Consider the following 57,671-nt stretch of genomic DNA (forward strand, 5'->3'; position numbering starts at 1 on the left):
AATGAAGTGTACGAGAAAATACAAAGTCACGATATCGGCAAAGGAGATGTACTGGCTGTCGCACAGGTGGCAGGCATTATGGCCGCAAAGCAAACGTCGAATATCATTCCGATGTGCCATCCGCTTTCATTGAGCGGGGTAGATATATCGTTTGACTGGAAAATAAAAGAAGCAGAAGTTATACTTCATATAAAAGCACAGGTCAAAACGAAAGGGAGTACAGGTGTGGAAATGGAAGCGCTCACTTCTGCATCGGTGTGCGCTCTTACCGTTTACGATATGTGCAAGGCCCTTGATAAGGGAATGGTCATCGGCCCTACTTTCTTGCTGGAGAAGACAGGCGGGAAAAACGGTGACTTTAAAAGAGAACTATCCGAGTATAATTTGGAGGACCAAAAATGAATAAGGATCAATCAAAAATTCCGCAGGCGACGGCGAAACGGCTGCCGCTTTACTATCGCTTTTTAAAGAATCTGCATGCGTCAGGAAAGCAGCGTGTATCATCCGCTGAACTCAGTGATGCCGTAAAGGTTGATTCTGCCACGATTCGGAGGGATTTTTCCTATTTTGGAGCTCTTGGCAAAAAAGGATACGGATATAATGTGGATTATTTGCTGTCTTTTTTCCGGAAAACGCTTGATCAGGATGAGATGACAGACGTCATCTTGATTGGTGTTGGGAACTTGGGAACGGCATTTCTTCACTATAATTTCACAAAAAATAATAACACAAAAATTTCTATGGCTTTTGATATAAATGAGAGTAAAATAGGAACTGAGGTAGGCGGCGTGCCCGTCTATAACCTTGATGACCTTGAACAACACGTAAAAGATGAATCAGTTGCCATTCTTACAGTGCCAGCAGTTGCCGCTCAATCCATTACAGACAGATTGGTCGCATTAGGAATCAAGGGAATCCTTAATTTTACGCCGGCCCGTTTGAATGTGCCGGAACACATTCGAATTCATCATATAGATTTAGCAGTTGAGCTTCAGTCACTGGTTTATTTTTTGAAGCATTATTCAGTTTTAGAGGAAATCGAATAGAGGGAAAGGAGGAGCCCAAATATGCCGATCGGTCCTGGAAGCCTTGCTGTTATCGCAATCGTTGCTCTGATTATCTTCGGTCCCAAAAAGCTGCCTGAATTGGGGAAAGCAGCGGGAGACACACTTCGTGAATTCAAAAACGCTACAAAAGGTTTAACGAGTGATGAAGAGGAAAAAAAGAAAGAAGATCAGTAAGTTAGGATGACACGAATGAAAGTGAATCAAATGTCGCTGCTGGAGCATATTGCTGAGCTTCGAAAACGGTTGCTGATTGTAGCGCTGGCGTTTGTCGTTTTCTTTATTGCTGGATTTTTTTTAGCGAAGCCGATTATTGTGTATCTGCAAGAAACAGATGAAGCGAAGCAGCTTACGCTTAACGCGTTTAACCTGACAGACCCGCTTTATGTGTTTATGCAGTTTGCGTTTATCATCGGCATAGTCCTGACCTCGCCGGTTATTCTTTATCAGCTTTGGGCTTTTGTGAGTCCGGGTCTCTATGAGAAAGAGCGCAAAGTAACGCTCAGCTACATTCCGATCTCTATTTTGCTGTTTTTAGCGGGCATATCTTTTTCATATTATATTTTATTTCCTTTTGTTGTTGATTTTATGAAGCGGATTTCTCAGGACTTGAATGTCAATCAGGTGATCGGAATTAATGAATATTTTCATTTTCTTCTGCAGCTGACGATTCCGTTTGGACTTCTGTTCCAAATGCCGGTCATCCTCATGTTTTTGACCAGGCTCGGAATTGTGACACCGATGTTCTTGGCGAAAATCAGAAAGTATGCGTATTTTACGCTGCTGGTGATCGCAGCCCTGATTACACCGCCTGAGCTTCTGTCCCATATGATGGTCACAGTCCCGCTTTTGATTTTATATGAAATCAGTATTCTGATATCGAAGGCCGCTTATCGGAAAGCGCAGAAAAGCAGTGCTGCCGATCAGGACGTGTCTTCGGGGCAATAATAAAAAATCCATTTCTCATGCGAGAAATGGATTCAGCGTGTTGACAAACCCCCCGCATTCGTTGTCAAGCCTGTGCGTTGGTGCTCACGAATGAAAACATTCGCTCCGCTCCAATGCTCGCCTTTCCTAGACTTCAAGGGTTTTCAATCACGCTGAAAATGACAAAATCCTAAAACGAAAGCCGTTTTAGGATTTAATTTGAATCCATTTCTCATTCAGAAATGGATTTTCTTTATTTTTGGTTCTTTTTGATTTTAAATGAAAAGGCGAACATCTTAAAAGAAATGCTGATGTTGTAAGCGGCGAACACCATCAGCAGGATGGAGTAAAATGACCACATGCTGCCTGGCGAGCTTGCGGCAAGATAAGTAAAGATGCACCCTACGGCAAAGTAGATCATTCCCCAAACTACCGGGTTTCTCATAAAAATAATCCTCCAATAATCAATTGCATTTGTGTGCTCTGCTGTTCAAGGTAATTCCGAACAGGCTCAAGCTGCATGATGACGACGAATGTATTCATCATTAAATGGGCGAAAATCGGCACCCATATCCGTTTTGTTCTCGCATATAAAAAGGCAAAGGTAAAACCCATTGCTGTATATAGAAGAAGATGCTTCAAATCAGCGTGAACAATACCGAAGATAACCGAGCTGATCAGTCCTGCGAAAAAGAAATTCGTTTTTTCGTAGAGCGCGCCGAAAATGATTTTTCTGAAGATGATTTCTTCTAATATAGGCCCGATGACGGAAGAAACGATAATCATGAGCGGGACTGCCTGAATGACATCCAGAATCGCTTGTGTATTTTCTGATTCTCTTCCGATGCCAAAAACATAATATTCAATAGAGCCTGCTATTCCTTGAGAGAAAAGGGCAATGAAAAAACCGGCTATCGCCCAAAGGATAGAAAGTCCGATTGAGTCCTTCTGTCCGTTTCGCAGCGTTTCTTTCGGAACGGTTCTCAGAATGAGCAGAACAACAACGAGACAGGCGATAAAGCTGATAACGGACCATAATCCTTGTGCATGCAGCATATTTTCATCTGTAGGCTGTCCTCCGGCATAACCGAATTTAAATAACAAGGGAATCGCGATTAATGCGGAAAACTGCATGATGATATATGTCAAAATAATAAACCAATACTGTTTTCTCAAATGGTATGTACTCCTTTGTTAAGTGGGTTTCGTTCATCTACAGCTATTGTAACATAATCGGTACGGGGGTGAAAAAGCTAACGGAAAAGGGAGCGGAAAAGAATGATGTAAGCGTGAAAAATTTTTTATCTTATCACTTGAAATTGGAAGGGAGATTCTTTATTATAAGAATTGTGTTAGCACTCTTTAGTGCTGAGTGCTAAAATTACATATTCATACTATTGAGGAGGTTATTACATTGTTAAAGCCATTAGGTGATCGCGTTGTCATTGAACTCGTAGAATCTGAAGAAAAAACTGCCAGCGGAATTGTGTTGCCGGATTCTGCAAAAGAAAAACCGCAAGAAGGCAAAATCGTGGCAGCTGGTTCAGGTCGCGTGTTAGAAAGCGGAGAGCGCGTTGCTTTAGAAGTAAAAGAGGGCGACCGCATTATCTTCTCAAAATACGCAGGTACTGAAGTGAAATACGAAGGTACTGAATACTTAATCTTACGTGAAAGCGACATTTTAGCTGTTATTGGCTAATTCTTAAATAAACAATACTTAAAACATTTGAGGAGGTCTTGTAAACATGGCAAAAGAAATTAAGTTTAGTGAAGAAGCTCGCCGCGCAATGCTTCGCGGTGTCGATGCACTTGCTGATGCTGTTAAAGTAACTTTAGGACCAAAAGGACGCAACGTGGTTCTAGAGAAAAAATTCGGTTCTCCGTTAATCACAAATGACGGTGTAACAATCGCTAAAGAAATCGAGCTAGAAGACGCGTTTGAAAACATGGGTGCTAAGCTTGTTGCTGAAGTAGCCAGCAAAACAAACGATGTTGCCGGTGACGGTACAACAACTGCAACAGTTCTTGCGCAAGCAATGATTCGTGAAGGTCTTAAAAACGTAACAGCAGGCGCTAACCCTGTAGGCGTGCGTAAAGGGATGGAACAAGCTGTAGCGGTTGCGATCGAAAACTTAAAAGAAATTTCTAAGCCAATCGAAGGCAAAGAGTCTATCGCTCAGGTTGCTGCGATCTCTGCTGCTGATGAGGAAGTCGGAAGCCTTATCGCTGAAGCAATGGAGCGCGTAGGAAACGACGGCGTTATCACAATCGAAGAGTCTAAAGGCTTCACAACTGAGCTTGAAGTTGTTGAAGGTATGCAATTCGACCGCGGATATGCGTCTCCTTACATGGTAACTGACTCTGATAAGATGGAAGCGGTTCTTGACAATCCTTACATCTTAATCACAGACAAAAAAATCACAAACATTCAAGAAATCCTTCCTGTGCTTGAGCAGGTTGTTCAGCAAGGCAAACCATTGCTTCTGATCGCAGAAGACGTTGAAGGCGAAGCACTTGCTACACTTGTTGTGAACAAACTTCGCGGCACATTCAACGCAGTGGCTGTTAAAGCTCCTGGCTTCGGTGACCGCCGTAAAGCAATGCTTGAAGACATCGCTGTCCTTACTGGCGGAGAAGTCATCACAGAAGATCTTGGCCTTGACCTGAAATCTACTCAAATCGCTCAATTGGGACGCGCTTCTAAAGTTGTCGTTACTAAAGAAAACACAACAATCGTTGAAGGCGCTGGCGAAACAGACAAAATTTCTGCCCGCGTGACTCAAATCCGCGCTCAAGTGGAAGAAACAACTTCTGAATTCGACAGAGAAAAATTACAAGAGCGTCTTGCTAAACTTGCTGGCGGCGTAGCTGTCATCAAAGTCGGCGCTGCGACTGAAACTGAACTGAAAGAGCGTAAACTTCGCATCGAAGACGCCCTGAACTCAACTCGCGCAGCTGTTGAAGAAGGCATCGTATCCGGTGGTGGTACAGCGCTTGTAAATGTATATAACAAAGTCGCTGCAGTTGAAGCTGAAGGCGATGCTCAAACAGGTATCAACATCGTGCTTCGCGCGCTTGAAGAGCCAATCCGTCAAATCGCACATAACGCTGGTCTTGAAGGATCTGTCATCGTTGAGCGCCTCAAAAACGAAGAAATCGGCGTAGGCTTCAACGCTGCAACTGGCGAATGGGTAAACATGATCGAAAAAGGTATCGTTGACCCAACGAAAGTTACACGCTCAGCTCTTCAAAACGCTGCGTCTGTAGCTGCAATGTTCTTAACAACTGAAGCCGTTGTCGCTGACAAGCCAGAAGAAAACGCTGGCGGCGGAATGCCTGACATGGGCGGCATGGGCGGTATGGGCGGCATGATGTAAAACCGACAAAAAAACCTTGATTTACAAAGGTTTGTCGGCAACGGACGTCATTTTTGATGCCCTATTGATGCCATTTGTAAATTTCGAGGCTTCTCATGAGTTCATTGAACTTGTGAGAAGCTTCTTTTTTTTTTGTCTTTCGTAGTTTGATTTTTTCAGCACTGTTCTATATCGATTTTCAATAGTTTTGATAATCCCGATATGAACTAATCAATTGACCAAAATACAAAAAATCTACCCGCTCAGATTCCTGTTTACGTCTTCTTTGACAAACGGCTTACTGTAACTTCAGTAAACTGCATTTCTGTTATGATTATAAAAAGGGTTTAAAAATTATTCGTGCAAATCCTCTGTTACTTCTCTCCCTATTGCAGACAGGAGATGGTATCCTCTCATAAGATAAAAAAGCCCCAGTTATCTAAATAAATAGTGTCACCAACACTCTTAGACGTTTCTAAAAGCAAAACACTGTCAAAGAGAAATCCTTTTAAATTTTCTATTTGTGCTGCTTTTTAGCTACTAAGACGATGTATGTTAAATATATAGAACGGCAGAATAATCTGATTCTCAAAAATTCACTGGCGATGTAGTTAGGTTCTTCCACCAACATCTTGATAATATTCATCCCTACTCTATGGAGACCGACATTCCAATTATTAAATCTAATATTAGTTTTTTATGATTACCAAGGAGGACTTAATAGTGCATTTTTCAGAAATGATAGATCGCTTGGCTTTATATGATTTACACAGAAAAAGAAGCAAAGATAAACATTTTTCTGCTGCTATTGCAGCCGATATCGATGATAGAGAGGAATTTTACAGTGCAAATATAGCTGATGTTTCAATTGACTTGAATGAATCTAAAAAAAATTATAGGGTTGGAACATTTCGTTATGAATCCTTAATTCAAACTGGGAATCCTGTTAATGATACTTTAAAAGGGGAGGTTTTTTTAAATAAAAATGATATAGATCAACCCAATGTCATCTTTGTACACGGCTGGCGCATGGATTCGTTCGATAGAATCAAAAAAATATTTCATAAACGTATAATGAACGATTTAGGCTGGAATATGTATTATTATTCTCTTCCATACCATTTTGAAAGAGAACCGGAAAATTCACTGTATAGTGGCGAGTTGATGATTAGTGCAAATATTGATCGTACAATTGAGTCGACAAGACAGGCCATTGTCGATTTACGGGCATTAATTCACTGGATAAAAGCAAATAAAAAAGGCCCTGTTATCATAGTGGGGGTAAGCTTAGGGGGATGGGTTACTAATCTAATTGCAACCCTAGAATCCCAAATTGATGTAGTGGTATCAATCTTTTATGCCAATCGCCTTTCTTATTCAATATGGAACACGATCCCAGGTAAATTCATAAGAGAAGAATTAGAACAAAATGGTGTGACCTATGAAGATTTAACAAAATATTGGAATATCACAGATCCTAGTCAAGCCTTGCCGAAAGTTAATAAAGATAACATTCTGCTGATTTCTGCTAAACATGATCAGTATATTGACTTAAAAGATGCAGATTATTTATGGGAAAGCTGGGGGAAACCCACAAGATATGTCTACAATTGTGGTCATTCCGGTATTGTTCTTTGTCGCAAAAAGCTGGCAAATGATACGCTTTCCTTTATAAGAGAAAGGATAAATACGGGAAAACCTGGTTCAGTACATTTGTAGACCTTAATAAGAAACGAAAGGCCAACTGCAACTTCAGTTGGCCTTTCCTATTTATTGAGTGAGAGTGCTGACAGAACTACGTACTACTCGTTTTCTTTAGTCACCCTTGCCAAAAGTTCCACCTCTCCCCGAATCCCAATCGCAGGCTCCCACGAATCAATCAAACGAAGCGCCTTCTGATTAGCTTCCATCGCTTTCGTTTTCTCTCCTTTACGGTACAACAGCTGCGCCATTCCGTAGTGATAGTAGATCAGTTCAACCTGATTGGCGTTATGTTTGTCATAGAGCATTTGCTCAAAAGCTTCTTCCGCTTTCTCAAATTGACCACATTTCACGTAAGCGACACCCAGATTGAAATAGGCTTCTATCGTTTTTTCGCCGCCGTACGTGGAGCTGATTTCATTTGCCGCTTCGTATAATTGAATGGCTTCTACATGATAACCTTTCGCAAAGCTTAAGTCACCGCGAACCAATAGAACTCTGTGTTGAATGGTAGGGGAAATCGGTTGATTTTCGATTTCGTTTAAAATGGTCTCTGCATTTTCCTGTTGCCCGTCTTTTAAAAAAAGCCTTGCTTTGAGTGCGTGTCCCCAAATCTTTAGATCATAGGCATCGTGAGCGTCTGATTGTTCCAGAATCCTCAGCCCGGCTTCAATTTGCTGTAAGGCCCTGTCTAAATCATTGACTTCCATCAGAGCCCAGCCTGCTGTGTCGATTCGGAAGTACGCTTCTCGTGTGTGTTTGCCTAATTGATGGGCGGCGTCGGCGGCTTTGCATCCGTATTCGATACGCAGGGGAAGGTTGATTCTGCTTAGAAAATGGCTAATTCGGGTGATGAGTTCGATTAGGATTTCTTTTTGATCGGTGTCGCTTGCCCATTGGATGACCTTTAAGATGTTTGGCCAATCTTGTTTCATTTGATCTAAATTCCGTCCCAGCAGGTAGCTCCAATAGATAGAGTTTGGCTGTTCCCGCTTTAAATGGGTTTCAGCATAATCAATATAATAGTAAGCCCAGCGATTGCGGGCTTCTTTTTCATATTCGTGTTGTTCGGACAAGTGCCGTTCTCCGTAAGCGACAACGGTTTGGTGCGCTAAGTATTGTGTCCTTCCTTCGCTTCGTTCCGGCTGAATCAGCGCATATGACCGCATTTGTTCCATAGCGTAATGAAAACGGCGGGCGTCTAATCCGGCTGCTGCCGCCAGGCTTTTTTCATCAGGCGGCTTGCTGAAAAAGCAAAGCGTCTGCCATAGCTTTCGCGTATCTTCATTGCATCTATCCCAGGTGCGGCCAAAGAGGAATTCAAACAATTCCAGCAGTGAGTAGCCTGCTTTTCCAAGCTCATGAATCAGCTGCTGAGCGGGGATGTCATCGTCTGACATATAGGCAATGCTGAGTGCCATGGCTTTCGGGTTTCCGGCAGTCGCTGAAATGAATTCGTTTTTCAGGTCAGATGATAGATGTAACAGCTGCTCCAGCTTTTCCCGTTTATTTTGAATGTTGCATGTTTGTAAGCATCGGTGCACTTCTTGCTGAAAAAAATCCAAGGCATCTGTTTGGTCAAGGCCGCTCAGCTGAATAGCTGTCATTTCTCCGAAGCTTTCCCGATAGGTTTGCTTTACGTTTTCCCGCGCTGTGAGGAGAACTTTCACGCCTTGCGGAAGGCTGGTGATAAATTCATGAATGTCACGTTCTGCAGTATCAATGCTGTCAACGATCAGCAGGATCGGTTTTTCTCTAGTGTAATTAGCTAACGCATTGCGGACGACGAACCGTTTTTCATTGATTGATTTATCGATTTGTTCTGTGCGCCCGAGCTGATAGGCGATCGTATTTAAAAAATCGCTAAAGCTCAATCCTTTCCAGTCAGCGCTGACCCAGATGATGCTGTTGAATGCGGGCCAATCTGAAGTATCGTCGACACAGGAATAGGCGGCTTCAAGAGCAATTGTGGTTTTTCCCATGCCGGCCCAGCCGGTGATTAAACAGACTGGTGATGGAGAAAGCATCCATTGTCGTATCGCTTCCATATCAAAGCTGCGTCCGATAAAGCGTCCGGACCAGCGTGAGGGTAAATTATGCGTGATGGGCTGTTCTGTAAGCGCATTCGTTTCATGGCCGGGTCTGTCTTGAAACAGCCGTTTTACTACATTTTCAATTTCATCTTCACTCGGAGCCCCGAATAATCCGTCTTTTCGCAGTATTTTCGCTTTTTTCAAACAGGATGCTGCCCATACAGGCAATGCGGGTTTGATGACTGGGATGGTGGTGGTTTCCAGCAGGTCGGTCAACCACTCGATATCCAAGTCGGTCTTTTCGAGAATGATCCAGATCATTCCGAACAGTTTTCCGTCGTCGATTCTCCCGGGAATATAGTTTGCCCCCATCTGTCCGATCCAGCTTTTAATCGTGTTTGGGGAGACTCCCAGCTGGAGTGCGATTTTATCTATGTAAGACTGTCCTGTTTTTTCGTTCTTTTTCCTTCTGACTTTATAATCAGGATGAAGTTTTAGCGTTTTGACGCCAGGTGCCAGCAGTTGTGCAAATTGTTTTCGGTTTTCAAGTTCAGCCATAAGCCTGCACCTCCTATTAGTACTATTTTATCAATCCAGCGTTTTTTGTATATGAAAAAATAAAAGTACAGTGCCGCTGTCCTTTTATACAGCAGAAAAGGCTGTTGAACGTATTGAAAAGCAGATAAAATGGGGGCAGTAACAGAGAAAATAAAAATGTATGCACTTACATTTTATTTTCTAAAGAAAGGAATTTGCCAAATGACTCACACAGTACCTCAAAACATGAAAGCGGCTGTTATGCACAATACAAGAGAAATCAAAATCGAAACAGTGCCTGTGCCTGACATCAATCATGATGAAGTGTTGATTAAGGTGATGGCTGTCGGAATTTGCGGATCAGATCTGCATTACTATACAAATGGCCGAATAGGCAACTATGTAGTGGAAAAACCATTTATCCTTGGCCATGAATGCGCGGGTGAAATTGCCGCTGTCGGATCATCTGTCGATCAATTCAAGGTGGGAGACCGCGTCGCTGTAGAGCCGGGTGTTACGTGCGGACGATGTGAAGCGTGCAAAGAAGGGCGTTATAACCTTTGTCCGGATGTACAGTTTTTGGCTACACCGCCGGTGGACGGCGCGTTTGTCCAATATATTAAAATGCGTCAGGACTTTGTTTTTTTAATCCCAGACTCACTTTCTTATGAAGATGCTGCTTTGATCGAGCCGTTTTCTGTCGGCATTCATGCGGCGGCAAGAACGAAGCTTCAGCCCGGATCAACAATTGCGATTATGGGGATGGGCCCTGTTGGGTTAATGGCCGTTGCCGCAGCTAAAGCATTTGGGGCAGGCAGAATTATCGTCACTGACTTAGAGCCGCTGCGGTTAGAAGCTGCGAAAAAAATGGGAGCGACTCACATTATTAATATACGTGAACAGGATGCACTTGAAGAGATTAAAACGATCACGAATGATAGAGGCGTTGATGTTGCTTGGGAAACAGCAGGGAATCCAGCGGCATTGCAATCCGCACTGGCTTCTGTGCGCCGGGGCGGAAAATTGGCGATTGTCGGTTTGCCTTCACAGAACGAGATTCCGCTCAACGTACCGTTTATTGCGGATAATGAGATTGATATTTACGGGATCTTCCGTTATGCCAATACGTATCCAAAGGGAATCGAATTTCTTGCTTCAGGCATTGTGGACACGAAGCATCTAGTAACGGACCAATATTCGCTGGAGCAGACGCAAGATGCGATGGAGCGGGCGCTTCAATTTAAGAATGAATGTTTAAAAGTGATGGTGTATCCAAATCGCTGAGTGAACAGGGAGGATCTTCGTATTCTCCCTCTTGTTTACTGGAAATGAAAACGGATTCTTGGGGTGGGAAATGATGATTGAAACAGAAAAAGTAACGGCAATGAAAGTGAAGCATCAGTCAAAATCCAGTACCGGACTGTCCTGGTTTGAACGAATCGGCTATGGATTCGGCGATATGTCGTATAATATTATCTTTCAGTTTGTAAACGCATACTTATTATTCTATTATACAGACGTCGGCGGCATTCAGCCTGCGGTGATCGCAACTTTGTTTCTTGTTGTGCGTGTGCTGGATGCTATTTTTGACCCGATCATGGGATTGATTTTAGATAAAACGAATACAAGGTGGGGAAAAGCAAGGCCATATTTGCTGTGGGTGGCATTTCCTTTTGCGCTATTCACATTCTTATGTTTCACGACGCCTCATTTCGGTGAGACCGGGAATATGGTATATGCGTACGTCACCTATATTCTGCTTGGGATGTCCTTTAGTATGCAAACGATCCCGGTGAACAGCTTAACGGGGCGGATGACGAATTCTGTGGAGGAGCGAACGGTTCTGACCACAACCCGGATGATTTTGGTGTATATCGGCATTCTTTTATCCATTTCCTGTGCGACACCGCTTGCAACTGCTATCGGAGGAGAGGATCAGGCGTTTGGATTTCAGATGACGGCGCTCATCTACGCGGCGGTCAGCATTGTTTTGAATCTATTTAGTTTCTTTACTGTCAGGGAGCGGATTCAGCCTAAAAAGAGAAAAAAACAAGGGATCAAAAAGACCTTATCCGTTTTATTCCAAAACAAACCCTTGCTCATGTTAATTTCATCATTTTTGGCTTTTGCGATCGGGTTTAATATTAAGCTCAGCACGATGGTGTATTATTTTACGTATAACGTAAACCATAAAGAGTTCGTGTTTATGGGCACCGTTTTATTTTTCGGAGCAGCGCTGATCAGCAATTTGTTTATTCCTTTCTTTTCTGAGAAGTGGGGCAGAAAACAAGTCATGATCATCACGGCAGCTCTATCGCTTATTTCTTATGCCGGCCTGCATTTTACGCCGTATTCTTCAATTCCACTCATTTTCATTTGGCTTTTCGTTTCAGGATTTTTCACAACGCCTTTAAATACGCTTGCTTGGGGAATGGTTGCGGATTGTGTCGATTATGCGGAATGGAAAACCGGAATTCGCGCGGATGGTGTGGTGATTTCGAGCATGAGCTTTATCAATAAGCTGGGTGTGGCGTTGGCCGGGTCATTTTCGGCCATCTATTTAGGAATCGCCGGGTATGTGGCGAATACAGACCAGACAGTTGCGTCATTGAATGCGATTAAAAATATGAATGCTTTGATTCCGGGATTTTTCATTTTGCTTTCTATTATTCTTATCGCCTTCTATCCTTTAACGGAAAAAAGATATAAACACATCATCTCTGAGCTGGAGCAAAGGTCTGCGAGATAAATATATGTAAAATTTTTAATATTCAATGTTGTATTTATGGCAGAAAGTAATATACTGAGACTGTAATCTAGACTTTATAAATGAGTGTGATAATATGCGTAGTCATTCTGTAGTTTGTATTGGAGAATTGTTAATTGATTTCTTTTGTACCGATGTCGACGTTGATTTAAAGGAAGGGCGCCATTTCTTGAAAAGTGCCGGGGGTGCACCGGCGAATGTGTCAGCAGCGATTGCCAAGCTGGGCGGAGACGCCGCTTTCAGCGGAAAAGTAGGCAAGGATCCGTTTGGGTATTTTCTCAAGCAAACATTGGACGCTGTACAGGTGGATACCTCAATGCTTGTCATGGATGAGAAAGCGCCTACAACGCTTGCTTTTGTTTCATTAAAACAAAATGGAGAGCGTGACTTTGTTTTTAATAGAGGCGCGGACGCTTTGTTTACGCTGGAGGATATTGACCAGGAAAAACTAAACGAAGCGAAAATTCTTCATTTCGGCTCTGCGACGGCACTGTTATCGGATCCGTTTTGCTCAGCCTATTTACGGCTGATGTCGATTGCGAAAGACAATGGACAGTTTATTTCGTTTGACCCTAACTACCGTGAAGATTTATGGAGGGGAAGAGTCTCAGAGTTTGTAAGTGTTGCGAAAAAAGCGATCGCTGTAAGTGATTTTGTGAAAGTCAGTGACGAGGAGCTTGAGATTATAAGCGGTGTGAAGGATCATGAAAAGGGAGTTGCGATCCTTCATGAGATCGGAGCCAACATTGTCGCTGTGACACTTGGGAAAAGCGGAACGCTTCTTTCCAATGGAAAAGACCGTGAAATCATTCCAAGCATTCCTGTGACATCAATTGACTCAACAGGGGCGGGAGATGCTTTTGTCGGTGCGGCTTTATATCAATTGGCAAATACGGATCAGATTCAATCTGTAGATGCTGATTTTGTGAAACTGCGTGAGATTGTGGCGTTTGCCAATAAGGTCGGAGCTCTTGTCTGCACTAAAATTGGAGCGATTGATGCACTGCCAAGCATGGATGAGATTGAAGTTTCTTTGTAAATCATTGAAGATGTCTCTTGAAAGTCTTTGGACTTTTGGGGGCATCTTTTTTTATTACTTACATTTTTGTTCAGGTAAAAAGTTGTATATTTTTCGTTTGAAATGTCATTTTTTATTAAAAAAGTGAAACTTTTAACGATAATAAATAGTATATGTAACAAGGGTTACCGAATAGCTTTAGGAGGAACGATATGATGAGTATAATTGGAAGATTTAAAGATATTATGTCTGCGAATATCAATGCTTTATTGGACAAGGCTGAAAATCCGGAGAAAATGGCAGATCAATATTTAAGAAACATGAATAGCGATTTGGCTAAGGTTAAGGCAGAAACAGCAGCTGTTATGGCCGAGGAGCAGAGAGCAAAAAGAGAATATCACGAATGCCAGGCGGATATGGAAAAGATGGAAAGCTATGCAATGAAGGCGCTGCAAGCCGGGAATGAGAGCGATGCGAGAAAATTTCTTGAAAGAAAAACATCTTTGGAGTCAAAGCTTTCTGAGCTGCAGGCGGCGAATCAAATTGCTGCAACCAATGCCGCACAGATGAGAAAGATGCATGACAAATTGGTATCTGACATTGGAGAGCTGGAAGCACGTAAAAATATGATCAAGGCGAAGTGGGCAGTAGCGAAAACGCAAGAAAGAATGAACAAACTGGGCGCTTCTGTTTCAAGTACAAGCCAATCAATGTCTGCATTCGGCCGAATGGAGGACAAAGTAAATAAGGCACTTGATCAGGCCAATGCAATGGCTGAACTGAACAGCGCTCCGCAGGATGATATGGCTGATCTGACTGCAAAGTATGACACTGGCGGTTCAAGCCAGGTTGATGATGAACTTGCGGCGTTAAAAGCGAAAATGATGCTCGATAAGTAATACATAGGAGGCCGCAGCTTTCGGCTGCGGCGTCATTTTATCATAAGATGTGAGAGGGAACGGTAATGATAATATCTTATAAGTGTCCGAACTGCGGCAGTGATATGGCATTTGACAGTGAAACCGGCTCGTTATCCTGCAGCAGCTGCGGAAGACAGGACAATATTGAAAGCCATCCGAAAGAAAACATTGCGGCACGGTTTTCTGATGATGAAGCAAAAGAATATCAATGTGAAAACTGCGGTGCCGTTTTGATCACGGAAGCTGAAACGACAGCAACGACGTGCAGCTTCTGCGGAGGTGCTGCAATACTTGCCGATCGTTTATCAGGACATTTGGCGCCGGCGAAGGTCATTCCATTTACAATCAGCAAGCAAGAAGCGGAGCAGGCATTTCGAAAGTGGTGCAAAAAAGGCCTTCTGACACCAAGAGGTTTCATGTCTGCTGATCGTATCAAAAGCATCACCGGCATGTATATTCCATTTTGGATGTTTGATTTAAATAGTGAAGTACAGGTGAGAGCAAACTGTACCAGAGTCCATCAATATGAAGAAGGGGATTATATTTGCACGGAAACAGAGCACTTTGAAGCGTTTCGTGATATCAATCTCGATTATTTGAAAATCCCTGTCGATGCCTCTGAAAAAATGAAAGACGAATTAATGGACAAATTGGAGCCTTATTCATACGAAGAGCTGAAGGACTTTCAAACGGCATATTTGGCCGGTTATATTGCGGAAAAGTACAATTATACCGATGAGGAGCTTTTTCCGAGGGCAAAAGAGAAAATCAGCAGTTATATAGATTCATACATCCATTCTACTTTTTCCGGATATACGTCAGTCAATGTGAGGGACAAACATATTCACACGAAAAACGTGAACAGCTTTTACGTTTTGCTTCCTGTTTGGATGGTCAGTTACGATTATGAAAGAGCGGAGCATATCTTTGCGATGAACGGGCAAACAGGAAAGGTCGTTGGAAAGCCGCCGATCAGTCGAGGAAAAGTGGCTGCATGGTTTAGCGGAATAGCAGGCGGGACATTTCTTGCGTTGAAGCTCGTCTCATTGATGATGGGAGGCGGATTTTGATGCGTGGATTTTTTGGGAAAGCGATCTTTGTTGTGCTGGCTGTTTTCATCATGATGCCTTTACTGGGTATCGAAGCGGCAAGAGCCTCTGAATTGCAGCAGCATGTGTACGATCGCGCTCATCTATTGTCAAAAGCGGAGATCGGAAAACTTGAATCTCTCTCGGCAAAGCTGGGTGCAAAGAGGGACACTGATTTCATCATTATTACGACCAAAAGCACAAATGGTGAAGATATTGTCGATTATGCCAGCGATTTTTATGATCGTTACGGAAAAGGCAGTACAGCCATTCTGACGATTGATATGACAAACAGAGAAGTGTTTATCGCAGGCTTTAAAAAAGCCGAACAGTATTTGGACAACAGCAGGCTCAATAGCATCAGAAATACGATTTCATCTGATTTATCCAATGAAAATTATTTTAAAGCTTTTGAGACATATATTCAGCTTTCCTATAAAGATATGGGCATAAAACCGGGAGTAAACCCTGACAACATATTCTTTACATGGTGGTTTCAGCTGATTGTTGCCATCGCAGTCGGGGGAATTGCGGTTTCAATCATGCTTTATCATGCAGGCGGCAAAGTAACGGTTAATGGAAATACATATATGGATCAGCGTACGTCTGATGTGATTGATCAATACGACACTTATATTAGAACGACTGTAACAAGAGAAAGAAAACCATCAGATAAAGACAGCGGCAGCGATGGCGGTGTTACGAAAGGCGGCACGTCATACAGTGGGAGCCGGGGCAGTTTTTAAATGTAAGAAATAGAGAAAGGGAGAGGCGTAATGTCGTTTTTCAGAAATCAATTAGCGAATGTAGTAGAGTGGGAAGAATTTAGAGATGATATGATTTTTTATAAATGGAACAATCGTGAAATCAAAAAAGGGAGCCGTTTAATCATTCGTCCCGGACAGGATGCTGTCTTTTTGAACAATGGGCGGGTTGAAGGAGTCTTTCAAGATGATGGCGATTATGATATTGAATCAGAAATTATTCCATTCCTTTCAACGTTAAAGGGCTTTAAGTTTGGCTTTAACAGCGGCATGCGAGCTGAGGTGCTGTTTGTCAATACGAAGGAATTTACCGTAAGATGGGGAACAAAACAGGCGATAAATATTCCGGCAGCGGGAATGCCAGGCGGGATGCCCATTCGCGCAAACGGCACATTTAATTTCAAGGTGCAGGACTATATCAGCCTGATTGATAAAATCGCTGGCGTGAAAGATCAATATTTTGTAGAGGATATTAAAACCCGTATCATTTCTATTCTGGATCAGCTTCTCATGAAGTGGATCACAAGAGAAGGGAAAGATATGTTTAATCTTCAAGCAAACGCTTTTGATATTGCCAAGGGAATTCAAGAGGACTTAGATATGCAATTAATAAGCGACGGGATGACGGTCACTGGTTTTCAAATCATGAGCTTTAATTACCCTCAAGAGGTTCAAGATATGATTACAAAGAACGCTTCCTACGGTATGGTTGGGGATGTGAACAGATACCAGCAAATATCAATGACGGATGGAATGGCATCCGGAAAGATGAGCGGAGGCGGAGCGGCTTCGGATATGGCTGGAATGATGATGGGAATGAATATGGCCAATCAGATGATGAACCAAATGAATCAGAATCAGCAGGCACAGTCATCAGGCCCACAGTCAACTGGCAGCGGAAGCAAACCGAATTTCTGTCCAAACTGCGGAACAAAAACGGGCGAAGCCAATTTTTGTCCGAATTGCGGCCAGAAACTTGTATAAGAATCATACAGTGAAAAGTCCGGAGTGATCAGACATTCCGGACTTTTTTATTTAGGAGAATAAGCGTTACCTATTGCTTGCTCCTGAACAGGCCATTTTCGAGCACCCGCTTGGATAATTCCCAGCAGCAATTGACGGCGTTCCTTTATTGAATTGACGGCAATTTGAAATGTTTGCTTTGATAAAGCGGGTATGCCTGATTGTTGAAGCTTTGAGATGTCTGGTTCCGGCGGCGCTTGTTCTGCAGGATGAATATAGGCAGTATGAACGGTATCCAGATAGTTTTTGATACTTGAGCGCGCTTCTTTGATATGAAGCTGATTCGGCTGATATTGTTCAGGAATTCCGTATTTGAAAATGGTTAGAGCCTCATCCAATACAGCAACAGCTATAATGGATGATTCCTGATGCTGCGTGCTGTGGTAAAAATGAAGGATGGGGAAGGCGTTATGCTGAGCGGTCAGCTTTCCCAGTTCTGATGAGGCAGCGACAAGAAGAAAATCAATGTCGTGAAAATCTTTGCCATTCCATGCATTATGGACGATTTCTGTTCCGTCATGCCCTAGACTTAATACACTTTGGGCAAAGGAACGTTTTTGATTAACCGCACTCAAGACGGAAATCAAATACGTGACAGAAAACGTGATGGTAAGCAGTCCTTGAGCTGTTTCAATAATCGTGACAAGCTTCCATAGGCCTCCGTTCGGAGCGAGGTCGCCATTTCCTAATGTAAACATGACATAGCCGGAAAAATAAATTCGGTCTGGCCAGGAAGCCGGTTCTTTTGATTGAGTTTCCATAAGTGAGTGAGGGTCACTCGAGTAAATCAAAACCCACCCGCCCCAAAACAGACTGATCCATATCACTAACGTCAGGCATAACAGCAGAGGACCAGCCATACTTAGAACCTTTGCGTGGTCACCGCTGATTTTGCGGCAGCCCTTCCACAGCCAGGCAGACAGGCATCTTGTGATCGGGCCTGCACCGCTCTCTAACCATAACGTGGTCCATAAAAAATCAATCATCCCCGCTGTCAATAATAAAAGGCCTGCAATGATATAACCCTCATTCATTTTGGTTGCCTCCCTTAAGCCAGCCTTCTTTTATTTTTCTTTTCTATTTCCTTTTATCTTGAGTCTGAAACAATTGAACGAATGTTTATTTTACAGAGAAAAGTAGGTGAAGTTACCCAACACTTACTCATTTATCGATATGAATAGAAAATCACAGGATTTTTGACTTGATTCACACATTTTCATGAAGAAAAACGTTCATTTTCCCCTTGAATTGGTGATTTTCCTTTTATAGATTAAAAAATTTTCAGAAATTTATATTGACTGAAAGCGTTTTTATAATTATGATAATATCAGATGTAACAAAAATATAACTATCATATCACTACAATTGAACTATCAAGTGACTATTAAATGCCAAATTTACAAGGTTATGCACAAAGAAATGACCATTTCTCTTTTAGTGAGAAATGAAATCGCTTCCATTGGGACTGACATGCTAAGAAGAAGGGAAGGTTATGAGGTTATTGGATAAAAACATGAACAACTATTTTCTGAAGCCTGCTTACAAAATGTGAGGAAGGCAGCAGCCCTGGAATAAATTTTTGACATACGCATTTTGAAAAAGACTGGGGGAAACAGTATGAATAAACAAGGCAATCAAATGTCATTTTTACGTACAATTATTTTAGTCTCCACTTTCGGCGGGCTTCTTTTTGGCTATGATACCGGTGTGCTCAATGGAGCTTTACCGTATATGGGAGAGCCGGATCAGCTTAATCTCAATGCCTTCACAGAGGGCCTTGTCACCAGTTCACTTCTTTTTGGAGCCGCGCTGGGTGCTGTGTTTGGCGGCAGGATGTCTGATTTTAACGGCCGCCGCAAAAATATTTTGTTCCTCGCTGTTATATTTTTCATTTCAACGATCGGGTGTACGTTTGCTCCAAATGTTACGGTCATGATTATTTCCCGTTTTGTGCTTGGTATTGCGGTTGGGGGTGCATCCGTAACGGTGCCTGCCTATTTAGCAGAGATGTCTCCTGTGGAAAGCAGGGGACGGATGGTGACGCAGAACGAATTGATGATTGTATCAGGACAGCTTTTGGCCTTTGTTTTTAATGCAATCCTTGGAACAACAATGGGAGACAACTCCCATGTGTGGAGGTTCATGCTGGTCATTGCGTCGCTTCCAGCCGTGTTCCTGTTTTTCGGCATGATCAGAATGCCCGAGAGTCCCCGCTGGCTTGTTTCGAAAGGGAGAAAAGAAGATGCTTTGCGTGTTTTGAAAAAAATCAGGGATGAAAAGCGGGCAGCAGCTGAGCTGCAAGAAATTGAATTCGCTTTCAAAAAAGAAGATCAGCTTGATAAAGCAACGTTTAAAGATCTTTCAGTCCCATGGGTGCGCCGTATTGTGTTTATTGGATTAGGGATTGCGATTGTACAGCAAATTACAGGTGTTAATTCGATTATGTATTATGGGACTGAAATTCTAAGAAATTCTGGTTTCCAAACGGAAGCCGCTTTAATCGGAAATATTGCGAATGGCGTGATTTCGGTATTGGCAACATTCGTCGGAATCTGGTTGCTGGGAAGAGTGGGGCGCCGGCCGATGCTGATGACAGGCTTGATCGGTACGACAACAGCGTTATTGCTAATCGGGATATTCTCACTTGTACTTGAAGGATCACCGGCACTTCCATATGTAGTCCTGTCATTAACGGTCACATTTCTTGCTTTTCAGCAGGGCGCCATTTCACCAGTGACTTGGCTGATGCTATCTGAAATTTTCCCGCTTCGCCTTCGCGGACTGGGAATGGGTGTTACGGTATTCTGTCTGTGGATGGTGAATTTTGCAGTCAGTTTCACGTTTCCAATATTGCTGGCAGCCATCGGGCTGTCCACAACGTTCTTTATCTTCGTTGGATTAGGAATTTGCTCTGTCTTGTTTGTGAAGAGGTTTTTGCCGGAAACGAAAGGGCTTTCGCTTGAGCAGCTGGAGGAAAACTTCCGGGCTTATGATCACGGCGGGGCAAAGAAGGATTCTGGGGCTGAAGTGATTGGATAATTAAAAAAAGAATCCGCACCCGAGTGCGGATTCTTTTTGGTTTCAAATTAGTTAGGTCTGACAAGGATTTTGACTTGGCTTTTCTCTTTAATAAGAGCCCCGAAGCCTTCCTCGATCAAATCATCTAGTACGATTTTTTTCGTTACGAGTTTGTCGGCTGAGAAATAGCCTTCTTTCATTAATGACAATACAGCCGGGAAGATGTCGCGGTATCCGATAATTCCTTTTACTGTACGTTCTTTGATTACGATATCGTTCGGATGGATTTCAGCACCTTTTTCCCAAATGCTGACGATGACGGTTTCACCGGCAATTGTAGTGGACTGGATGGCTTGTCGTAACACCACTGGGACACCCGTGACTTCGAATGCTACGTCAACACCGCCTCCTGTACGTTCTGCAATCTCAGCGACTACATCGTCTGTTTTAGACGGATCAACGATGATCGCGCCAAGCTCCTCAGCTTTTTGCTGGCGTTCAGGAGAAAGCTCAACAGCGTAAATATCAGTTGCACCGGCAGCCTTCAGCGCTTCAATGACAAGAAGTCCGATCGGGCCGCAGCCGAATACAGCCGCTTTGTCGCCTGCTTTGAGTTTGCTTGAGCGGACAGCGTATAGAGCAACTGCAGAAGGTTCAACGAGCGCGCCTTGTTCATATGATAATTCATCAGGAAGTTTGAACAAAAGCTCTTCATCTACAGAGACGTATTCAGAGAAACCGCCGCCTCCGCCGGCTAAGCCGAGGAATCCCATTTGTTCATCAAGGTTGTAGGCGCCTTGGTGGCCGTGTGTAGCAAAAATCGGCTCGACTACGACGCGGTCTCCAACTTTATAATTTTCAACGCCTTCTCCGACTTCGACAACTTCACCGGAGAATTCATGCCCCATTGTGACAGGTGCCGTTTCATTTGTTAATGGATGCGGTTTGTCAACCGGAATAAAGATCGGGCCGCCCAGATATTCGTGTAAATCACTTCCGCAGATGCCGCACCATTTGACTTTGATCTTTACTTTTCCCGGCTCCGTTTTTGGCTCTTCGATATGTTCAATACGGATATCCTTTTGGTTATGCCATCTTGCTGCCTTCATGGATTACCACTCCTATAGCTTTTGATGTGAGTAATTCCGCACCGGTCAATATGAACTGTTCACAAAATCGCCATTTTTAAAACCAAAAAAGAAATGAAATTTTTATATAATATAATCTACGTTTTTTTGAAAAAAGAAACTTTGAAGAAAAAAGGGTCTCGCACACTCTTTTTTCTTTATATGAGAGTATCAATCGTTTACATAGCTATGAATTTGGTTTGAACAATACGGTAATGGTTCGTTCATATTGAATGCGACAACTACTCTATCAATAATTATAACGCTAATACTGCTATTATAATAGGATAATCTTCCATGGTTTAATTTAACAGAGGTAACTTTTTTGACTTTGTAACATTACTGTAAGGATATTGAAATAAAAAATAGCTGGTTGATCGTGTATAATCTTCCTAGATGTTAACAAACAGGGGGACGAAATGTTGAAGAAAGTCATTTTAGCCGCTTTTATCTTAGTAGGAAGTACTTTGGGAGCTTTTAGTTTTTCATCAGATGCCAGTGCGAAACATGTGAACGGAAATATTACTTGGTATAATGGAGTCGGGAAAAAAGGCTCTTCAGGTAAGAAACTTGGACATTGGGATTGTGCGACCAAAATCGGATTTGATGTTCCTAGAAACGGGACAAAAATCAGAGCTTATGCAAAAGCGAAGCCTAAAAAGGTGATTACGGTTTATAAAAATGATGTTGGCAGAATGCCTAATGCAGTGCTGGATGTTAGCCCTAAAGCCTTTAAAGCGCTTGGATATCCATTAAGCAAAGGTAAAGTAGCGGGGCATTACAGCTATTAATGTACATATATAATCTGGAAAGCAAGAAGTCACATTCTTGCTTTTTCTATTGGTGGAGATAAAAGATGAAAAAAAGAATCATATTATTGTTAGCAGTGATAATAGCGGCAGCTGGCGCGGGGGTTGCGTTTTATGTTGCAAAGGATAAAGGCCATGAGAAGGCTGCTGATGTTTCAGTCAATACCGAAAGCGGTGAGGAGCTGCTGGTTTCAATTACAGATACGGATCTGCTGACAAAGTATTATGAAAATGACAAGGTGATCCATGAGGAGAAGCTGACCAGCTATCCGGCATTTGCCTTGGATCAAAAACAGCAGGTGCTCTATTATACGGGCAATAATGAACAGAATGAAATGAGGCTTTTTAAACTGGATCTAAAGTCTAATAAAAAGACGGTGCTTTATAAAGGCGCGGAGAGTGCGGACAGTTTGTTTTTATCTAAGGACCGTTCAACCATCTATTTCCGCTTAGGAAAAGCGGACGAAAGCAATTTTCGGATCGCCGCTTTTGATCTGAAAACGAAAAAGTACAAAAATCTTTATCCTGCCGCTAATGATCAGGATAACACCGTCAGCAGCTTCTTTTATAACCAAAAAAACGATTCATTTGCATTGCTTCATTATTCTGTAGAAGAAGACTACAAGAAAACAGATGAAGCAAACGAAAAGGGCATCGACCCTGAACCGACAACGATTCATTTTGCGGAAGGCCGTCAACATAAATTTAATGAGCTGAAAAGCCTGAACCAATTTATCAGCGATATTGCTGTTTCTGATGATGATAAACGTATTTTATTCACATCATATACGCAAAAAGGAACGGAGCAAACCGCTTCTATTCAAATGCTCAATGCGGATACGAAAAAATATGAAAGCATCATCTCAAATCAGAAATCATTTAAGCTGTTAATTGACGCACAGCCTCAGTTTTCTAAGGATGGGAAGAACATTTATTTTCTTGCCGAAGCCAAGGGGGCTAAAAAGCTGAAGGACGAAACAGGGCGTGAAGCTAAGGTGCGGACGATTTATTCCTATAGCCTTGAAAATAAGACCTTCAAAAAAGTATGGGAAAATCCGAACGGCATCATCAACAGCTTTTCTGTGATTAACTAATAAAGACCACTCGGCATGAGCTGAGTGGCTTTTTTAATGGATGAGGTGCAGGGCTAATGATCCGAGCCATTTAAAGATATGAATCAGAGGGACCGACAAAAACAGAAGTTCAACATAGAAGTTCATTGCAACATTCAGCTTTTTGAACGCAGCTCTTTTTTTCAAGTCTTTTTGCTGCTGGTTTGAGATCACGTTATCCCTCCTCTTATATCCATATTATACCATTAAAACAGACAAAAAAGCCCTAAACGTTTACAGTTTTGGGCTTCTTTCTTCGTATTTGGCCTCTTGCAATAAGAGGCTTTTATTCTGAAATATAGAATTTTGTCTCCGTTCGGGGTTTGTTTGCTTGCAGGAGACTGCATTTGTTATAGGGAAGAACTAGCTTGTTTTCGTTTGGCTGTTGTTTTGGAGATTCACTAATGAACGGATGCCGTCGACCATTTTACTTCCGCACAAAGGGCACAATGGCGTATCACTGCTGGCGAAGTTTTTTCGGGTCCAGCCATTACAGTCTTCTTTTGTGCATTCCCAAGTACTCACATCTTCTTTTGGCAGCGGTTCTTGATTTCGTTTGTTATAGTAAGACATAAAGTCACTTCTTCCCTCATGTATTTTACTGCACATTTCTTATTGTCTCATACTTTTCCCTAATCTCCTAATTCCTTTTTCTTTATGACTTTCCAATAACCCCATCTAAAAAGGAGAGGAGTGTGCTGTTAAAAGCATCTGGCTCTTCTAAAAACGGGCAATGGCTGCTTTTAGAAAAGGTAACGAGTGTCGCGTTTGGAATATTGCTGCGCAAGTGTTCTCCAGCTGCTGTAGAGAAAAATTTCTTGTCTTCCCCGAAGCACAGCAATGTCGGCACATTGATGTTTTGGAGGGTGCCCCGGTAATCAGCGGCCGTTTGGTTAAATAAAATCGTGCTAGAAATGGCAGCCGGCTGTTTGAGGATTTCTGCCAGCATCCATTCTGTTTCGGTCTCGGCAGGCGGTTCTGCGAACATATTCTGGATGAAGCTTTCGTAGAAAGGCAGCGGGTCAGTTTGAATGGCGTGCATCGCTGTTTTTAAGCCGTTAAAATCAAATGGACCGTGTTCCCAGCCCTCCCATTGATAGTCGGAAGCGGATTGATCGATGATCACAGCGGCTTGAATGTTATCATTCCCAAATTGATTGAGATAATCCCATACGACAAAAGCGCCCATTGACCAGCCGGCAAGAACGACATGATCAAGCTCCATTACATTTAGAAATTCCCTTATGTCACGGGCATATTGGGAAATGGTGTGGCCGTGAAGCACTTTGTCAGATTCGCCGTGTCCTCTAAGATCAAGACGAATACATTGATAATTGGCAGAAAGCGCCGAAAATTGTTTGTGGAAAAATTGTCCGCTCATCAGCACCCCATGTATAAACAGGATCGGCGTCCCGCTCCCGTGTGTTTCATAGTAAAGGCGTGTCTGATCTTCTAATGTGATGTATGGCATGTTTCTCCTCCTTTAGTTTCCATCATGAGTATGGCTGGCTGCTGTTGAGCTGATGATGGCAGCTATCGCGGCTGCCTGCTGCGCTTGAATGACTGTTTCGATAGAGGTGTATAGTCCTGATTCCATCAGCAGATTTTTCTCCATATGCTCACTGAGATAGAGGCTGACAGCAATTTTAAAATTCATTTCCTTTTGCCGTTTAAAAGCTTTTTCCTGGTTTAATTCGTCAGTGATGCACAAAACGGTTTTGATATCTGGCTCTTCCAGAAATGTGAGGAGAGCAAGGTCTGGATAATGATAATCCTTTGGTTTTTTGACAGATTCAGTGATCGATTGATATATCTGTTTGCAAGCGGAAACAATCATTTCGGGCTCTTTTTCACTTTGCAAGGCCAGAATATGGCTGACCTGATGTAAGTACTGTCCTTTTTTAAAGCCGTTGGCTGCCAGCAGCTGATAGCATGTTTCCGCCTTCTGTAGCGCCTGCAAACCTTCTCCGTTTTCTCCAAGCAGTACGGCAAGCGGAACATTCTGAGTTGAAGTGAGGAAATAATGATTTTTCTTCATCTGCTGATAAACTGCTAGCCCCATGTTCATCTGTTCTTTTTGGTTTGTCGTTTCAGATTTGCCGGTGAGCAAGATCAGAGCGGAAAGGTATGTGAACATATCCCGCTTATATCCTAGCTTCACCATTTCATTGTATACATCGATAAAAGTATGAAATGTTTGTTTTGCCTCATGCTGAAAATGAATGTCCAGAATAGATGCAACAGTAAAGCGGTGGTGTGAATTGAGTGTTGAGAAGCTGCCGATGTTTGATTTGATATAGCTGCTCAAATCATAAAAGCGCTGAAAATCAAACTCTCTTTTATTCACAATATATGCAGAAGAAATGAGCATTAATATCTGATCGTGTGAAACTTTCCATTTTAATTTTGATTTTAATTCAGCATAAATGGAAATGTATTGCTTTATTTTTTCATGTAGGTTGTGTGTCAGCATAAAAAGCAGCTCCTTTTTGCTGTTTTTACGTAATACGATAAATAGGGCCAAAGGTTTCATAAAGAAAAAACTTGCCTGCTAGAGGCAAGTTTGTCGGATTATTTATGGGGATCTGTTATATCCATCGGTCTCATCATGTCATAGTCTTCATGCTCTAGAATATGGCAATGCCATACGTATCGTCCGCTGTACGGACCGAATGTCGCCGCGATTCTCAGGACTTCACCTGCATGCGCTTGAATGGTGTCTTTCCAGCCCTTTTCACTTGGCGGCGGCGGGACAGCCGGACCGGTATAGGACAATTCCCCGCTTTCTTGATAACGGGCGATATCAAACGGCCGCCGGTCTAATACACGGAAGGAGACTAGATGCAGGTGGATCGGATGTGTTCCGCGTGTCGGGTTGATAATGGACCATATTTCAGTAGTGCCGACTTTTGGTGCTTCTGTGACGGGATCGTGCCAGCGTTTGTTATTAAGCAGAAGGACAGGTCTGCCGTATTCGTCCTGGGTGCCTGCCAGTTTTAACGTTCTGATGTTTTGTATTCTTTCATGCTGTACCGAAGGGTATGAGGCGAGGTACTTCGGCTTTCTGCTTTCGTCTTTTTGTGCCAATGGTTTTGTGACTCTGAATTGCATGATATTCGCATCTGTTTCAGGATTGACGTCACCGCCGCAGCCCGCGCTGTTTGCCAAAATGATCGATTCTCCTTCATACGCTGTGAAGTCAATGATGATATCATAACGTTCAGCAGGCGCAAGGCTGAAAGAATTCAGTTTAACAGATCGCGGCAGGAGCCCTCCATCTGAACCAATCTGAATAAACTCTCCGCCATTATCGAGTGACAGGTTATAGGTTCTTGTATTGGAGGCGTTGATGACACGGAATCGGTATTTCCTTGGCTCGACTTCCAAGTATGGCCATACCTTCCCGTTGACGAGTATGGTTTCTCCGCAAAAAGCCGGAACGATTGAGGGATTAGGCAGTGACGGAGAAGGGTTTTCCGGTGCGCTCGGATAAAACAAAGAACCGTCCTCATTGATCGTGCGGTCTGTGATAAGAAGCGGCACATCGTATTCGTCTGAAGGCAGTTTTAAGCGTTTTTCCTTTGGGTCATGAATGATATAAGCACCGACAAGTCCGGCATAGACATTTAGCCTGGTGAGCGCCATGGCGTGATCGTGATACCACAATATAGCCCCGCGCTGCTGGTTTGGATAATGATAAACCTCTCTTTTGAAATAAGGTCCTGTTTGTTCAAAGTCTTTGGAAAACCAAGCCTCCGGATACCCGTCACTATCATCTGGCGTGACGCCGCCGTGTAAATGAACAACAGTCTTTACCTCGGGCTCTTCATGCTGGCTATCACTGTGATGAATGGTGTGATCAATCGGAAGGAAATGCGTGGAAGGTAGGTTATTCATCCATTTTACATATACGTTTTCATTTCTTTTAACCTCAATGGTCGGCCCCGGAAATAAGCCGTTGTAGCCCCACAGGTGGGTTGGAGGGAGATCGCGATGGAGCTGATGGGTGCATTCCTCCATGGTGACTTCGTAGTATGTTTTTTCTTTTGATTGCTGTACTGGCTTTAGTGTATCTGGGATTGGGAGAGCATCCACAAATTTTTCAAGTGTCATTTTCATCTGTCCTTATCTAAATTTTCCAAATTGGTACTATAGTTAATGACAATAAGGACGTGATGGTTACAAAAAATCTTCGTGCTGCAGACTGCCCGAGAAAGAAAATAACAAAATCCTAAACGGCAGGCCGTTTAGGATTTGATCAGCATTAAGGCAGGATATCGGGCTGCTGCTGTGTGACTGGGTTGGCAGCCGCTTTCTCGCTCACCTTGCGTTTTCTGAACACAAGGTAAGAAATCAGAACGATTCCCGTGATGACGCCTGTCAGCAGCAGCTCGTCTCTCATGGAATCAATAAACGCCATGGACACTAAAATTCCGCAAATGGCGAGGATGGTCAAGTAGGTTAGGAAAGGGAAGAGCCACATTTTGATCTTCAATGCTTCTGGGTTTGTTTTTTCGAGTTTTTTCCGCATTTTCAGCTGGGAAACTGCGATGACAAGATAGACGAGTAAAGCGATTGCGCCTGATGAGTTGACTAAGAATAAAAAGACGGTATCCGGTGAAAAATAGTTCATTACGACCGCGATATAAGAGAAAAATGTCCCGGCCACAATGGCTTGTACGGGAACGCCTTTTTTGCTCAATTTCATAAAACGGCGCGGCGCTTCGTTTCTTTCTGCAAGTGAATACAGCATTCTGGATGTGGTGTACAAACCTGAATTCAGGCAAGAGAGTACGGCTGTGAGGACGATAAAGTTCATAATCTGTGCGGCTGCGGGCACTCCTATATGCTCAAGTACAGCGACGAAAGGGCTTTCTAAAATATTTGCTGAATTCCATGGCAACAGCGCTACGACAATGGCGATTGAGCCCACGTAAAAGACGATGATGCGCCATACAACGGATCTGGTGGCTTTTGTCACAGATTCGATCGGGTTGGATGTTTCCCCTGCTGCAATGGCAACGATTTCAGTTCCCATAAAAGAGAAGATGACAACGACAATGCCGAGCAAAACGGAGCTGATGCCCTCCGGGAAAAATCCGCCTTTGCCTGTAAGATTCGAAAAACCGACTGGCTCACTGCCCGGTGCAAAGCCAAAAATAAAGGCAAAACCAACGATTAGAAAAGCAATGATAGTCACAACTTTAATGAGGGAGAACCAATATTCAAACTCACCGAAAGACTTAACGGAGTAGACGTTTGTCAGGGTGAGCACAATGGTCAAGATCAAACTTGTCAGCCACAGCGGAATATCATGGAACCAGTATTGAATAATGCCAGCACCGGCAATGGCTTCGATCGCGATGACGATCACCCAGAAAAACCAGTACAGCCAGCCGATTGTAAATCCTGCCCACGGTCCGATGGCGTCGTGAGCGTATTGAGAAAACGATCCGCTCGTCGGGTTTACGGCAGACATCTCACCGAGCATTCTCATAATAAAAATCACCAATAATCCGGCTAACGCGTAAGAAACAACGGCACCCGGACCGGTCGAGTGAATCACTGAACCGCTGCCTACAAATAGGCCGGCTCCGATTACACCGGCAATCGAAATCATTGTCATATGGCGGGGCTTTTATTTCTTTTTTAATCCTGATTGAGACTGGTTCATAAGTTACCTCCTTTTAAAATGCAATCATTACTGAATATTATGATAATTGAAACTCTATCATAAATATACAGTTTGTCGAAAATTCGTGTAAGAAAATATACCAGCTTATTTCAAATTTGTAGTGTTTTGTTTGCGCTTTCAGCGAATGTGTGGAAAAAATGTTTCGTTTTTTATTTGCTGTGTGATTTTGTGTACTATTTACAATTCGATAGAATGCGAGAAGCGCTGGTGTCATTGGATCTGATGGGCTTTTTGGCGGAGCAAATAAATTGGATGAGAGAAAAAGTGTTCCATCGTCACTATTTTTCTGTGGCGGGTGAATCATGTTTCTGTAGACCCACTGCGGATCAGCTTTGTAAGATAATAATAGGAAAATGTGAGCGGGGAGGAGGTTTTGTATGGAGAGATATGATGAACTGAAAAAGGGAGAATCCGGAGCGCTGGTCAGCATTGCCGCGTATCTAGTTCTTTCCGCAATTAAACTGATCATCGGTTATCTTTTTCACTCGGAAGCACTTACGGCAGACGGATTAAATAACACAACTGACATTATTGCTTCTGTTGCTGTGCTGATTGGCCTGCGCATCTCTCAAAAGCCTCCTGATGAAGATCATCCATACGGCCACTTTCGAGCGGAAACGATTGCATCGCTTATCGCATCGTTTATTATGATGGTTGTCGGCCTGCAAGTGCTGTTCAGCGCCGGAGAATCTATTTTTTCTGCTAAACAAGAGACGCCGGATATGATTGCGGCTTGGACGGCAGCGGGCGGGGCAGTCCTGATGCTGATCGTTTACCGGTACAATAAAAGGCTGGCCAAAAAGGTGAAGAGCCAGGCGCTCCTTGCTGCGGCTGCTGATAATAAATCAGACGCATTCGTCAGTATCGGCACATTTATCGGCATTGTAGCTGCTCAATTCCATCTTGCTTGGATTGATACGGTCACTGCGTTTGTGATCGGTCTGCTTATTTGCAAGACCGCATGGGATATTTTTAAAGAGTCATCTCACTCTTTGACAGATGGATTCGACATAAAGGACATTTCCGCTTATAAACAGACAATCGAAAAAATCTCCGGTGTGAGCCGTTTAAAAGACATAAAAGCAAGATACTTGGGCAGTACGGTTCATGTTGATGTGGTGGTTGAGGTATCGGCAGATTTAAATATTACGGAAAGCCACGATATAGCCAATGAAATTGAGCGGAGAATGAAGGAGGAGCATGCGATTGATTATTCGCATGTTCATATGGAGCCTTTAGAACACAAATAATTGAGCTTCCTGCCACAGGAAGCTTTTTTGTGTGTTTTGGCCAGCTTTATTGGAAACAATTTGCTAGAATCGTTTTTTTATACAGATTGCTTTTTGTGGTAAAGTTAGGTTACATTATGATGAATTTTGTAGATGATTAGGAGGAAAAGAATGGCATATCAAGAAGACCTGCATCCTTTGCTGGGGAAAGCAGTTGAACATATTAATAGAGTAATGGTTGGAAAACGAGACATCGCCATACTCAGCTTAGCAGCCCTTCTTGCCAAAGGGCATGTGCTGCTTGAGGATGTACCCGGAGTCGGAAAAACGATGATGGTCCGCGCGCTGGCAAAGTCAATCGGCGCTGATTTCAAAAGAATCCAATTCACTCCGGATTTGCTGCCATCTGATGTAACAGGGGTATCTATCTATAATGCGAAAACGATGGAATTTGAATATCGTCCCGGCCCGATTATGGGAAATATCGTGCTGGCCGATGAAATCAACCGTACCTCTCCGAAGACACAGTCGGCTTTGCTCGAAGCGATGGAAGAGGGGAGCGTCACGGTAGATGGCCATACGATGCAGCTTGCCGATCCGTTTTTTGTGATGGCAACGCAAAACCCGGTCGAATATGAAGGAACCTATCCTTTGCCGGAAGCCCAGCTTGACCGGTTTTTATTCAAACTTCGGATGGGTTATCCGTCCTTTAATGAAGAGCTTGACGTCTTATCTCTTCAGGAAAAAAGCCATCCGATTGAGACGCTTGAGCCGATTATTGCAAAAGAAGACTTCATCCGTTTACAGCGGGAAGTGCAAAATGTCCGTGCTGATAACAGCATTAAGGAATATATCGTTGAAATTGTGCAGAAAACGAGACAGCATCCTTCTGTTCAATTAGGCGTCAGTCCGCGCGGCTCAATCGCCCTCATGAAAGCGGCACAGGCATACGCGCTGCTGCATCATCGCGACTATGTCATACCGGATGATATTCAATATTTAGCTCCTTTCACGCTGCCGCACCGGATGATGCTTCATCCTGAGGCAAAATTTGAAGGGATTCAGGCAGAAGCGATCGTAAGGGAGATCATGTCAGCTGTGAAGGTGCCGGTTCAAAGGTCGTCGGTCCGCTGATGAATAAGAAATGGCAATGGCTCGTATATGGTTGGAAGCTGATTATATTAACTTTATTGACGGCTGCTGTTTTTTCTTATGCGATGTTTCAGGGCGGCTTTGTCAGCTGGTTTTTGTTTTACGCGTTTCTCCCTTTTGTCTTGTATGCCGGGCTGTTGGCCTTGTATCCGCTCCGTTCTTTTCAGGCTTCAAGGCAAATGGATAAAACACAATTGCATGCGGGGGACAGGCTGGGCGTAACGGTTACGCTGAGAAGAAAGCTGCCATTTCCCCTGATGTATATGGTGATTGAAGATTGCCTGCCAGAAGGTATCGCGTCATTAAATCGAGACGGAGCCGCGGCCAAACGGCTCGTTTTTCCTTGGTTTAAACGGAGCATAACGATGTCGTATGAATTAGCTCGGGTACCGCGCGGAGAGCATCACTTTCATTCTGTCAGGGTGCGAACCGGGGATGTTCTTGGCTTGATTGAAAAAACTGCATTTTTTGAGCTGGATGATACCCTGTTTGTTTATCCATTCTATCAGCGTTTTTCCTATCAGGTGAATGAGAGGCATCAGGAAGACGGTGTAAGCGGTTCTTCTCCAATTCATGAGCACCATTCCTCAGTCGCAGCAAGTGTGCGGAATTATCAGCCGGGAGACCGGTTTGCTGCGTTAGATTGGAAGACTTCTGCACGGCGGAGCCAGCTGATGACGAAGGAATTTGAGCCTTCTCGCAGCAAAAATCTGTTTCTGCTGATGGACCGTTTTTCCTCTGACGCATTCGAAGAGGTCGTTTCAGTGACAGCTTCGATTCTTTATTCTGTTTTAAAAAACGGCGCGGGCGCTGGCCTGGCTTCCATCGGGAAGGAAAAAAACATTTTCCCTATTCAGGAAGGGGATCAGCATTTTAAGCACATGCTTCGGCATTTAGCCATCGCTCATTGTGATGCGGCAGACCCGATAAGCCGATATGCACGGGAAGAGCTGGGAAAGCCATCTGTTCGCCAAGCTGATCAAGTTGTTGTCACGGGACAGTTAACGGAAGATATGCTGCACCTCGCAGAAATAGGAGGCGGCCGGGTTACGGTGATACTGGCAAAAGAGAAAGATGCTGAGCTCTCTCAAGCTGAAAATGCCATGATTGAACGCATGATGAAACGCCAAATCAGAGTTCGGGTCATGAGGGGCGGGCGAGTTTCGCGTGTTGTTTAGAAAGAGAGGTGACTGGTTCACATGCCGCACGATGATCACAAGGGAAGCCGTTTGAGCTTGCTGTTATTTTATTTTCTGGCTTTTTTATTGCTGTGGGAGTGGCTCAGGCCGCTTGACAGTTTTACTGAAACGAAACATACAGGCTTTTTTAGTGTCTTTATCGGTTTGACGTTTCTGCTGACTTTTTTCAGGATGAGGTGGTTTGTCACCGTTCCTTTTTGTGTCATATTTACATTGATCTCGATACACATCCTGTTTTATCAAGGATCTATATTCGACTTGAGCTGGGTCAGCTCTTTTTTGCAGGATGTCTATCTGAATATCACGTTGATTCAATCTGGGCAATGGAATGACATGATCCCTTCATTTCGGACCCTGCTGTTTTTTGTGCTGCTGTGGCTGCTGGTCTATCTCCTGCATTATTGGGTGATTTACCAGAGAAGAATTTTGTTTTTCTTTTTGATGACAGTAGCGTATATTACGATTCTTGATACCTTTACGCCATATGATGCCACTTTTGCCGTCATCCGTATCGTGCTGATCGGCTTCTTTATGCTGGGCCTTTTATACTTGGAACGCATTAAGCTGATGGAAAGAATCACACTGCCAAAAACATCTGTCCTGAAATGGTTTCTTCCTTTATCTGTATTGGTTTTGGCTGCAACGGGATTCGGACTCGCCGCTCCAAAATCAGAGCCGGCCTGGCCTGATCCGGTGCCTTTTCTTAAAAAAATCACTCATCAAGACCGCGTGTCTGCAGGGGAAAGCAAAATCGGATACGGGAATCATGATGAATCACTCGGCGGCCCGTTCCAGCAGGATGCTACACCTGTTTTTACATGGCAGGGAAAAGAGCGTACGTATTTCCGTGTGGAAACGAAGGACACGTATACCGGAAAAGGCTGGATTGAAACAGACACAGGCATGTCGTATCAGCTTAGCAATGGAAAAGTTGAAAATCTGTGGTTTGACCATAAGGTTGCGACAGAGCGCCGCACCGTCCGTGTAAAAGTCGATAAGCACTACGGGTATAATCATCTGATGTATCCGATTGGTGCGGAAACCATTCAGCCAAAGCAGGCTGTCTCACTTGAAATGAACGGCAACACGGAGCAAATTTCTCCGATCAGTGAACAAGCCGGTGAAATCAGAAATATGGGAAATTATACTGTAACGTACAATTCCCCGGTCTATAAGCTGGATGAACTGAGAAAGGTAAAAGTGAGAAAAAACAGTGAGGAATACACATTCAGCGATCGCTACATGCAGCTTCCAGATTCACTGCCAGAGCGGGTGAGAACCCTTGCGATCAAACTGACTCAGGATCACGACAATATGTTTGATAAGGTGAAAGCGGTTGAGGACTATTTAGGGTCAAATGCGTTCACCTATGAAACAGAAAACGTGACCATTCCTAAGAATGATGAAGATTATGTCGATCAATTTCTCTTTGAAACGAAAATGGGTTATTGTGATAACTTTTCTTCCGCCATGGTGGTGCTCTTGCGCTCGGCCGGCATTCCGGCCCGCTGGGTAAAGGGTTATACGTCCGGCGAATACAAAGAAGCAGGGAACAAAAATGGCAGCATTTACGAAGTGACAAATAACAATGCCCATTCCTGGGTAGAGGTGTATTTCCCGGAACAGGGCTGGGTTACATTTGAGCCGACTAAAGGGTTTACAAATCCGGCTCAATTTACTTCTTCTGACACAAAGGACTCCGGCAGCGATAACAGCAGCTCGCCGAAGAAAGCACAAGAGAAACAGAAAGAAGAGAAAAAACAGCCGCAAAAAGAAGAAAAACAAAAGGAAAAACGGGAGCCAGCTGTTTCTAAAAAGCCGTCCGCTTCGCATACTAATGCCGATGCGGGCTTGTATGCAACGCTTGCGGTTCTTGCAGTCCTCCTGGTGGCAGCTGTATTGCTGTATGTTTTCCGCTCGTTATGGATTCCTGTTTTCGCCGTGAGGAAATTGAAGCGGCGCAGCGATCAGCACGCGTTTTTTGAGGCATATGACGCGCTGCTGAAACAACTGAAGAGAAAAGGGCTGCCGAAACGAGGCAGTGAAACGCTGCGTGATTATGCAAAACGAATCGATGAAAAATACGACATAGAAGACATGTCAAAGCTGACATTAAGCTATGAAAGGGCGCTTTACAGAAATGAAGATTCTTCAGCGCTTTGGAATGATTCCAGAGAGTTATGGGAAAATTTAATTAAAAGAAGATGGTCTTGACCGCTTATCAACGTGTTGTTAGAATTAGTGAATATTATCGGAGTCTGGGAGCGAGTTGGCCTGACTCCGGCAAACGGCCTTGCCAAAGAGGGCGGAGCGAGCTTCATATCTGTCCTCGTTTTTTTCTGTGTCAAAAAACTTAGAGGAGATTAGGTGACAACCATGACAAAGTTAGTGAATGAAATGATTCTTGTCCTTGATTTCGGCAGTCAGTATAACCAGCTGATTACACGCCGTATCCGTGAATTCGGTGTTTACAGCGAGCTGCATCCACATACATTGACGGCTGAAGAAATTAAAAAAATGAATCCAAAAGGAATTATTTTATCCGGCGGTCCAAACAGTGTGTATGATGAAAACTCTTTCCGCTGTGACGAGAAAATCTTCGAGCTTGATATTCCTGTTTTGGGAATTTGCTACGGCATGCAGTTGATGACTCATTACCTTGGCGGTAAAGTTGAAGCAGCAAGCCAGCGTGAATACGGAAAAGCAAATATCCGCATCGAAGGCACACCTGATTTGTTCAAAGATCTTCCAAATGAACAAGTGGTTTGGATGAGCCACGGTGATTTGGTTGTAGAAGTTCCTGAAGGCTTCACTGTTGACGCGACAAGCCATCACTGCCCGAACTCAGCAATGAGCAAAGCGGACAAAAAATGGTACGGCGTTCAGTTCCACCCGGAAGTGCGCCACTCTGAATACGGCAATGATCTTCTGAAAAACTTTGTATTCGGTGTTTGCGAATGCGAAGGCGAATGGTCAATGGAGAACTTTATCGAAATCGAAATGCAAAAAATCCGTGAAACGGTCGGAGACAAACAGGTTCTTTGCGCGCTAAGCGGCGGCGTTGATTCCTCTGTTGTTGCTGTTTTGATTCATAAAGCGATCGGCGACCAGCTGACTTGTATCTTTGTAGACCATGGTCTTCTCCGTAAAGGCGAAGCTGAGGGTGTTATGAAAACATTCAGCGAAGGCTTTAACATGAATGTGATTAAAGTAGACGCAAAAGATCGATTCTTAAACAAACTAAAAGGCGTTTCTGATCCTGAACAAAAACGCAAAATCATCGGTAATGAATTCATTTACGTGTTTGATGATGAAGCGGACAAGCTCAAAGGCATCGACTACCTTGCACAAGGTACGCTTTACACAGATATCATCGAGAGCGGTACAGCAACGGCGCAAACGATCAAATCTCACCACAATGTCGGCGGACTTCCTGAAGACATGCAGTTTGAGCTGATCGAGCCGTTAAACACGCTCTTCAAAGACGAAGTGCGCGCGCTTGGCACAGAGCTCGGCATTCCAGATGAAATCGTATGGCGTCAGCCGTTCCCAGGACCGGGACTCGGAATCCGTGTTCTTGGCGAAGTAACAGAAGAAAAACTTGAAATCGTTCGTGAATCAGATGCAATCTTGCGTGAAGAAATTGCAAATCACGGCTTAGAGCGTGATATCTGGCAATACTTCACTGTTCTTCCTGACATCCGCAGCGTTGGTGTTATGGGTGACGCAAGAACATATGATTACACAATCGGAATCCGTGCCGTTACATCAATCGACGGCATGACATCTGACTGGGCGCGTATCCCGTGGGATGTGCTTGAAGTCATTTCGACACGTATCGTAAACGAAGTGAAGCACATTAACCGCGTGGTGTACGATATTACAAGTAAGCCGCCTGCGACGATTGAGTGGGAATAAGTAAATAACAACGAGAAAAACGTCCCTTTTTCAAAAGGGGCGTTTTTTTTGTTAACTTTTTGAAACCGTTTCGACAATTTTTGTATCTAACAACATAGGAGGTGGATAAGGTGAAGGAAGAAAGATTGATTACAAAGGCGAGAAAAGGAAATGCTCGGGCCTTTGAAAAGCTTATGCTGGCACATCAGGAGACTTTATATAAAACAGCTTATCTCTATTTAAGAAATAAAGAAGATGCACTTGATGCTGTACAGGAAACAGCTTATAAAGCTTTTATCAGTATAGAAAAACTAAAAGAGCCAAAGTATTTTTTAACGTGGCTTACTCGAATATTGATTCATACCATTTTTGCCATGAATAAAAAGAAAGGAGATTTGGTTCCGTTTGAGAAACATCATGATGCTGGAACTAATCAAGCAAATATTGAGGAATACATAGACTTGCGAAATGCGATTGATTTACTTGATGAACATGTTCAGTTAACAATTCAGCTCTATTATTTTCAAGATTATTCGATTTCAATGATAGCTGAACAAACAGGAATGGCAGAAGGCACAATTAAAACCCATTTACATAGAGCGAGAAAAGCATTGAAACAGGAGCTGGAAAAGGAGGATCAAAACAAATGGACAAACACCAAATGAAGCAGATGTATGATGACATAGCAGTGCCAAAGAAAGCACTCAAAAAGGCAATACATCAAGCTGTCGTTCGTGCTGAAAATGAAAGTAACACAAGGCGCCGTTTTAAATGGGCACGAACTATTACAAATGGAATGGCTATTGCTGCTGTGGTATGTATATTGTATTTATCATCTGGTCTTTTTCTTCCCTCTGTAAACAAAGCGATGGGGAGCATACCCATTGTCGGACAAATTTATAAGGATTTTCAAGATAAAGTTGGTCTATCATTGTTTAAAAGCAATTTGGTCACAGCTTTAAATGAAAAAGCAGACTCCAGGGGAATCACTGTTTCTGTAAACAGCTCCTATTACGATGCCGGACAGCTTGTTTATAACTTCACTGTTGATAACTTCCACTCTGATGAAAAAGAGATCATGTATGATGTCGACGAAACGAGTTATAGCGACAACTTTTCAATCAACTACGATTCCTTAATGCTTAAAAAATTAAATAACAAGCAATACGCAGGACAATTAAGGATTTATACAAATGGTACTGAAATAAAAAATGGGGAAACCGTGCCCTTTGTAATTACTCATATCAATGAAATACAGGGAAATTGGAGATTCAAACTGCCTATTACCAAAAAGAATGCGGGTTATTTAGAAAGCTCAAAAGTTATATCGGCTTATCATAATCGTTATCAATTTTCCAATATTCAAGTGGAAAACGGGAAACTTGGATCTGTCCTTCAATTTACAATCGATTATCAAGGCATAGCAAAGCATGATACGGTTGAAATTAACGAAGTTAAAGATGATTTAGGAAACACATATGAGATGTCAGCATCAAACATCGAACTTGGAGACCGCATAAAGGTAAACGAGAGAACGGTAAGAGCAAAAGGACAAACACAGTTAGAATCACCAATCAATCCAAAAGCGAAAAAGCTAACATTAATTGCAGATATTAGATCTGAGGCTGAGGGTAGTGAAATCGTCCCGCTTAATGCAGGGATGCCGTATCGTCTTTCTGAAACAAAACATCAAAACATAGGGATTGAAATCGAGAACATTAAACAAGAAGGGAGGAAAGTATTGGTACATTACCGTTTCACTGGAGTTGATACTTCAAATATGTCAAAAGATGACTTAGTGAATATAGGTGAAATGATTGGCCTTGGTGATAAGAAAAAAATGCAATCATGGTCTGATCCAATGGCTTATTATGAAGAAGGCTATTATTTGAAATGGAATAAAGCTGAAGTGAAGAATATGGACACAGCCGAAATGTTATCAACTTTTGAACTGGATGACGCTTATCTTGATAAGCTGTCTTTAAAGCATTTTGAGTTTAATGAATACGGTCTGTATATTGATAAAGGCGTTTTAAATGACCTGATTCAACTAAAGCCATTCTCGTTTACTGTACCAGTGCATCAGGTGAGTCAGCCTTCAAGATAAAATAATCATAAGTTGAAAAGCCGTATGAAGTCATGCATACGGTTTTTATCATTGTTGCCAATTTAGTCAATAGACGAATAAACCAATTTTTTTAATAAGTAATGTTCGTTGTTTATATTGTCAATTCAAAATGAAGTTGGTACAATAGACACAGAAATCAAATAAGATGAATTCGTATAATCGCGGGAATATGGCTCGCAAGTCTCTACCAAGCTACCGTAAATGGCTTGACTACGTAAACATTTCTTTCGTTTGATATAAATAAAACACGTTTATTTATTCAAACTGAAATCCGTCTGTAGTCAAGCGTCCCAAAATGTATTGGGGCGTTTTTTATTTGGCGTTTTCAGGACAGAATAAATAGCAAAGAGTGAAGGGAGTCAAATAGCTTGAAAACGTTTTTTCAGTTTGATGAGCTGGGCACCAGCTATCGCAATGAAATCATTGGCGGATTAACGACTTTTTTATCTATGGCATATATTTTGTTCGTCAATCCGATTACGCTTGCTTTGGAGAGCGTGAAAGATTTTCCGGAGGCGCTGAGAATTGACCAGGGTGCAGTCTTTACAGCGACAGCGCTGGCGTCTGCAGCAGGCTGTATCTTAATGGGATTAATAGCGAGATATCCGATTGCCATCGCGCCGGGTATGGGGCTGAACGCGTTTTTTGCGTTTTCTGTTGTCCTTGGTATGGGTATTTCATGGCAGGCAGCTTTGTCTGGTGTTTTTATTTCAGGTCTTATTTTCGTTGCTCTTTCTTTAACAGGTTTTCGTGAAAAAATCATCAACGCCATTCCGCCTGAGCTGAAATTGGCAGTCGGTGCGGGGATCGGCCTGTTTATTACATTCGTTGGTTTGCAAGGCTCAGGAATCATTACTGCAAATCCTTCTACGCTCGTCACGATCGGAAACATTCACAGCGGTCCTGTGCTGTTAACGATTTTCGGTGTGATTGTCACGGTTATTTTAATGGTGCTTCGCGTGAACGCAGGCGTGTTTATCGGGATGTTATTAACAGCGGTAGCCGGCATGATTTTCGGTTTGGTTCCGGTTCCGACTCAAATTGTCGGCAGTGTGCCAAGCCTTGCGCCGACTTTCGGACAAGCGTGGATTCACCTCCCGGATATTTTCTCTGTACAAATGCTGATCGTTATTTTAACATTCTTGTTTGTCGGATTTTTTGATACAGCTGGTACACTTGTTGCTGTGGCGACACAAGCTGGTTTAATGAAGGAAAACAAATTGCCGCGTGCGGGCCGTGCGCTTTTAGCTGATTCATCTTCTATTGTGATCGGTGCCGTGCTTGGTACGTCTACAACAACTTCTTATGTGGAATCAAGCTCAGGTGTCGCTGCGGGTGCCCGTTCAGGATTTGCCGCAATTGTAACAGGGATTCTCTTTTTACTGGCTACGTTTTTCTCTCCGCTCCTATCAGTCGTTACGTCAAATGTAACAGCGCCGGCGCTTATTATTGTTGGTGCATTGATGGTGGCGCCGCTTGGCAAAATCGCTTGGGATAAGTTCGAAGTGGCCGTTCCTGCTTTCCTTACCATGATCATGATGCCGTTAACGTACAGCATCGCGACTGGTATTGCCATCGGATTTATTTTCTATCCGATTACAATGGTGTGCAAAGGAAAAGCCAAAGAGGTTCATCCAATCATGTACGGGCTGTTTATCGTATTTATCCTGTACTTTATCTTCTTAAAATAAGGAATGAAAAACCAGCTGCACAGGCAGCTGGTTTTTTTGTTGCAAAAGATAAAACCATTTCATACGATATACCGTCATGTAGATGTGCCGCCATGCTTTACTTAAATGGAAATGACTTGACTGTTCAGGAAGGCTTCGGTACCTTATATAAGTGTTTTATTTTCTTGCTGAATGGTATTCCGCCGTATTTTTTTGATAGGAGTTGCTGACATGACGGAAGAAAGAAAAGAAACGTTTGAAGAAGAAATTAACCAGAGTGAAAGAATAGATGCAGATGAAGAACCGCTATCGAGAATGTCCAGAAAGGCGAGCCGGCAAAGCAAGCAGAAGCAAAAACAAAAGCAGAAACCGCGCCAGGAACGCGGTGAATCAACTGTTAAAGACAAGCTTGCGTCTGTTTGGGCAGCCATCAACAGATATTGCGGATTTGCGTTCTCGATTTTAAAATCTCCGGCGAAAACTGTCGTAACGGATGGTTTTTCTCATTATAAGTACGGTCTGATTTCAATGCTTATATTCAGTATCATTTTTTCAATTGGGAATTGGTTTCAGTTAAAGGCAAGCTGGAATCGGCCGCTCGGTTTCGGAGAACGCCATCATGCTTTCTATGACGGGTTTTTAGTTGTTCTTGTGTATTTGCTGATCTTTTTCGCGGTAATGGTCTTTGCTATATGGGCTGTCTCCCGCTATATGATGAAGCAGAAGGTGACGTTCAGAGAAGCAGCTGCCGTATTGGGTTCATTGCTTGTACCGATAATTGCTGTTTCAATCCTTTGGCTGATCTTTGCGATCGTAAATATCCCAATGCTGACAGTACTGTTTACGGTGCTGATCTTGTTTTCCATTTTTTTTATCATCGCGCTGTATGTACAGCGTGTGTACCAGGCGGCACAAGATGCACCAATTGATTATATCTATTGTGTATTTGCAGTGGTTGCGATAGCGCTGCTGTTTACGGCAGTGACTTGGCCTTTTATTTCGGAATATTTTACGGCGTCGCTGATTCCGCTTTAATGAAAAAACCGGCTAATCCTAGCCGGTTTTTTTATGTCACACTTTTTACAAATATATCTAAAAAACATAGTTGATTTGTAGGATTAACCCGTGTATGATGGGGAAAATGCTGAAAACGTCCAGCGAAAAACCTTTATGTTTAAGGAGGATGATGGACATGGCTGATGTGCTTCGCCGAGCAATTAATCAAAAGAAACAATTTTTAAAAACCAAATTACTGCTCTCGGAATTTTATCAAGGAAGAGGGGAACAGCTTGCTGACTACACGCTGAGTGAGCTTGAGAAAGAATACAAGTCCCTTCAGAAAATGAAAAAAGAGATCTGACAATAGATATAAAGAGGTGAGTCTGCTGAAAAGCGGGCTTTTTTGTTTTGATTTTGAAAAGGCGAGAAAGAGGGTAAACTACTACTGTTCAACTCATAAAAGCATGTCGAAATATTTTGCTTAAACTTACGGGCGAAGCTGATTGTAAACGGCTCATTTCTCTAGTAGAATATGAATGCTTTGTGCAAGCTGAAGAGTAGGGGGATGAATAAAATGATGCAAACCATCTTATCAAATGGGATAGCCATGGTTCTCATAATTCTCATTATTAATATTGTCTATGTGTCATTTTTTACGATAAGAATGATTTTAACGCTGAAAGGACAGCGTTATTTAGCGGCCGGCATCAGTACGATTGAAATACTGGTTTATGTGACAGGGCTGAGTCTGGTGCTCGATAACTTAGACCAGATTCAAAATGTGATCGCGTATGCGCTCGGTTACGGTCTAGGCGTAATTGTCGGCATGAAAATAGAAGAAAAATTGGCGCTTGGCTATATTATGGTCAATGTGATTACGAAGGAGCTCGATCTTGATCTTCCGAAGCAGCTCCGTGAAAAAGGCTACGGCGTGACAAATTGGGTGGCAGGCGGGCTTGAAGGCGACCGCACAGCCCTTCAGATCCTGACGCCGAGAAAATATGAACTCCAGCTATATGATACGATTAAAACACTTGATTCAAAAGCCTTTATTATTGCGTACGAACCAAAAACAATCCACGGCGGCTTCTGGGTCAAAGCGGTAAAGAAGAGGAGAATTAAAGAATAATGGCAAAGCCGAAGAAGAAAAAGTTTGAAGTGACAGAGCAGCAAACGATTGATGCGGTGCTTCAGCAAATGAAAGAAGAAGGATATCTGCCTGTAAGGCGAATGGAAGAGCCTATTTTTATGGAAAAAAAGGAAAATGGGTCAATTCAGATCGTTCCGTGCGGGAAAAAAATCGTATTTGAAGGGAAATTGATCTAAAACACGAACATTAGTAGAATGAATTTTTGTATCGTTCGATAATATCGTTGACATTATCCATGTCCGTTGTTAAGATAAACATGAAATCAAAACACGACCTCATATAATCTTGGGAATATGGCCCATAAGTTTCTACCCGGCAACCGTAAATTGCCGGACTATGCAGGAAAGTGATCGATAAAACTGACATGGATATATCGCAGAAGCGAACGACTGACGATACATGTACCATGCCCGGTTTGTATTGCTTCCTCATAAGTGCAATGCAGAGCGGGTATTTTTTATTTTCTGAAAACAAAAGCATTAGAAGGTGGGGAACAGAATGCAGCCGCTAGTAGGAATCATCATGGGAAGCACTTCCGATTGGGAGACAATGAAACACGCATGCGACATACTTGACGAACTCAATGTTCCGTACGAAAAAAAGGTCGTTTCCGCTCACCGGACGCCTGATTTCATGTTTGAATATGCTGAAACTGCTAGAGAAAGAGGCATCAAGGTGATTATTGCCGGTGCCGGAGGAGCGGCGCATCTGCCAGGGATGACGGCTGCGAAAACAACACTGCCAGTCATTGGAGTTCCGGTTCAGTCCAAGGCGCTGAACGGAATGGATTCACTTCTTTCCATCGTCCAAATGCCTGGAGGCGTGCCTGTTGCGACAACATCCATCGGCAAAGCGGGTGCTGTGAACGCAGGCCTGTTAGCGGCGCAAATTTTGTCAGCATTTGACGAAGACCTTGCCCGTAAGCTGGATGAGAGAAGAGAAAATACAAAACAGACAGTGTTAGAAAGCAGTGATCAGCTTGTCTAAACAAATCATCTATCCGGGAGCTGTAATCGGCATTATCGGCGGCGGCCAGCTTGGGAAAATGATGGCTGTGTCCGCCAAACAAATGGGGTATAAAGTCGCGGTCGTTGATCCGGTGAAAGATTCGCCGTGCGGGCAGGTTGCGGATGTCGAAATTACCGCTCATTATAATGACCGTGAAGCGATTCGAACATTGGCTGAAATCAGCGATATCATCACATATGAGTTTGAAAACATCGACTATGATGCGCTGCATTGGCTGAAAGATCATGCGTATCTCCCGCAAGGAAGTGAGCTGCTGCTCATTACCCAAAACCGTGAAACAGAGAAAAAAGCAATTCAATCCGCGGGCTGTGAAGTCGCACCGTACAGCATCGTCAAAACAAAGAATGAATTGAAACAGGCGGTACAGGAGCTCGGGTTACCCGCAGTTCTGAAGACATGCCGCGGCGGGTACGACGGCAAAGGCCAATTTGTGATAAAAGAAGAGGCGCAAATGGAGCAGGCAGCCAGTCTGTTAGAACACGGAACTTGCATTCTTGAAAGCTGGGTTTCTTTTAAAATGGAACTGTCGGTGATCGTCGTCAGATCGGTAAACGGTGAAATTTCAACATTTCCGACAGCTGAAAACATTCACCACAACAATATTCTTTTCCAAAGCATCGTGCCCGCACGGGTAGAGAAAGGGATTCAGCAGAAGGCTGCTGATCTCGCGGTTAAGCTTGCAGATGAGCTTAACCTTGTCGGACCGCTTGCAGTTGAGATGTTCCTGACAGAGGACGGAGAGCTTTTGGTCAATGAACTGGCGCCAAGACCGCACAATTCTGGGCATTATACGCTGGACCTTTGCGAGACGAGCCAGTTTGAGCAGCATATCAGAGCGGTATGCGGGCTTCCGCTTGGGAAGACAGATTTGCTGAAGCCGGGCATGATGGTGAATCTTCTCGGCGATGAAGTGAAGCTTGTTGAGGAAGACCCGGAGCTTTTAAAAGAGGCAAAGCTATATATATACGGAAAACATGAAATCAAAAAAGGCCGCAAAATGGGGCATATTACATTTATGAAGCAGCCTGAAGACGAATGGATTCAGGAGATCACAAATAAATGGATGAATAGAGATGGAGGACAAGCAGAATGATCGAACGTTATTCAAGACCTGAAATGTCCGCGATTTGGACGGATGAAAACAGATTTCAAGCATGGCTGGAGGTAGAGATTCTTGCCTGTGAAGCGTGGGCGGAGCTTGGCGTCATTCCGAAAGAAGATGTAAAAGTTATGCGTGAGAACGCATCATTTGACATCAACCGCATTTTAGAAATCGAACAGGACACGCGCCATGACGTTGTCGCTTTTACGCGCGCCGTTTCCGAATCACTGGGCGAAGAAAGAAAATGGGTGCACTACGGATTAACGTCAACTGACGTTGTTGATACGGCTCTTTCCTACTTATTAAAACAGGCAAACGATATTTTGCTCAAGGATCTTGAGAGATTTGTTGACATTATTAAAGAAAAAGCGAAAGAACATAAATACACAGTCATGATGGGGCGCACGCACGGCGTACACGCTGAGCCTACAACTTTCGGCTTAAAACTTGCGCTTTGGCATGAAGAAATGAAACGTAATCTTGAGCGCTTCAAACAAGCGAAAGCAGGCATCGAGGTTGGAAAGATTTCTGGCGCTGTCGGCACATATGCGAACATTGATCCATTTGTTGAACAATATGTCTGTGAGAAGCTCGGATTGAAAGCAGCACCGATTTCCACTCAAACCCTTCAGCGTGACCGCCATGCTGACTATATGGCAACACTTGCTTTGATTGCGACAAGCATCGAGAAATTCGCTGTGGAAATCCGTGGACTGCAAAAGAGTGAAACACGTGAAGTAGAGGAATTTTTCGCGAAAGGGCAAAAGGGTTCATCTGCAATGCCGCATAAACGAAATCCGATTGGCTCTGAAAACATGACAGGCATGGCGCGCGTAATCCGCGGCTACATGATGACAGCTTACGAAAATGTTCCATTATGGCATGAGCGCGATATTTCTCATTCTTCAGCAGAACGAATTATTCTTCCGGATGCGACAATTGCGCTGAACTACATGCTGAACCGCTTCTCCAACATCGTGAAGAACTTAACGGTCTTCCCGGAAAACATGAAGCGCAACATGGACCGCACTCTCGGCCTTATCTATTCTCAGCGTGTGCTGCTTGCTTTGATTGACACAGGCCTGACTCGTGAAGAAGCCTATGATACTGTTCAGCCGAAAGCAATGGAAGCGTGGGAAAAACAAGTGCCGTTCCGCGAACTTGTGGAAGCGGAAGAGAAAATCACGTCACGTCTTTCTCCAGAAAAAATTGCTGACTGCTTTGATTACAATTACCATCTGAAAAATGTTGATCTGATCTTTGAACGTTTAGGTTTAGCATAGAAGAAGCTTTTAGCGGCTTCTTCTAAGCCGCCGCAGTTTGAAAATTCCCAACATTCGGGTTAGGAGGCCTTCCGTGAATATTGTGAAGAATGAACTTTTATACGAAGGAAAAGCAAAAAAGATCTACAAAACCGATGACGAAAACATGCTGTATGTCGTGTATAAAGACTCCGCCACTGCCTTTAACGGCGAGAAAAAAGCAGAAATCAGCGGGAAAGGGCGCTTAAATAACGAGATTTCAAGCTTAATTTTCAAACACCTTCATGCAAAGGGCATTAACAATCATTTTATCGAGCGCATTTCGGAAACGGAACAGCTCATTAAAAAGGTAACGATTGTGCCGCTTGAAGTCGTCGTCAGAAATGTTGTGGCAGGAAGCATGTCCAAACGTCTCGGCATTCCAGAAGGCACGGAGCTTGAGCAGCCGATTATCGAGTTTTACTACAAGGATGACGCGCTGGGTGATCCGCTCATCACAGAAGATCATATTTGGCTTTTGAAGGCGGCGACTCCTGAGCAGGTAGAAACCATTAAGTCCATTACAAAAACAGTAAATGAAGAGCTTCAAAGCATCTTCGACGATTGTCATGTCAGATTAATAGATTTCAAGCTTGAATTCGGTTTAGATGCAGAAGGGCAAGTGCTTTTGGCGGATGAAATTTCTCCTGACACATGCCGCTTGTGGGATAAAGAAACGAACGAAAAGCTGGATAAAGATTTATTCAGACGCAATCTGGGGAGCTTAACCGACGCATACGAAGAGATTTTCAAAAGACTGGGAGGCATTCATCATGTATAAAGTAAAAGTTTATGTCAGCTTAAAAGAAAGTGTACTAGATCCACAAGGGAGCGCTGTCCAGCATGCCTTGCACAGTATGACTTATAACGAAGTTCAAGATGTGCGCATCGGGAAATACATGGAGCTTACCATTGAAAAATCTGACCGTGATCTTGACGTGCTAGTGAAAGAAATGTGCGAAAAACTTCTTGCGAACACAGTGATTGAAGATTACAGATACGAGGTTGAGGAGGTAGTCGCACAGTGAAATTTGCGGTGATTGTGTTACCCGGCTCCAACTGTGATATCGATATGTATCATGCTGTAAAGGATGAGCTCGGCCATGAAGTGGAATACGTCTGGCATGAGGAAACAAGTCTTGACGGCTTCGACGGCGTGTTAATTCCGGGAGGATTTTCTTACGGCGATTACTTAAGATGCGGCGCCATCGCCCGATTTGCGAATATTATGCCAGCTGTCAAACAAGCAGCGGCTGAAGGAAAACCTGTTCTTGGCGTCTGTAACGGATTCCAGATTTTACAGGAGCTTGGGCTGCTGCCAGGCGCAATGAGACGCAACAAAGATCTGAAGTTCATTTGCCGTCCGGTTGAATTGATTGTTCAGAACGACGAAACATTATTCACAGCTTCCTACGAAAAGGGAGAATCGATTACAATCCCGGTTGCCCATGGTGAAGGGAATTTCTACTGTGATGACGAGACGCTTGCTACATTAAAGGAAAACAATCAAATTGCTTTCACATACGGCTCTAATATTAATGGAAGTGTCAGCGACATTGCCGGTGTCGTGAATGAGAAAGGCAATGTATTAGGCATGATGCCTCACCCTGAGCGCGCGGTCGATGAACTGCTTGGAAGCGCCGACGGTCTTAAATTGTTCCAGTCTATCGTGAAAAATTGGAGGGAAACTCATGTCACTACTGCTTGAACCAAGTAAAGAACAAATAAAAGAAGAGAAACTGTATCAGCAAATGGGTGTCAGTGATGATGAGTTTGCATTGATAGAATCCATTCTTGGAAGATTGCCGAACTACACAGAAATCGGAATTTTTTCTGTCATGTGGTCTGAGCATTGCAGCTATAAAAACTCAAAGCCGATTCTGCGTAAATTCCCGACAAGCGGCGAGCGTGTGCTGCAAGGGCCGGGGGAAGGCGCCGGAATCGTTGATATCGGTGATAACCAAGCGGTTGTGTTCAAAATTGAATCCCATAACCACCCATCAGCTCTCGAGCCTTACCAAGGCGCTGCGACTGGCGTAGGCGGAATTATCCGTGATGTATTCTCAATGGGTGCACGCCCAATCGCTGTATTGAACTCTCTTCGATTTGGTGAACTGACTTCACCACGCGTGAAGTACTTGTTTGAAGAAGTAGTAGCGGGTATCGCCGGATACGGCAACTGTATCGGCATCCCGACAGTCGGCGGAGAAGTGCAGTTTGACAGCAGCTATGAAGGAAATCCGCTCGTCAACGCCATGTGCGTCGGTTTAATCAACCATGAAGACATCAAAAAAGGCCAGGCAAAGGGTGTCGGCAACACAGTAATGTACGTAGGAGCGAAAACAGGGCGTGACGGCATCCACGGCGCTACGTTTGCTTCTGAAGAAATGTCAGACTCGTCTGAAGAAAAGCGTTCTGCTGTCCAAGTCGGCGATCCGTTTATGGAGAAGCTTTTGCTTGAAGCATGTCTGGAAGTCATCCAATGCGACGCCTTAGTCGGCATTCAGGATATGGGAGCTGCCGGTTTAACAAGCTCAAGTGCAGAAATGGCAAGTAAAGCCGGTTCTGGCATTGAAATGAACCTTGACCTGATTCCTCAGCGAGAAACAGGCATGACCGCGTATGAAATGATGCTTTCTGAATCACAAGAACGGATGCTTTTGGTTATTGAGCGCGGACGTGAGCAGGAAATCATCGATATTTTTGACAAGTATGATCTTGAAGCGGTTTCTGTCGGACATGTGACAGATGATAAAATGCTTCGCCTGACACACAAAGGAGAGGTTGTGTGCGAGCTGCCTGTTGATGCCTTGGCAGAAGAAGCACCGGTTTACCATAAGCCTTCTCAAGAGCCTGCTTATTATCGCGAGTTTTTGGAAACGGACGTTCCGGCTCCGCAAATTGAAGATGCGAATGAAACGCTGAAGGCCCTTCTTCAGCAGCCGACGATCGCGAGTAAAGAGTGGGTGTATGATCAGTATGACTACATGGTGCGCACGAATACAGTTGTCGCTCCTGGGTCTGATGCTGGTGTTCTCAGAATCCGCGGAACGAAAAAGGCGCTGGCGATGACGACAGACTGTAACGCGCGTTATCTCTATCTTGATCCTGAAGTCGGAGGGAAAATTGCTGTCGCTGAAGCAGCGCGCAACATCATTTGCTCAGGCGCAGAACCGCTTGCGGTCACAGATAACCTTAACTTCGGAAACCCGGAGAAGCCGGAAATCTTCTGGCAGATCGAAAAAGCGGCAGACGGCATAAGCGAAGCGTGCAATGTTCTCAGCACACCGGTTATCGGCGGTAACGTATCGCTTTATAACGAATCAAACGGCACGGCGATCTATCCGACACCAGTTATCGGCATGGTTGGCTTAATTGAAGATACAGCACACATTACAACACAGCATTTCAAACAAGCGGGAGATCTCGTATATGTGATCGGTGAAACAAAACCAGAGTTTGCCGGAAGCGAGCTGCAAAAAATGACAGAAGGCCGTATTTACGGCAAAGCGCCGCAAATCGATCTTGATGTAGAGCTGTCTCGTCAAAAAGCACTGCTTGACGCGATAAAAAAAGGCTTCGTTCAATCTGCGCATGATGTGTCTGAAGGCGGCTTAGGCGTAGCGATTGCGGAAAGTGTCATGACGACGGAAAACCTTGGCGCTAATGTGACTGTAGAAGGGGAAGCGGCATTATTATTCTCTGAATCTCAATCCCGCTTCGTCGTTTCAGTGAAAAAAGAACATCAAGCTGCGTTTGAAGCAACTGTCAAAGATGCGGTTCATATTGGTGAGGTAACAGCTGACGGAATTCTGGCGATTCAAAACCAAGACGGACAACAAATGATTCATGCGCAAACGAAAGAGCTTGAACGCGTATGGAAAGGAGCTATCCCATGCTTGCTGAAATCAAAGGCTTAAATGAAGAATGCGGCGTTTTTGGGATTTGGGGACATGAAGAAGCCCCGCAGATCACGTATTACGGTCTCCACAGCCTTCAGCACCGAGGACAGGAGGGTGCGGGCATCGTAGCGACTGACGGTGAAAAGCTGACGGCGCACAAAGGCCAAGGGCTGATCACTGAAGTATTTCAAAACGGCGAACTCAGCAAAGTAAAGGGAAAAGGCGCTATCGGGCACGTTCGGTACGCAACGGCTGGAGGCGGCGGATACGAAAATGTTCAGCCGCTCCTCTTCCGTTCCCAAAACAACGGCAGCCTGGCGCTTGCTCATAACGGAAACCTTGTCAACGCCACTCAGCTGAAGCAGCAGCTCGAAAATCAAGGGAGTATTTTTCAAACCTCTTCGGATACAGAGGTTTTGGCTCACCTGATCAAAAGAAGCGGACATTTCACGCTGAAGGACCAAATTAAAAACTCGCTTTCTATGCTGAAAGGCGCCTACGCGTTCCTGATCATGACCGAAACAGAAATGATTGTCGCACTTGATCCAAACGGGCTGAGACCGCTATCCATCGGCATGATGGGCGACGCTTATGTGGTCGCATCAGAAACATGCGCATTTGACGTCGTCGGCGCAACGTACCTTCGCGAGGTAGAGCCGGGAGAAATGCTGATCATTAATGATGAAGGAATGAAATCAGAGCGTTTTTCCATGAATATCAACCGTTCCATTTGCAGCATGGAGTACATTTATTTCTCCAGACCAGACAGCAATATTGACGGTATTAACGTACACAGTGCCCGTAAAAACCTTGGAAAAATGCTGGCTCAGGAATCCGCAGTTGAAGCTGACGTCGTAACCGGGGTTCCGGATTCCAGTATTTCTGCGGCGATCGGCTATGCAGAGGCAACAGGCATTCCGTATGAGCTCGGTTTAATCAAAAACCGCTATGTTGGCAGAACGTTTATTCAGCCGTCCCAGGCTCTGCGTGAGCAAGGCGTCAGAATGAAGCTGTCTGCGGTGCGCGGGGTTGTAGAAGGCAAACGCGTCGTGATGGTGGATGACTCTATCGTACGCGGAACAACTAGCCGCCGGATTGTCACGATGCTTAGAGAAGCGGGTGCGACAGAGGTGCATGTGAAAATCAGTTCACCGCCGATCGCTCATCCGTGCTTTTACGGCATTGATACGTCCACACATGAAGAATTAATCGCGTCTTCGCATTCTGTTGAAGAAATCCGTCAGGAAATCGGAGCCGATACCCTCTCATTTTTGAGTGTGGAAGGGCTGCTGAAAGGCATCGGCAGAAAATACGATGACTCGAATTGCGGACAGTGTCTCGCTTGCTTTACAGGAAAATATCCGACTGAAATTTACCACGATACAGTGCTTCCTCACGTAAAAGAAGCAGTATTAACCAAATAAAACTTGAAAAATGACATAAAGGCAGCGCAGTTCGGCTGCCTTTCTCTTTCTGCCCTCGTTCGGGGAAATATTTTGAAAAGCGCCTTAAAGGAGTGAATAGGATGTCTGAAGCATATAAAAACGCAGGAGTTGACATCGAAGCCGGATATGAAGCTGTAAAACGAATGAAAAAACACGTGGAGCGCACGAAACGGCTTGGCGTTATGGGCAGCCTTGGCGGTTTTGGCGGCATGTTTGACCTGTCTGAGCTTTCTTATCAAAAACCAGTTCTCATTTCGGGAACGGACGGTGTCGGCACAAAATTAAAGCTCGCTTTTTCCATGGATAAGCATGACACGATTGGCGTGGATGCTGTTGCAATGTGTGTCAATGACGTGCTGGCACAAGGTGCAGAGCCGCTGTTTTTCCTCGATTATTTAGCGGTCGGCAAAGCGGACCCAGTGAAAATTGAACAGATTGTACAAGGTGTTGCGGAAGGCTGTGAGCAATCAGGTTCAGCCTTAGTCGGCGGTGAAACGGCTGAAATGCCGGGACTCTATACAGCTGATGAATACGATATTGCCGGTTTCTCAGTCGGAGTGGCAGAAAAGGACGAAATCGTGACTGGAGAAAATATCGAAGAGGGCCATCTGTTGATCGGCCTCAGCTCCAGCGGCCTTCACAGTAACGGCTTTTCCCTTGTCAGAAAAGTGCTTCTGGATGATGCGGAGCTGGACCTCGATACAACATATGAGCCGTTTGAACGCCCGCTTGGCGAGGAATTGCTTGAACCGACAAGGATTTACGTGAAGCCTGTGCTTGCCGCGGTCAAAAGCGGAAAAATCGACGGCATGGCGCACGTGACAGGCGGAGGATTTATTGAAAATATTCCGCGTATGCTTCCGGAAGGCTTAAGTGCGGAAATTGATCATGGCTCATGGCCGATCCCGCCAATTTTTTCTTTCTTGCAAGAGTACGGCAAGCTAAAGGAAGAAGACATGTTCAACGTCTTTAATATGGGTATTGGTTTTGTTTTGGCTGTCAAAGAAGAGCATCTGACAGATGTGATCGGAACGCTTGAAAGCCATGGCGAAAAAGCCTATTTAATCGGGCGTGTGAAAAAAGGTGAAGGCGTCACATTCGGCGGTGCGGCACTTTCATGAAAAAGTTTGCGGTATTTGCATCAGGAAACGGTTCAAACTTCGAAGCCATCGTCACGCGTTTGAAGGAGGAGAACTGGGATGCGTCAGCAGCGCTCCTCGTTTGCGACAAACCGCAGGCGAAAGTCATCGAACGGGCGGAAGCATTCCATATTCCTTCCTTTGCATTTGAGCCCAAGTCTTATGAAAACAAGGCTGCATTTGAACAAGCCATCATTGAACAGCTTCGTCTTCACGAGGTTGAATTGATTGTTCTTGCCGGCTATATGAGGCTGATCGGTGATACGCTCCTTCAAGCATATGGAGGAAAAATCATTAACATTCACCCGTCGCTTCTTCCGGCGTTTCCTGGAATCGACGCAGTCGGACAGGCATACCGGGCGGGTGTGAAGGTGGCTGGAATCACCGTGCATTATGTCGATGAAGGAATGGATACAGGTCCGATCATCGCTCAAAAGGCAATCGAAATTGATGAACATGATACATTGGAAACAATCGAACAGCGGATTCACAAGCTTGAGCATAAATGGTATCCGAGTGTGATTAAACAGCTATTAGGATTAAATAACAGAGGTGAAAAGGCATGACCATTAAACGTGCGTTAATCAGTGTTTCAGATAAAACAAATCTTGTTCCTTTCGTAAAAGAACTGACAGATCTTGGCGTTGAAGTCATCTCCACAGGCGGAACGAAAAAGCTTCTTCAAGAAAACGGTGTGGATGTGATCGGAATTTCTGAAGTGACAGGCTTCCCTGAAATTATGGACGGCCGGTTAAAAACCCTACACCCGAATATTCACGGCGGCCTTCTGGCGGTTCGCGGCAATGAAGAGCATATGGCGCAGATCAATGAACACGGAATTCAGCCGATTGACCTCGTTGTCGTCAACCTCTATCCATTTAAAGAAACGATTTCTAAAGAAGACGTCACGTATGAAGAAGCGATTGAAAATATCGACATCGGCGGACCTGGCATGCTGCGTGCGGCATCAAAGAACCATCAGGATGTCACGGTTATCGTCGATCCGGCCGATTACAGCCCAGTGCTAAATCAAATCAAAGAAGAAGGCAGCGTATCTCTTCAGAAAAAACGCGAGCTCGCGGCAAAAGTATTCCGTCATACTGCGGCATATGATGCACTGATCGCTGACTACCTGACAAATGCTGTCGGTGAAAAAGAACCAGAGCAATTCACTGTGACATTTGAGAAAAAACAATCGCTTCGCTATGGAGAAAACCCGCATCAGGAAGCAACTTTCTATCAAACAGCTCTTCCTGTCAAAGGCTCCATTGCGCAAGCAGAACAGCTTCACGGAAAAGAGCTTTCTTACAACAACATTAAAGACGCGGATGCGGCAGTTCAAATCGTTCGTGAATTCACTGAGCCGGCTGCTGTTGCTGTAAAGCATATGAACCCATGCGGCGTGGGAACAGGAAAAACGATCGCAGAAGCGTTTGACAGAGCGTTTGAAGCGGATAAAACATCTATCTTCGGCGGCATTATCGCGCTGAACCGTGAAGTGGACAAGGCAACTGCCGAAGCGCTTCACAACATTTTCTTAGAAATCATCATTGCACCTTCATTCAGCCAAGAAGCGCTCGACGTCCTGACTGCGAAGAAAAATCTCCGTCTGCTGACGCTTGACGTATCCGCCGCTGTTCAAAAGGAAAAACAGCTGACATCTGTTCAAGGCGGGCTATTGATTCAAGATTTAGATATGCACGGCTTTGATGATGCTGAGATTAGCATTCCGACAAAAAGAGAGCCGAACGAGCAAGAGTGGGAAGACTTGAAGCTTGCTTGGAAAGTCGTGAAGCATGTGAAATCAAATGCGATTGTTCTCGCGAAGGACAACATGACAGTCGGCGTGGGAGCAGGCCAAATGAACCGCGTCGGATCGGCAAAAATCGCAATCGAGCAAGCAGGGGAAAAAGCGAAAGGCAGTGCGCTCGGATCTGACGCATTTTTCCCAATGCCGGATACTGTTGAAGAAGCAGCAAAAGCGGGCGTTACGGCTATCATTCAGCCGGGGGGATCTGTGCGTGACGAGGATTCCATCAAAAAAGCGGATGAATACGGCATTGCCATGGTATTCACCGGCATCAGACACTTCAAACATTAAGGGGATGAAACGACGTGAATGTATTAATTATCGGTAAAGGCGGAAGAGAACATACGCTGGCGTGGAAGGCAGCGCAAAGCAGCCTCGTCGAGAATGTATTTGCCGCTCCTGGAAATGACGGCATGGAAGCTTCCGCACAGCTTGTAAACATTGAGGAAAGCGACCACGCAGGGCTTGTCTCGTTTGCAAAAGAAAACCAGGTCGGCCTAACCATTGTCGGCCCTGAGGTTCCTTTAATTGAAGGTCTGGTGGATGAATTTGAAAAAGCGGGTCTGCGCGTGTTCGGCCCGTCAAAAGCCGCGGCGATCATCGAAGGAAGCAAACAGTTCGCTAAGGATTTAATGAAGAAATACGACATTCCGACCGCAGAATACGACACGTTTACATCCTTTGATGAGGCGAAGGCATATGTGCAGGAAAAAGGTGCTCCGATTGTGATAAAAGCAGATGGACTTGCAGCTGGAAAAGGCGTTACTGTGGCTATGACAGAGGAAGAAGCAATTGCGTGTCTGCATGACTTTCTTGAAGATGAAAAGTTCGGTGATGCGAGCGCGTCCGTTGTCATTGAAGAATACCTTTCTGGTGAAGAATTTTCTCTAATGGCCTTTGTCAAAGGAGAAAAAGTGTATCCAATGGTGATTGCCCAGGATCACAAGCGTGCGTTTGACGGAGACAAAGGCCCGAATACGGGCGGAATGGGCGCTTACTCTCCAGTTCCGCAAATTTCGGAAGAAACGGTTCGCCATGCTGTAGAAACGATCGTGAAGCCGGCCGCAAAAGCAATGGTACAAGAAGGCCGTTCCTTCACTGGCGTTTTGTACGCTGGATTGATGCTTACTGAAAACGGCTCGAAGGTCATTGAATTTAATGCCCGTTTCGGCGATCCGGAAACACAGGTCGTGCTTCCGCGCATGGAATCTGATCTGGTACAGGTGCTTCTTGATCTTTTAGATGATAAGGAAGTTGACTTAAGATGGAAGGATACCGCTGCTGTTAGTGTGGTGCTTGCTTCTGAAGGATATCCGGAAAGCTACGCAAAAGGCACGCCGATCGGCAGCCTTGCTGCGGAAACTGAGCAGGTCGTGGTCTTCCATGCCGGAACGAAAGCAGAAGGCGGAGAGTTCGTTACAAACGGGGGGCGCGTCGCCAATGTGACAGCTTTTGATGAATCGTTTGAAGCGGCTAGAGACCGAGTGTACAAAGCGGTTGATGAAATTTTCAAACCGGGACTCTTTTTCAGAAAAGACATTGGGGCACGCGCTTTAAAGGCTGCTCAAAAATAACTGAGGAAAACCCGCAGATTAGCTGCGGGTTTTTTGTTATCAAAAAGCGGGATGGCAGCTGGAAGAAGAAAGGACAACGAGCGTGGTCGGTTTTCCATGGGCCATAGAGGCGTCAATAAAATCCTCAAGCGTATGTACCGATTCAGTCACGACCTTTGTCACATAGCTGTACATACCCGTGATGCGGTGATTTTCTGCTACATCAGGATGCGATGTTGCAAAGGCGGCGTAGTGCTTGCAGCTTTTCGGCTCCATGAGAATAAAAGCGGTGACATGCTTGTTTAGTTTTTCGTAACAGATATTCGCGCTGTACCCGGTAATCACGCCTTTATCTTCCAGCTTCCTGACACGCTCCGCCGCGCTTGGCGAACTGAGTCCGACAAGCTTTCCCAGCTCAACCATCGTTAATCTGCCGTTTCGCTGCAAATGCGAGAGAATCTGAAGGTCTGTATCGTCCATTTGTCCGGCTCCTTTACATATTTAGGCGAATGAATGAAAATTCCTTTGATCATAAGGCAATGCTGTTGATTTACCTTCATTGTAGCATATGGATGCCGTCTTATTTTTTCTATAATAAAGCCATCAATCAGAGAGGAGGCATCATGTTGCCAGAATTACAGCGCTCTATTACTTGGATACAAGGGACGGCGTTAACGATTGGGGCGGTTTTAGGATGCGGGATATTAATTTTGCCGTCTGTTACCGCGGATACGGCCGGTCCGGCTTCTTTATTTGTCTGGGTATTCATGTCTTTTTTATCTTTTCTTCTCGTCGGCACGCTGGCCCGGCTTGTGAAAATAGCGCCCAGCGCGGGAGGAATCACGGCTTATGTGCAGCTGGCCTTTCGAAAAAAAGCCGGAGCGATTTTGGGCTGGATCATGTTAGGGTCCGTTCCGATCGGCGTTCCCATCATCGCTTTGACTGGCGCGCATTACGTCAGTTACGTCACAGAGGCGGCGGATTGGCAGGTTACATCGATTGCTGGTTGTATGCTGGCTATATCTATTTTGCTTCATATGAAAGGGATTCAACTATCAGCAAACATCAGTACACTCGTCATATGTGTCATCGTATTTCTGCTTGTCCCTTCTATTGCTGTGTCATTGCCACACGTCACGATAGCAGAATTCAAGCCGTTTCTTCCGCATGGCTGGTCTGTTGCTGGATCTGTTTCTGTTATGATTTTTTTCTCTTTTGTAGGCTGGGAAATGATTACTCCATTGGCTGAGGAATTTCATCGCCCTGAAAAAGATGTCCCAATCAGCTTGTTCTTGGGAGCGTCTTGTGTGGCAGGGCTGTATATCATGCTGTCATTTGTGACGGTGGGGACTCATTCATATGGAGAGAATGGAGAAATTGCCTCGCTTGCCATGCTCATCTCAAAAGGAGCAGGGGAAAGCGGTGTATATGTTACGGTATGTTTAGCGCTGTTTATTACATTCGCCACCATCCATGCCAATATTGCTGGTTTTTCAAGAATGGTGTATGCATTGGCGAGAGAGGGGCACATTCCTGTATATTTTGGAAAACTCAGTGCGACAAAACGTACGCCTATTCGCGTTTTGACAGCGATGGCCGCAGTGTTTGGCTTAGTGCTTGCGGCGCATGGCCTGTTTCAAATCGATTTGACGACTCTGTTGAAAGGGCCGAGCGCGGCTTTTATCGCATCTTACATATGTACAATGGCGGCAGCACTGAAACTGTTGGGCAGGAGAGATATAGGCTGGTGGATGGCGCTCGGGGCATTTGTCGCGTGCGCGGTGATTTATTCATTCAGCGGCTGGGCACTGCTTTATCCGGCAGTGCTGGCAGCTGCAGGATATTTCTATATGAAAACAAAGGGTGGGCATAAAAAAAAGCTTGATCACGTTTTGTGATCAAGCTTTTCCATTTATCCGTTTTGATGCTCGTTATTTCCAGAATCACTGTGTTGAAACATGTAGGTCACAGGACAGAAGCGCAAGATTCCCGAACCCGCTTTCATGG

General features: G+C 44.2%; 56 protein-coding genes, 1 pseudogene and 2 riboswitches (2 of these 59 running past the window's edge). Of the genes and pseudogenes, 43 read left to right on the forward strand and 14 right to left on the reverse strand.

Annotated features, from left to right (window positions below):
• The 4 genes in view from moaC to tatC are tightly spaced (at most 21 nt apart) and all read left to right on the forward strand, a layout consistent with a single transcriptional unit that may run on beyond the window.
• Window positions 1-402, forward strand: the 3' portion of a protein-coding gene (gene moaC, locus QF06_RS01935) for a cyclic pyranopterin monophosphate synthase MoaC (protein WP_003243499.1). The gene continues 111 nt to the left of window position 1, outside the view; only the last 402 of its 513 coding nucleotides appear in the window; its start codon lies beyond the left edge, outside the window; it ends in the stop codon at window positions 400-402.
• Window positions 399-1,046: a redox-sensing transcriptional repressor Rex gene (locus QF06_RS01940; RefSeq protein WP_003234073.1), complete on the forward strand. Its 648-nt coding sequence runs from the start codon at window positions 399-401 to the stop codon at window positions 1,044-1,046. The genes moaC and QF06_RS01940 overlap by 4 nt, the downstream gene beginning before the upstream one ends.
• Window positions 1,047-1,067: 21 nt before the next feature.
• A complete protein-coding gene (gene tatAY / locus QF06_RS01945) occupies window positions 1,068-1,241 on the forward strand; it encodes a sec-independent protein translocase protein TatAY (RefSeq protein ID WP_003234072.1) in 174 nt (57 codons plus the stop codon).
• A 6-nt stretch (window positions 1,242-1,247) separates the two neighbouring features.
• On the forward strand, window positions 1,248-2,012 hold the full coding sequence (gene tatC, locus QF06_RS01950) for a twin-arginine translocase subunit TatC (RefSeq protein WP_080332627.1): 765 nt from the start codon (window positions 1,248-1,250) through the stop codon (window positions 2,010-2,012).
• 232 nt (window positions 2,013-2,244) lie between these two features.
• On the opposite strand, the gene QF06_RS01955 is transcribed toward tatC, so the two are convergent.
• A complete protein-coding gene (locus QF06_RS01955; protein WP_003225680.1) occupies window positions 2,245-2,436 on the reverse strand; it encodes a YdiK family protein in 192 nt (63 codons plus the stop codon).
• A complete protein-coding gene (locus tag QF06_RS01960; protein ID WP_029317386.1) occupies window positions 2,433-3,167 on the reverse strand; it encodes a CPBP family intramembrane glutamic endopeptidase in 735 nt (244 codons plus the stop codon). The genes QF06_RS01955 and QF06_RS01960 overlap by 4 nt, the downstream gene beginning before the upstream one ends.
• 238 nt (window positions 3,168-3,405) lie before the next feature.
• Here QF06_RS01960 and groES point away from each other — a divergent pair, with 238 nt between their 5' ends.
• The 4 genes and pseudogenes from groES (at window position 3,406) to QF06_RS22305 (ending at window position 7,066) form a co-directional block, all read left to right on the forward strand.
• Window positions 3,406-3,690 carry a co-chaperone GroES gene (groES, locus tag QF06_RS01965; RefSeq protein WP_003155970.1) on the forward strand — a complete coding sequence of 95 codons (285 nt, stop codon included), beginning with the start codon at window positions 3,406-3,408 and terminating at the stop codon, window positions 3,688-3,690.
• Between the two features lie 46 nt (window positions 3,691-3,736).
• Entirely contained in the window at window positions 3,737-5,368 is a 1,632-nt protein-coding gene (groL, locus tag QF06_RS01970; protein ID WP_003234067.1) for a chaperonin GroEL, read from the forward strand.
• A gap of 559 nt (window positions 5,369-5,927) precedes the next feature.
• A pseudogene (locus QF06_RS22300) lies at window positions 5,928-6,232 on the forward strand (abhydrolase domain-containing 18); the annotation flags it as partial.
• Between the two features lie 210 nt (window positions 6,233-6,442).
• Window positions 6,443-7,066, forward strand: coding sequence for an alpha/beta hydrolase family protein (locus tag QF06_RS22305; RefSeq protein WP_235360717.1), 624 nt, complete (start codon window positions 6,443-6,445; stop codon window positions 7,064-7,066).
• 83 nt (window positions 7,067-7,149) lie between these two features.
• Here the strand turns inward: QF06_RS22305 and gutR are convergent, their stop codons facing one another.
• A complete protein-coding gene (gene gutR, locus QF06_RS01980) occupies window positions 7,150-9,639 on the reverse strand; it encodes a glucitol operon transcriptional regulator GutR (RefSeq protein ID WP_041851244.1) in 2,490 nt (829 codons plus the stop codon).
• 201 nt (window positions 9,640-9,840) lie between these two features.
• Here gutR and gutB point away from each other — a divergent pair, with 201 nt between their 5' ends.
• The 7 genes from gutB (at window position 9,841) to QF06_RS02015 (ending at window position 17,159) form a co-directional block, all read left to right on the forward strand.
• Window positions 9,841-10,902, forward strand: coding sequence for a sorbitol dehydrogenase (gene gutB / locus QF06_RS01985; protein ID WP_041851254.1), 1,062 nt, complete (start codon window positions 9,841-9,843; stop codon window positions 10,900-10,902).
• A gap of 73 nt (window positions 10,903-10,975) precedes the next feature.
• Window positions 10,976-12,367: an MFS transporter gene (locus QF06_RS01990; protein ID WP_041851243.1), complete on the forward strand. Its 1,392-nt coding sequence runs from the start codon at window positions 10,976-10,978 to the stop codon at window positions 12,365-12,367.
• Window positions 12,368-12,461: 94 nt separating this feature from the next.
• A complete protein-coding gene (locus QF06_RS01995) occupies window positions 12,462-13,424 on the forward strand; it encodes a carbohydrate kinase family protein (protein ID WP_029726586.1) in 963 nt (320 codons plus the stop codon).
• 194 nt (window positions 13,425-13,618) lie between these two features.
• Window positions 13,619-14,302, forward strand: coding sequence for a PspA/IM30 family protein (locus QF06_RS02000; protein WP_041851253.1), 684 nt, complete (start codon window positions 13,619-13,621; stop codon window positions 14,300-14,302).
• Window positions 14,303-14,367: 65 nt separating this feature from the next.
• Window positions 14,368-15,393 (forward strand): TFIIB-type zinc ribbon-containing protein, encoded by a 1,026-nt coding sequence (locus tag QF06_RS02005; protein WP_041851242.1) that lies wholly within the window; start codon window positions 14,368-14,370, stop codon window positions 15,391-15,393.
• Window positions 15,393-16,157, forward strand: a complete 765-nt coding sequence (locus QF06_RS02010) for a TPM domain-containing protein (RefSeq protein ID WP_041851241.1) — start codon at window positions 15,393-15,395, stop codon at window positions 16,155-16,157. Before QF06_RS02005 ends, QF06_RS02010 begins: the two co-directional genes overlap by 1 nt.
• Window positions 16,158-16,187: 30 nt before the next feature.
• Entirely contained in the window at window positions 16,188-17,159 is a 972-nt protein-coding gene (locus QF06_RS02015) for an SPFH domain-containing protein (RefSeq protein ID WP_003234032.1), read from the forward strand.
• 47 nt (window positions 17,160-17,206) lie between these two features.
• Here QF06_RS02015 and QF06_RS02020 read toward each other — a convergent pair whose 3' ends face one another.
• A complete protein-coding gene (locus QF06_RS02020) occupies window positions 17,207-18,232 on the reverse strand; it encodes a potassium channel family protein (RefSeq protein WP_041851240.1) in 1,026 nt (341 codons plus the stop codon).
• Window positions 18,233-18,815: 583 nt separating this feature from the next.
• Between QF06_RS02020 and iolT the strand changes: the two genes are divergently transcribed.
• A complete protein-coding gene (gene iolT, locus QF06_RS02025) occupies window positions 18,816-20,237 on the forward strand; it encodes a myo-inositol transporter IolT (protein WP_038827713.1) in 1,422 nt (473 codons plus the stop codon).
• Window positions 20,238-20,284: 47 nt separating this feature from the next.
• Here iolT and bdhA read toward each other — a convergent pair whose 3' ends face one another.
• Window positions 20,285-21,325 (reverse strand): (R,R)-butanediol dehydrogenase, encoded by a 1,041-nt coding sequence (bdhA, locus tag QF06_RS02030; protein WP_003234015.1) that lies wholly within the window; start codon window positions 21,323-21,325, stop codon window positions 20,285-20,287.
• Between the two features lie 437 nt (window positions 21,326-21,762).
• On the opposite strand from bdhA, the gene walM reads away from it, so the two are divergent.
• Together walM and QF06_RS02040 are read left to right on the forward strand one after the other, a co-directional pair.
• Window positions 21,763-22,134 carry a cell wall metabolism protein WalM gene (walM, locus tag QF06_RS02035; RefSeq protein WP_003234013.1) on the forward strand — a complete coding sequence of 124 codons (372 nt, stop codon included), beginning with the start codon at window positions 21,763-21,765 and terminating at the stop codon, window positions 22,132-22,134.
• 65 nt (window positions 22,135-22,199) lie between these two features.
• The gene (locus tag QF06_RS02040; protein WP_041851239.1) at window positions 22,200-23,246 is read left to right on the forward strand and encodes a PD40 domain-containing protein; all 1,047 of its coding nucleotides are present in this window, start codon (window positions 22,200-22,202) and stop codon (window positions 23,244-23,246) included.
• Between the two features lie 33 nt (window positions 23,247-23,279).
• On the opposite strand, the gene QF06_RS20860 is transcribed toward QF06_RS02040, so the two are convergent.
• The 7 genes from QF06_RS20860 to QF06_RS20865 all read right to left on the reverse strand — a co-directional run bounded on the left by QF06_RS20860 (window position 23,280) and on the right by QF06_RS20865 (window position 29,263).
• Complete coding sequence (locus QF06_RS20860; protein ID WP_015382979.1) at window positions 23,280-23,438, reverse strand: hypothetical protein; 159 nt, start codon at window positions 23,436-23,438, stop codon at window positions 23,280-23,282.
• Window positions 23,439-23,627: 189 nt separating this feature from the next.
• The gene (locus QF06_RS02050) at window positions 23,628-23,837 is read right to left on the reverse strand and encodes a cold-shock protein (RefSeq protein ID WP_003234008.1); all 210 of its coding nucleotides are present in this window, start codon (window positions 23,835-23,837) and stop codon (window positions 23,628-23,630) included.
• Window positions 23,838-23,919: 82 nt separating this feature from the next.
• The gene (locus tag QF06_RS02055) at window positions 23,920-24,735 is read right to left on the reverse strand and encodes an alpha/beta fold hydrolase (RefSeq protein ID WP_041851238.1); all 816 of its coding nucleotides are present in this window, start codon (window positions 24,733-24,735) and stop codon (window positions 23,920-23,922) included.
• A 12-nt stretch (window positions 24,736-24,747) separates the two neighbouring features.
• Window positions 24,748-25,737 (reverse strand): DUF4003 domain-containing protein, encoded by a 990-nt coding sequence (locus QF06_RS02060; protein WP_041851252.1) that lies wholly within the window; start codon window positions 25,735-25,737, stop codon window positions 24,748-24,750.
• Between the two features lie 98 nt (window positions 25,738-25,835).
• Complete coding sequence (cotA, locus tag QF06_RS02065) at window positions 25,836-27,377, reverse strand: outer spore coat copper-dependent laccase CotA (RefSeq protein WP_041851251.1); 1,542 nt, start codon at window positions 27,375-27,377, stop codon at window positions 25,836-25,838.
• Window positions 27,378-27,528: 151 nt separating this feature from the next.
• Window positions 27,529-28,890 carry a GABA permease gene (gene gabP / locus QF06_RS02070; RefSeq protein ID WP_043940059.1) on the reverse strand — a complete coding sequence of 454 codons (1,362 nt, stop codon included), beginning with the start codon at window positions 28,888-28,890 and terminating at the stop codon, window positions 27,529-27,531.
• Window positions 28,891-28,975: 85 nt separating this feature from the next.
• Window positions 28,976-29,263, reverse strand: coding sequence for a hypothetical protein (locus QF06_RS20865; RefSeq protein ID WP_032726737.1), 288 nt, complete (start codon window positions 29,261-29,263; stop codon window positions 28,976-28,978).
• Window positions 29,264-29,336: 73 nt separating this feature from the next.
• On the opposite strand from QF06_RS20865, the gene mneS reads away from it, so the two are divergent.
• From mneS to purD, 24 genes are all read left to right on the forward strand, one after another.
• On the forward strand, window positions 29,337-30,209 hold the full coding sequence (mneS, locus tag QF06_RS02075) for a manganese transporter MneS (RefSeq protein ID WP_015382984.1): 873 nt from the start codon (window positions 29,337-29,339) through the stop codon (window positions 30,207-30,209).
• 150 nt (window positions 30,210-30,359) lie between these two features.
• Complete coding sequence (locus QF06_RS02080; RefSeq protein WP_032726736.1) at window positions 30,360-31,322, forward strand: AAA family ATPase; 963 nt, start codon at window positions 30,360-30,362, stop codon at window positions 31,320-31,322.
• Entirely contained in the window at window positions 31,322-32,518 is a 1,197-nt protein-coding gene (locus QF06_RS02085; protein ID WP_041851237.1) for a DUF58 domain-containing protein, read from the forward strand. Before QF06_RS02080 ends, QF06_RS02085 begins: the two co-directional genes overlap by 1 nt.
• A gap of 21 nt (window positions 32,519-32,539) precedes the next feature.
• Window positions 32,540-34,753 (forward strand): DUF4129 domain-containing transglutaminase family protein, encoded by a 2,214-nt coding sequence (locus tag QF06_RS02090; RefSeq protein ID WP_041851236.1) that lies wholly within the window; start codon window positions 32,540-32,542, stop codon window positions 34,751-34,753.
• A gap of 162 nt (window positions 34,754-34,915) precedes the next feature.
• Window positions 34,916-36,457 (forward strand): glutamine-hydrolyzing GMP synthase, encoded by a 1,542-nt coding sequence (gene guaA / locus QF06_RS02095; RefSeq protein WP_003233970.1) that lies wholly within the window; start codon window positions 34,916-34,918, stop codon window positions 36,455-36,457.
• A gap of 110 nt (window positions 36,458-36,567) precedes the next feature.
• Window positions 36,568-37,101 carry a sigma-70 family RNA polymerase sigma factor gene (locus tag QF06_RS02100; protein ID WP_017695646.1) on the forward strand — a complete coding sequence of 178 codons (534 nt, stop codon included), beginning with the start codon at window positions 36,568-36,570 and terminating at the stop codon, window positions 37,099-37,101.
• Complete coding sequence (locus QF06_RS02105; RefSeq protein ID WP_041851235.1) at window positions 37,083-38,543, forward strand: DUF4179 domain-containing protein; 1,461 nt, start codon at window positions 37,083-37,085, stop codon at window positions 38,541-38,543. The genes QF06_RS02100 and QF06_RS02105 overlap by 19 nt, the downstream gene beginning before the upstream one ends.
• 152 nt (window positions 38,544-38,695) lie before the next feature.
• Window positions 38,696-38,797: riboswitch (purine riboswitch) on the forward strand.
• Between the two features lie 135 nt (window positions 38,798-38,932).
• Window positions 38,933-40,255: a hypoxanthine/guanine permease PbuG gene (gene pbuG / locus QF06_RS02110; RefSeq protein ID WP_041851234.1), complete on the forward strand. Its 1,323-nt coding sequence runs from the start codon at window positions 38,933-38,935 to the stop codon at window positions 40,253-40,255.
• Between the two features lie 210 nt (window positions 40,256-40,465).
• On the forward strand, window positions 40,466-41,269 hold the full coding sequence (locus QF06_RS02115) for a hypothetical protein (protein ID WP_014476025.1): 804 nt from the start codon (window positions 40,466-40,468) through the stop codon (window positions 41,267-41,269).
• A gap of 157 nt (window positions 41,270-41,426) precedes the next feature.
• Window positions 41,427-41,594, forward strand: a complete 168-nt coding sequence (locus QF06_RS20870; protein WP_003244066.1) for a Fur-regulated basic protein FbpA — start codon at window positions 41,427-41,429, stop codon at window positions 41,592-41,594.
• A gap of 213 nt (window positions 41,595-41,807) precedes the next feature.
• Window positions 41,808-42,362: a DUF2179 domain-containing protein gene (locus QF06_RS02120; protein ID WP_015482896.1), complete on the forward strand. Its 555-nt coding sequence runs from the start codon at window positions 41,808-41,810 to the stop codon at window positions 42,360-42,362.
• Window positions 42,362-42,559, forward strand: coding sequence for an NETI motif-containing protein (locus QF06_RS02125; RefSeq protein ID WP_003219403.1), 198 nt, complete (start codon window positions 42,362-42,364; stop codon window positions 42,557-42,559). Before QF06_RS02120 ends, QF06_RS02125 begins: the two co-directional genes overlap by 1 nt.
• A gap of 79 nt (window positions 42,560-42,638) precedes the next feature.
• A riboswitch (purine riboswitch) is annotated at window positions 42,639-42,740 on the forward strand.
• A gap of 141 nt (window positions 42,741-42,881) precedes the next feature.
• Entirely contained in the window at window positions 42,882-43,370 is a 489-nt protein-coding gene (gene purE, locus QF06_RS02130) for a 5-(carboxyamino)imidazole ribonucleotide mutase (protein ID WP_003244134.1), read from the forward strand.
• Window positions 43,363-44,505 (forward strand): 5-(carboxyamino)imidazole ribonucleotide synthase, encoded by a 1,143-nt coding sequence (purK, locus tag QF06_RS02135; RefSeq protein WP_032726729.1) that lies wholly within the window; start codon window positions 43,363-43,365, stop codon window positions 44,503-44,505. Before purE ends, purK begins: the two co-directional genes overlap by 8 nt.
• Window positions 44,502-45,797: an adenylosuccinate lyase gene (purB, locus tag QF06_RS02140; protein WP_014476028.1), complete on the forward strand. Its 1,296-nt coding sequence runs from the start codon at window positions 44,502-44,504 to the stop codon at window positions 45,795-45,797. The genes purK and purB overlap by 4 nt, the downstream gene beginning before the upstream one ends.
• Before the next feature lie 73 nt (window positions 45,798-45,870).
• Window positions 45,871-46,596 carry a phosphoribosylaminoimidazolesuccinocarboxamide synthase gene (purC, locus tag QF06_RS02145; protein WP_041851233.1) on the forward strand — a complete coding sequence of 242 codons (726 nt, stop codon included), beginning with the start codon at window positions 45,871-45,873 and terminating at the stop codon, window positions 46,594-46,596.
• Window positions 46,589-46,843: a phosphoribosylformylglycinamidine synthase subunit PurS gene (purS, locus tag QF06_RS02150; RefSeq protein WP_003219409.1), complete on the forward strand. Its 255-nt coding sequence runs from the start codon at window positions 46,589-46,591 to the stop codon at window positions 46,841-46,843. Before purC ends, purS begins: the two co-directional genes overlap by 8 nt.
• The gene (gene purQ / locus QF06_RS02155) at window positions 46,840-47,523 is read left to right on the forward strand and encodes a phosphoribosylformylglycinamidine synthase subunit PurQ (RefSeq protein ID WP_003243954.1); all 684 of its coding nucleotides are present in this window, start codon (window positions 46,840-46,842) and stop codon (window positions 47,521-47,523) included. The genes purS and purQ overlap by 4 nt, the downstream gene beginning before the upstream one ends.
• Window positions 47,507-49,735: a phosphoribosylformylglycinamidine synthase subunit PurL gene (gene purL, locus QF06_RS02160; RefSeq protein WP_021481303.1), complete on the forward strand. Its 2,229-nt coding sequence runs from the start codon at window positions 47,507-47,509 to the stop codon at window positions 49,733-49,735. The genes purQ and purL overlap by 17 nt, the downstream gene beginning before the upstream one ends.
• Window positions 49,711-51,141, forward strand: coding sequence for an amidophosphoribosyltransferase (purF, locus tag QF06_RS02165; protein WP_041851232.1), 1,431 nt, complete (start codon window positions 49,711-49,713; stop codon window positions 51,139-51,141). The genes purL and purF overlap by 25 nt, the downstream gene beginning before the upstream one ends.
• A 101-nt stretch (window positions 51,142-51,242) precedes the next feature.
• The gene (purM, locus tag QF06_RS02170) at window positions 51,243-52,283 is read left to right on the forward strand and encodes a phosphoribosylformylglycinamidine cyclo-ligase (protein WP_003233945.1); all 1,041 of its coding nucleotides are present in this window, start codon (window positions 51,243-51,245) and stop codon (window positions 52,281-52,283) included.
• On the forward strand, window positions 52,280-52,867 hold the full coding sequence (gene purN, locus QF06_RS02175) for a phosphoribosylglycinamide formyltransferase (RefSeq protein ID WP_032722972.1): 588 nt from the start codon (window positions 52,280-52,282) through the stop codon (window positions 52,865-52,867). Before purM ends, purN begins: the two co-directional genes overlap by 4 nt.
• Window positions 52,864-54,402 carry a bifunctional phosphoribosylaminoimidazolecarboxamide formyltransferase/IMP cyclohydrolase gene (gene purH / locus QF06_RS02180; protein ID WP_041851231.1) on the forward strand — a complete coding sequence of 513 codons (1,539 nt, stop codon included), beginning with the start codon at window positions 52,864-52,866 and terminating at the stop codon, window positions 54,400-54,402. The genes purN and purH overlap by 4 nt, the downstream gene beginning before the upstream one ends.
• Window positions 54,403-54,416: 14 nt before the next feature.
• A complete protein-coding gene (purD, locus tag QF06_RS02185; RefSeq protein WP_041851230.1) occupies window positions 54,417-55,685 on the forward strand; it encodes a phosphoribosylamine--glycine ligase in 1,269 nt (422 codons plus the stop codon).
• Between the two features lie 39 nt (window positions 55,686-55,724).
• On the opposite strand, the gene QF06_RS02190 is transcribed toward purD, so the two are convergent.
• Window positions 55,725-56,144 (reverse strand): Lrp/AsnC family transcriptional regulator, encoded by a 420-nt coding sequence (locus tag QF06_RS02190; protein ID WP_015252648.1) that lies wholly within the window; start codon window positions 56,142-56,144, stop codon window positions 55,725-55,727.
• Window positions 56,145-56,287: 143 nt separating this feature from the next.
• Between QF06_RS02190 and QF06_RS02195 the strand changes: the two genes are divergently transcribed.
• Complete coding sequence (locus tag QF06_RS02195; RefSeq protein ID WP_041851229.1) at window positions 56,288-57,562, forward strand: APC family permease; 1,275 nt, start codon at window positions 56,288-56,290, stop codon at window positions 57,560-57,562.
• A 14-nt stretch (window positions 57,563-57,576) separates the two neighbouring features.
• Here QF06_RS02195 and QF06_RS02200 read toward each other — a convergent pair whose 3' ends face one another.
• A protein-coding gene (locus QF06_RS02200; protein ID WP_003233931.1) for a YgaP family membrane protein crosses the window boundary here: on the reverse strand, window positions 57,577-57,671 show its end. Its footprint extends 133 nt past the window's final position; the window shows 95 of its 228 coding nt (coding positions 134-228); the start codon falls outside the window, past its right edge; the stop codon is at window positions 57,577-57,579.

Origin of the sequence: Bacillus sp. YP1, from assembly GCF_000877815.1 — a bacterium.
Classification (GTDB): Bacteria; Bacillota; Bacilli; order Bacillales; family Bacillaceae; genus Bacillus; species Bacillus subtilis.

Bases quoted from the DNA above. Each gene is read 5' to 3' on its own strand.
- QF06_RS22305 (WP_235360717.1), top strand. From the start codon at position 6,443: ATGTATTATTATTCTCTTCCATACCATTTTGAAAGAGAACCGGAAAAT.
- QF06_RS20870 (WP_003244066.1), top strand. From the start codon at position 41,427: ATGGCTGATGTGCTTCGCCGAGCAATTAATCAAAAGAAACAATTTTTA.
- QF06_RS02190 (WP_015252648.1), bottom strand. From the start codon at position 56,144: ATGGACGATACAGACCTTCAGATTCTCTCGCATTTGCAGCGAAACGGC.
- QF06_RS01940 (WP_003234073.1), top strand. From the start codon at position 399: ATGAATAAGGATCAATCAAAAATTCCGCAGGCGACGGCGAAACGGCTG.
- bdhA (WP_003234015.1), bottom strand. From the start codon at position 21,325: ATGAAGGCAGCAAGATGGCATAACCAAAAGGATATCCGTATTGAACAT.
- QF06_RS02010 (WP_041851241.1), top strand. From the start codon at position 15,393: ATGCGTGGATTTTTTGGGAAAGCGATCTTTGTTGTGCTGGCTGTTTTC.
- purM (WP_003233945.1), top strand. From the start codon at position 51,243: ATGTCTGAAGCATATAAAAACGCAGGAGTTGACATCGAAGCCGGATAT.
- purN (WP_032722972.1), top strand. From the start codon at position 52,280: ATGAAAAAGTTTGCGGTATTTGCATCAGGAAACGGTTCAAACTTCGAA.
- QF06_RS02115 (WP_014476025.1), top strand. From the start codon at position 40,466: ATGACGGAAGAAAGAAAAGAAACGTTTGAAGAAGAAATTAACCAGAGT.
- QF06_RS01955 (WP_003225680.1), bottom strand. From the start codon at position 2,436: ATGAGAAACCCGGTAGTTTGGGGAATGATCTACTTTGCCGTAGGGTGC.
- purB (WP_014476028.1), top strand. From the start codon at position 44,502: ATGATCGAACGTTATTCAAGACCTGAAATGTCCGCGATTTGGACGGAT.
- QF06_RS20865 (WP_032726737.1), bottom strand. From the start codon at position 29,263: ATGATTCACCCGCCACAGAAAAATAGTGACGATGGAACACTTTTTCTC.
- purH (WP_041851231.1), top strand. From the start codon at position 52,864: ATGACCATTAAACGTGCGTTAATCAGTGTTTCAGATAAAACAAATCTT.
- QF06_RS02125 (WP_003219403.1), top strand. From the start codon at position 42,362: ATGGCAAAGCCGAAGAAGAAAAAGTTTGAAGTGACAGAGCAGCAAACG.
- cotA (WP_041851251.1), bottom strand. From the start codon at position 27,377: ATGACACTTGAAAAATTTGTGGATGCTCTCCCAATCCCAGATACACTA.
- QF06_RS02105 (WP_041851235.1), top strand. From the start codon at position 37,083: ATGGACAAACACCAAATGAAGCAGATGTATGATGACATAGCAGTGCCA.
- QF06_RS02080 (WP_032726736.1), top strand. From the start codon at position 30,360: ATGGCATATCAAGAAGACCTGCATCCTTTGCTGGGGAAAGCAGTTGAA.
- gabP (WP_043940059.1), bottom strand. From the start codon at position 28,890: ATGACAATGATTTCGATTGCCGGTGTAATCGGAGCCGGCCTATTTGTA.
- QF06_RS02020 (WP_041851240.1), bottom strand. From the start codon at position 18,232: ATGAATGAGGGTTATATCATTGCAGGCCTTTTATTATTGACAGCGGGG.
- QF06_RS02055 (WP_041851238.1), bottom strand. From the start codon at position 24,735: ATGCCATACATCACATTAGAAGATCAGACACGCCTTTACTATGAAACA.
- gutB (WP_041851254.1), top strand. From the start codon at position 9,841: ATGACTCACACAGTACCTCAAAACATGAAAGCGGCTGTTATGCACAAT.
- walM (WP_003234013.1), top strand. From the start codon at position 21,763: ATGTTGAAGAAAGTCATTTTAGCCGCTTTTATCTTAGTAGGAAGTACT.
- QF06_RS02000 (WP_041851253.1), top strand. From the start codon at position 13,619: ATGAGTATAATTGGAAGATTTAAAGATATTATGTCTGCGAATATCAAT.
- iolT (WP_038827713.1), top strand. From the start codon at position 18,816: ATGAATAAACAAGGCAATCAAATGTCATTTTTACGTACAATTATTTTA.
- purS (WP_003219409.1), top strand. From the start codon at position 46,589: ATGTATAAAGTAAAAGTTTATGTCAGCTTAAAAGAAAGTGTACTAGAT.
- gutR (WP_041851244.1), bottom strand. From the start codon at position 9,639: ATGGCTGAACTTGAAAACCGAAAACAATTTGCACAACTGCTGGCACCT.
- QF06_RS02085 (WP_041851237.1), top strand. From the start codon at position 31,322: ATGAATAAGAAATGGCAATGGCTCGTATATGGTTGGAAGCTGATTATA.
- groL (WP_003234067.1), top strand. From the start codon at position 3,737: ATGGCAAAAGAAATTAAGTTTAGTGAAGAAGCTCGCCGCGCAATGCTT.
- QF06_RS02005 (WP_041851242.1), top strand. From the start codon at position 14,368: ATGATAATATCTTATAAGTGTCCGAACTGCGGCAGTGATATGGCATTT.
- QF06_RS01990 (WP_041851243.1), top strand. From the start codon at position 10,976: ATGATTGAAACAGAAAAAGTAACGGCAATGAAAGTGAAGCATCAGTCA.
- QF06_RS02050 (WP_003234008.1), bottom strand. From the start codon at position 23,837: ATGTCTTACTATAACAAACGAAATCAAGAACCGCTGCCAAAAGAAGAT.
- QF06_RS02120 (WP_015482896.1), top strand. From the start codon at position 41,808: ATGATGCAAACCATCTTATCAAATGGGATAGCCATGGTTCTCATAATT.
- purL (WP_021481303.1), top strand. From the start codon at position 47,507: ATGTCACTACTGCTTGAACCAAGTAAAGAACAAATAAAAGAAGAGAAA.
- QF06_RS02015 (WP_003234032.1), top strand. From the start codon at position 16,188: ATGTCGTTTTTCAGAAATCAATTAGCGAATGTAGTAGAGTGGGAAGAA.
- QF06_RS02090 (WP_041851236.1), top strand. From the start codon at position 32,540: ATGCCGCACGATGATCACAAGGGAAGCCGTTTGAGCTTGCTGTTATTT.
- QF06_RS01995 (WP_029726586.1), top strand. From the start codon at position 12,462: ATGCGTAGTCATTCTGTAGTTTGTATTGGAGAATTGTTAATTGATTTC.
- tatAY (WP_003234072.1), top strand. From the start codon at position 1,068: ATGCCGATCGGTCCTGGAAGCCTTGCTGTTATCGCAATCGTTGCTCTG.
- QF06_RS02060 (WP_041851252.1), bottom strand. From the start codon at position 25,737: ATGCTGACACACAACCTACATGAAAAAATAAAGCAATACATTTCCATT.
- guaA (WP_003233970.1), top strand. From the start codon at position 34,916: ATGACAAAGTTAGTGAATGAAATGATTCTTGTCCTTGATTTCGGCAGT.
- tatC (WP_080332627.1), top strand. From the start codon at position 1,248: ATGACACGAATGAAAGTGAATCAAATGTCGCTGCTGGAGCATATTGCT.
- purE (WP_003244134.1), top strand. From the start codon at position 42,882: ATGCAGCCGCTAGTAGGAATCATCATGGGAAGCACTTCCGATTGGGAG.
- QF06_RS02040 (WP_041851239.1), top strand. From the start codon at position 22,200: ATGAAAAAAAGAATCATATTATTGTTAGCAGTGATAATAGCGGCAGCT.
- QF06_RS02195 (WP_041851229.1), top strand. From the start codon at position 56,288: ATGTTGCCAGAATTACAGCGCTCTATTACTTGGATACAAGGGACGGCG.
- purF (WP_041851232.1), top strand. From the start codon at position 49,711: ATGCTTGCTGAAATCAAAGGCTTAAATGAAGAATGCGGCGTTTTTGGG.
- mneS (WP_015382984.1), top strand. From the start codon at position 29,337: ATGGAGAGATATGATGAACTGAAAAAGGGAGAATCCGGAGCGCTGGTC.